55 protein-coding genes and 1 tRNA gene (1 of these 56 cut by a window edge) are annotated in these 57,274 nt (G+C 60.3%); 41 read left to right on the forward strand and 15 right to left on the reverse strand.

The window, feature by feature from the left end; translation table 11 throughout:
- The 7 genes from WM42_RS12400 to WM42_RS12430 form a co-directional block, all read left to right on the forward strand.
- Positions 1-61 carry the 3' end of a Dyp-type peroxidase gene (locus WM42_RS12400; protein WP_062038777.1) on the forward strand. It extends 1,226 nt beyond the left edge of the window, so the window shows 61 of its 1,287 coding nt (coding positions 1,227-1,287); its start codon lies off the left edge, out of view; it ends in the stop codon at positions 59-61.
- A gap of 93 nt (positions 62-154) precedes the next feature.
- Positions 155-2,218, forward strand: coding sequence for a threonine--tRNA ligase (gene thrS, locus WM42_RS12405; RefSeq protein WP_062038780.1), 2,064 nt, complete (start codon positions 155-157; stop codon positions 2,216-2,218).
- A complete protein-coding gene (locus WM42_RS12410; RefSeq protein WP_061922834.1) occupies positions 2,205-2,753 on the forward strand; it encodes an HIT family protein in 549 nt (182 codons plus the stop codon). Before thrS ends, WM42_RS12410 begins: the two co-directional genes overlap by 14 nt.
- Positions 2,746-3,372 carry a phosphatidylinositol phosphate synthase gene (gene pgsA, locus WM42_RS12415; RefSeq protein ID WP_061922830.1) on the forward strand — a complete coding sequence of 209 codons (627 nt, stop codon included), beginning with the start codon at positions 2,746-2,748 and terminating at the stop codon, positions 3,370-3,372. The genes WM42_RS12410 and pgsA overlap by 8 nt, the downstream gene beginning before the upstream one ends.
- Before the next feature lie 12 nt (positions 3,373-3,384).
- Positions 3,385-4,353 (forward strand): phosphatidylinositol mannoside acyltransferase, encoded by a 969-nt coding sequence (locus tag WM42_RS12420; RefSeq protein ID WP_145915069.1) that lies wholly within the window; start codon positions 3,385-3,387, stop codon positions 4,351-4,353.
- A 14-nt stretch (positions 4,354-4,367) separates the two neighbouring features.
- Entirely contained in the window at positions 4,368-5,495 is a 1,128-nt protein-coding gene (locus tag WM42_RS12425) for a glycosyltransferase family 4 protein (RefSeq protein WP_062038786.1), read from the forward strand.
- Positions 5,496-5,548: 53 nt separating this feature from the next.
- A complete protein-coding gene (locus WM42_RS12430; RefSeq protein ID WP_062038788.1) occupies positions 5,549-6,013 on the forward strand; it encodes a hypothetical protein in 465 nt (154 codons plus the stop codon).
- Between the two features lie 6 nt (positions 6,014-6,019).
- Here the strand turns inward: WM42_RS12430 and WM42_RS12435 are convergent, their stop codons facing one another.
- Both WM42_RS12435 and WM42_RS12440 read right to left on the reverse strand, forming a co-directional pair.
- Entirely contained in the window at positions 6,020-7,288 is a 1,269-nt protein-coding gene (locus tag WM42_RS12435) for a hypothetical protein (protein WP_062038791.1), read from the reverse strand.
- Between the two features lie 13 nt (positions 7,289-7,301).
- On the reverse strand, positions 7,302-7,784 hold the full coding sequence (locus tag WM42_RS12440; RefSeq protein ID WP_062038794.1) for a DUF3817 domain-containing protein: 483 nt from the start codon (positions 7,782-7,784) through the stop codon (positions 7,302-7,304).
- 111 nt (positions 7,785-7,895) lie between these two features.
- Between WM42_RS12440 and WM42_RS12445 the strand changes: the two genes are divergently transcribed.
- The 14 genes from WM42_RS12445 (at position 7,896) to WM42_RS12510 (ending at position 23,869) form a co-directional block, all read left to right on the forward strand.
- Positions 7,896-8,789 (forward strand): acyl-CoA thioesterase, encoded by an 894-nt coding sequence (locus tag WM42_RS12445; protein WP_062038797.1) that lies wholly within the window; start codon positions 7,896-7,898, stop codon positions 8,787-8,789.
- A 108-nt stretch (positions 8,790-8,897) separates the two neighbouring features.
- Positions 8,898-9,653 (forward strand): YebC/PmpR family DNA-binding transcriptional regulator, encoded by a 756-nt coding sequence (locus tag WM42_RS12450; RefSeq protein ID WP_062038800.1) that lies wholly within the window; start codon positions 8,898-8,900, stop codon positions 9,651-9,653.
- Positions 9,654-9,843: 190 nt separating this feature from the next.
- Positions 9,844-10,425: a crossover junction endodeoxyribonuclease RuvC gene (ruvC, locus tag WM42_RS12455; RefSeq protein WP_061922809.1), complete on the forward strand. Its 582-nt coding sequence runs from the start codon at positions 9,844-9,846 to the stop codon at positions 10,423-10,425.
- A gap of 101 nt (positions 10,426-10,526) precedes the next feature.
- Positions 10,527-11,141 (forward strand): Holliday junction branch migration protein RuvA, encoded by a 615-nt coding sequence (gene ruvA, locus WM42_RS12460; protein ID WP_062038802.1) that lies wholly within the window; start codon positions 10,527-10,529, stop codon positions 11,139-11,141.
- Between the two features lie 66 nt (positions 11,142-11,207).
- Positions 11,208-12,293 (forward strand): Holliday junction branch migration DNA helicase RuvB, encoded by a 1,086-nt coding sequence (ruvB, locus tag WM42_RS12465; protein ID WP_062038805.1) that lies wholly within the window; start codon positions 11,208-11,210, stop codon positions 12,291-12,293.
- Positions 12,294-12,353: 60 nt separating this feature from the next.
- Positions 12,354-12,701 carry a preprotein translocase subunit YajC gene (yajC, locus tag WM42_RS12470; protein ID WP_082787706.1) on the forward strand — a complete coding sequence of 116 codons (348 nt, stop codon included), beginning with the start codon at positions 12,354-12,356 and terminating at the stop codon, positions 12,699-12,701.
- A 233-nt stretch (positions 12,702-12,934) separates the two neighbouring features.
- Positions 12,935-14,719 (forward strand): protein translocase subunit SecD, encoded by a 1,785-nt coding sequence (secD, locus tag WM42_RS12475; protein ID WP_201057473.1) that lies wholly within the window; start codon positions 12,935-12,937, stop codon positions 14,717-14,719.
- 2 nt (positions 14,720-14,721) lie between these two features.
- Entirely contained in the window at positions 14,722-15,912 is a 1,191-nt protein-coding gene (secF, locus tag WM42_RS12480; RefSeq protein WP_062038812.1) for a protein translocase subunit SecF, read from the forward strand.
- Between the two features lie 32 nt (positions 15,913-15,944).
- Positions 15,945-17,594 (forward strand): ABC transporter substrate-binding protein, encoded by a 1,650-nt coding sequence (locus tag WM42_RS12485; RefSeq protein ID WP_235591272.1) that lies wholly within the window; start codon positions 15,945-15,947, stop codon positions 17,592-17,594.
- Between the two features lie 50 nt (positions 17,595-17,644).
- The gene (locus WM42_RS12490; protein WP_062038815.1) at positions 17,645-18,199 is read left to right on the forward strand and encodes an adenine phosphoribosyltransferase; all 555 of its coding nucleotides are present in this window, start codon (positions 17,645-17,647) and stop codon (positions 18,197-18,199) included.
- A 65-nt stretch (positions 18,200-18,264) separates the two neighbouring features.
- The gene (locus tag WM42_RS12495; protein WP_371326210.1) at positions 18,265-20,580 is read left to right on the forward strand and encodes a RelA/SpoT family protein; all 2,316 of its coding nucleotides are present in this window, start codon (positions 18,265-18,267) and stop codon (positions 20,578-20,580) included.
- Between the two features lie 217 nt (positions 20,581-20,797).
- Entirely contained in the window at positions 20,798-22,879 is a 2,082-nt protein-coding gene (locus WM42_RS12500) for a bifunctional metallophosphatase/5'-nucleotidase (protein ID WP_062038817.1), read from the forward strand.
- Positions 22,880-22,978: 99 nt separating this feature from the next.
- Positions 22,979-23,563: a DUF421 domain-containing protein gene (locus WM42_RS12505; protein ID WP_062038820.1), complete on the forward strand. Its 585-nt coding sequence runs from the start codon at positions 22,979-22,981 to the stop codon at positions 23,561-23,563.
- Between the two features lie 126 nt (positions 23,564-23,689).
- Positions 23,690-23,869, forward strand: coding sequence for a hypothetical protein (locus WM42_RS12510; RefSeq protein ID WP_062038823.1), 180 nt, complete (start codon positions 23,690-23,692; stop codon positions 23,867-23,869).
- Positions 23,870-24,027: 158 nt separating this feature from the next.
- On the opposite strand, the gene WM42_RS12515 is transcribed toward WM42_RS12510, so the two are convergent.
- Complete coding sequence (locus tag WM42_RS12515) at positions 24,028-24,339, reverse strand: hypothetical protein (RefSeq protein WP_062038826.1); 312 nt, start codon at positions 24,337-24,339, stop codon at positions 24,028-24,030.
- A 297-nt stretch (positions 24,340-24,636) separates the two neighbouring features.
- Positions 24,637-25,500: a peptidylprolyl isomerase gene (locus WM42_RS12520; protein WP_062038829.1), complete on the reverse strand. Its 864-nt coding sequence runs from the start codon at positions 25,498-25,500 to the stop codon at positions 24,637-24,639.
- 153 nt (positions 25,501-25,653) lie between these two features.
- On the opposite strand from WM42_RS12520, the gene tpx reads away from it, so the two are divergent.
- The 3 genes from tpx to hisS all read left to right on the forward strand — a co-directional run bounded on the left by tpx (position 25,654) and on the right by hisS (position 28,172).
- Entirely contained in the window at positions 25,654-26,154 is a 501-nt protein-coding gene (tpx, locus tag WM42_RS12525) for a thiol peroxidase (RefSeq protein ID WP_062038832.1), read from the forward strand.
- Between the two features lie 78 nt (positions 26,155-26,232).
- A complete protein-coding gene (locus WM42_RS12530) occupies positions 26,233-26,886 on the forward strand; it encodes an MBL fold metallo-hydrolase (protein ID WP_062038835.1) in 654 nt (217 codons plus the stop codon).
- A 5-nt stretch (positions 26,887-26,891) separates the two neighbouring features.
- The gene (gene hisS / locus WM42_RS12535) at positions 26,892-28,172 is read left to right on the forward strand and encodes a histidine--tRNA ligase (RefSeq protein WP_062038838.1); all 1,281 of its coding nucleotides are present in this window, start codon (positions 26,892-26,894) and stop codon (positions 28,170-28,172) included.
- Here the strand turns inward: hisS and WM42_RS12540 are convergent.
- Together WM42_RS12540 and WM42_RS12545 are read right to left on the reverse strand one after the other, a co-directional pair.
- Entirely contained in the window at positions 28,169-28,732 is a 564-nt protein-coding gene (locus WM42_RS12540; RefSeq protein WP_235591273.1) for a TetR/AcrR family transcriptional regulator, read from the reverse strand. The genes hisS and WM42_RS12540 overlap by 4 nt on opposite strands.
- 189 nt (positions 28,733-28,921) lie before the next feature.
- Positions 28,922-30,331: an L-serine ammonia-lyase gene (locus WM42_RS12545; RefSeq protein WP_061922766.1), complete on the reverse strand. Its 1,410-nt coding sequence runs from the start codon at positions 30,329-30,331 to the stop codon at positions 28,922-28,924.
- Between the two features lie 432 nt (positions 30,332-30,763).
- Here WM42_RS12545 and WM42_RS12550 point away from each other — a divergent pair, with 432 nt between their 5' ends.
- Complete coding sequence (locus tag WM42_RS12550; RefSeq protein WP_062038841.1) at positions 30,764-33,031, forward strand: carbon starvation CstA family protein; 2,268 nt, start codon at positions 30,764-30,766, stop codon at positions 33,029-33,031.
- A complete protein-coding gene (locus WM42_RS12555) occupies positions 33,031-33,213 on the forward strand; it encodes a YbdD/YjiX family protein (RefSeq protein WP_371326209.1) in 183 nt (60 codons plus the stop codon). Before WM42_RS12550 ends, WM42_RS12555 begins: the two co-directional genes overlap by 1 nt.
- Positions 33,214-33,225: 12 nt before the next feature.
- Here the strand turns inward: WM42_RS12555 and WM42_RS12560 are convergent, their stop codons facing one another.
- The 3 genes from WM42_RS12560 to ypfJ all read right to left on the reverse strand — a co-directional run bounded on the left by WM42_RS12560 (position 33,226) and on the right by ypfJ (position 36,054).
- Complete coding sequence (locus tag WM42_RS12560; RefSeq protein WP_062038844.1) at positions 33,226-33,894, reverse strand: FMN reductase; 669 nt, start codon at positions 33,892-33,894, stop codon at positions 33,226-33,228.
- A complete protein-coding gene (locus WM42_RS12565; RefSeq protein WP_062038847.1) occupies positions 33,895-35,007 on the reverse strand; it encodes an LLM class flavin-dependent oxidoreductase in 1,113 nt (370 codons plus the stop codon). It lies immediately after the preceding gene.
- A gap of 126 nt (positions 35,008-35,133) precedes the next feature.
- Positions 35,134-36,054: a KPN_02809 family neutral zinc metallopeptidase gene (gene ypfJ, locus WM42_RS12570; protein WP_062039518.1), complete on the reverse strand. Its 921-nt coding sequence runs from the start codon at positions 36,052-36,054 to the stop codon at positions 35,134-35,136.
- A gap of 195 nt (positions 36,055-36,249) precedes the next feature.
- Between ypfJ and aspS the strand changes: the two genes are divergently transcribed.
- The 15 genes from aspS (at position 36,250) to nusB (ending at position 52,374) form a co-directional block, all read left to right on the forward strand.
- Positions 36,250-38,055 carry an aspartate--tRNA ligase gene (gene aspS / locus WM42_RS12575; RefSeq protein ID WP_062038851.1) on the forward strand — a complete coding sequence of 602 codons (1,806 nt, stop codon included), beginning with the start codon at positions 36,250-36,252 and terminating at the stop codon, positions 38,053-38,055.
- Between the two features lie 197 nt (positions 38,056-38,252).
- Positions 38,253-39,422 (forward strand): phosphotransferase family protein, encoded by a 1,170-nt coding sequence (locus tag WM42_RS12580; protein WP_062039521.1) that lies wholly within the window; start codon positions 38,253-38,255, stop codon positions 39,420-39,422.
- Positions 39,423-39,425: 3 nt separating this feature from the next.
- Positions 39,426-40,790 (forward strand): replication-associated recombination protein A, encoded by a 1,365-nt coding sequence (locus tag WM42_RS12585; RefSeq protein ID WP_062038854.1) that lies wholly within the window; start codon positions 39,426-39,428, stop codon positions 40,788-40,790.
- A 91-nt stretch (positions 40,791-40,881) separates the two neighbouring features.
- The gene (gene alaS / locus WM42_RS12590) at positions 40,882-43,569 is read left to right on the forward strand and encodes an alanine--tRNA ligase (RefSeq protein ID WP_062038857.1); all 2,688 of its coding nucleotides are present in this window, start codon (positions 40,882-40,884) and stop codon (positions 43,567-43,569) included.
- A 216-nt stretch (positions 43,570-43,785) separates the two neighbouring features.
- Positions 43,786-44,328: a Holliday junction resolvase RuvX gene (gene ruvX / locus WM42_RS12595; protein WP_062038860.1), complete on the forward strand. Its 543-nt coding sequence runs from the start codon at positions 43,786-43,788 to the stop codon at positions 44,326-44,328.
- 37 nt (positions 44,329-44,365) lie between these two features.
- Positions 44,366-45,553 (forward strand): endolytic transglycosylase MltG, encoded by a 1,188-nt coding sequence (gene mltG / locus WM42_RS12600; protein WP_062038863.1) that lies wholly within the window; start codon positions 44,366-44,368, stop codon positions 45,551-45,553.
- Entirely contained in the window at positions 45,553-46,359 is an 807-nt protein-coding gene (locus WM42_RS12605) for a shikimate dehydrogenase (protein WP_062038866.1), read from the forward strand. Before mltG ends, WM42_RS12605 begins: the two co-directional genes overlap by 1 nt.
- Positions 46,360-46,370: 11 nt before the next feature.
- A complete protein-coding gene (locus WM42_RS12610) occupies positions 46,371-46,760 on the forward strand; it encodes a prepilin peptidase (RefSeq protein ID WP_062038869.1) in 390 nt (129 codons plus the stop codon).
- Between the two features lie 51 nt (positions 46,761-46,811).
- Positions 46,812-48,023, forward strand: coding sequence for a chorismate synthase (gene aroC / locus WM42_RS12615; RefSeq protein ID WP_062038872.1), 1,212 nt, complete (start codon positions 46,812-46,814; stop codon positions 48,021-48,023).
- Positions 48,024-48,026: 3 nt separating this feature from the next.
- Positions 48,027-48,563, forward strand: a complete 537-nt coding sequence (locus WM42_RS12620; protein WP_062038875.1) for a shikimate kinase — start codon at positions 48,027-48,029, stop codon at positions 48,561-48,563.
- A gap of 13 nt (positions 48,564-48,576) precedes the next feature.
- The gene (gene aroB / locus WM42_RS12625; RefSeq protein WP_062038877.1) at positions 48,577-49,647 is read left to right on the forward strand and encodes a 3-dehydroquinate synthase; all 1,071 of its coding nucleotides are present in this window, start codon (positions 48,577-48,579) and stop codon (positions 49,645-49,647) included.
- Between the two features lie 12 nt (positions 49,648-49,659).
- On the forward strand, positions 49,660-50,085 hold the full coding sequence (gene aroQ / locus WM42_RS12630; protein ID WP_062038880.1) for a type II 3-dehydroquinate dehydratase: 426 nt from the start codon (positions 49,660-49,662) through the stop codon (positions 50,083-50,085).
- A 63-nt stretch (positions 50,086-50,148) separates the two neighbouring features.
- A complete protein-coding gene (locus WM42_RS12635; protein ID WP_062038883.1) occupies positions 50,149-51,240 on the forward strand; it encodes a M24 family metallopeptidase in 1,092 nt (363 codons plus the stop codon).
- 82 nt (positions 51,241-51,322) lie between these two features.
- Complete coding sequence (gene efp / locus WM42_RS12640) at positions 51,323-51,886, forward strand: elongation factor P (RefSeq protein WP_062038886.1); 564 nt, start codon at positions 51,323-51,325, stop codon at positions 51,884-51,886.
- 8 nt (positions 51,887-51,894) lie between these two features.
- Entirely contained in the window at positions 51,895-52,374 is a 480-nt protein-coding gene (gene nusB, locus WM42_RS12645) for a transcription antitermination factor NusB (protein WP_062038889.1), read from the forward strand.
- Positions 52,375-52,424: 50 nt separating this feature from the next.
- Here the strand turns inward: nusB and WM42_RS12650 are convergent, their stop codons facing one another.
- The 6 genes from WM42_RS12650 to WM42_RS12675 form a co-directional block, all read right to left on the reverse strand.
- The gene (locus WM42_RS12650; RefSeq protein WP_062038892.1) at positions 52,425-53,414 is read right to left on the reverse strand and encodes an HNH endonuclease signature motif containing protein; all 990 of its coding nucleotides are present in this window, start codon (positions 53,412-53,414) and stop codon (positions 52,425-52,427) included.
- 88 nt (positions 53,415-53,502) lie between these two features.
- Positions 53,503-54,267 (reverse strand): amino acid ABC transporter ATP-binding protein, encoded by a 765-nt coding sequence (locus WM42_RS12655; RefSeq protein ID WP_062038895.1) that lies wholly within the window; start codon positions 54,265-54,267, stop codon positions 53,503-53,505.
- Positions 54,267-55,196 carry an amino acid ABC transporter permease gene (locus WM42_RS12660; protein ID WP_062038898.1) on the reverse strand — a complete coding sequence of 310 codons (930 nt, stop codon included), beginning with the start codon at positions 55,194-55,196 and terminating at the stop codon, positions 54,267-54,269. The genes WM42_RS12655 and WM42_RS12660 overlap by 1 nt, the downstream gene beginning before the upstream one ends.
- Positions 55,189-56,067 carry an ABC transporter substrate-binding protein gene (locus WM42_RS12665; protein WP_062038901.1) on the reverse strand — a complete coding sequence of 293 codons (879 nt, stop codon included), beginning with the start codon at positions 56,065-56,067 and terminating at the stop codon, positions 55,189-55,191. Before WM42_RS12665 ends, WM42_RS12660 begins: the two co-directional genes overlap by 8 nt.
- A gap of 9 nt (positions 56,068-56,076) precedes the next feature.
- The gene (locus WM42_RS12670) at positions 56,077-56,913 is read right to left on the reverse strand and encodes a DUF368 domain-containing protein (RefSeq protein ID WP_062038903.1); all 837 of its coding nucleotides are present in this window, start codon (positions 56,911-56,913) and stop codon (positions 56,077-56,079) included.
- Positions 56,914-57,138: 225 nt separating this feature from the next.
- A tRNA-Leu gene (locus WM42_RS12675) sits at positions 57,139-57,212 on the reverse strand.
- Positions 57,213-57,274 lie beyond the last annotated feature (62 nt).

The raw sequence follows: 57,274 nt of genomic DNA on the forward strand, positions 1-57,274 counted from the left end.
CTTTGTACCGGCCGGTACCACCTCTAACTCCTATTGGGGCGAATCGCTTCTTGAGGGTTAAGCGGGGTAGAATCTTTCGCTGTAACTCTACGATTAGCTTTGGTCGGCCAGGTATGTCGATCGAAGCGTGAGCGCATAAGGAGCGCAAGTCTAAATGGCGGAAATGATTCCAGCTGTACCAGTGAACTACGAGCCTTTTAAGGTGCCAGCAGGCACTGCCGTAGGCGCAGCAATGCGGGAGCTCGAGCTTCCAAACAAGGGCCCAGAGGCAGTCGTCGTCGTACGCGGCGCCGATGGAGCTCTCTACGATCTCTCGCATACGCCGACTGCCGACGCCGAATTCACCCCAGTTGCAGCAAGCGAGGAGGACGGCCGCGCTGTAATCCGTCACTCCACTGCACACGTGATGGCACAGGCAGTTCAGGCTGAGTTCCCGGGTACCAAGCTGGGTATCGGTCCGGCCATTGAAAACGGCTTCTACTTCGACTTCCAGACCGCCGAGCCTTTCACGCCGGAGGATTTGAAGAAGATCGAAAAGCGCATGAAGAAGATCATCAAGACTGGTCAGCGCTTTGAACGCCGCGTGTACTCCTCCAACGAGGAAGCAGAGGCAGCACTTACTGAAGAGCCATTCAAGCTGGAGCTCATTCAGGACAAGGGCAACGTTGACCCAGACTCCGATGAGGCAGCAGAGGTTGGCGCAGGCGATCTGACGCACTACGACAACATCAACCCGCGCACCGGCGAGGTGGAGTGGTTCGATCTCTGCCGTGGTCCGCATCTGCCAACCACCAAGTACATTCCGGCGTTTACCTTGACCCGTTCCTCGGCTGCTTATTGGCGCGGTGACCAGTCCAAGGCTGGTCTGCAGCGCATCTACGGCACCGCTTTCGAGTCCAAGGAGGCGCTTGAGGCCTACCAGCACATGATTGCGGAGGCAGAAAAGCGTGACCACCGCCGTCTGGGCCAGGAGCTTGACCTTTTCTCCTTCCCGGATGAGATTGGCTCCGGCTTCCCGGTCTTCCACCCGAACGGCGCCATCGTGCGTATGGAGATGGAAGAGCACTCCCGCCGCCGTCACATCGAGGATGGATACTCCTTCGTCTCCACCCCGCACCTGACCAAGGGAGACTTGTTCAAGAAGTCTGGCCACCTGGACTTCTACGCGGACGGCATGTTCCCGGCCATGGCTTTGGACGGCGAGTATGACGAGGACGGTAACTGCACCAAGCAGCCGCAGGATTACTACGCGAAGCCGATGAACTGCCCGATGCACAACCTCATCTTCGCTTCCCGTGGCCGTTCTTACCGCGAGCTGCCGCTGCGTCTGTTCGAGTTCGGTACTGTCTACCGCTACGAGAAGTCCGGCGTTATCCACGGCCTGACCCGCGCTCGTGGCTTTACCCAGGATGACTCCCACATCTACTGCACCCCGGAGCAGCTGGAAGAAGAGCTGACCAAGGTTTTGGACTTCATCATTTCCTTGTTGAAGGACTACGGCCTGGATGACTTCTACCTGGAGCTTTCCACCAAGGATCCGAACAAGTATGTCGGTACCGACGAGATCTGGGAGCGTTCTACTTCCATCCTGCAGTCGGTGGCTGAAAAGTCCGGCCTGGACCTGGTTCCGGATCCTGCAGGTGCTGCCTTCTACGGCCCGAAGATCTCCGTGCAGGCGCGCGATGCCATCGGCCGTACCTGGCAGATGTCTACCGTGCAGCTGGACTTCAACCTGCCGGAGCGCTTCGAGCTCGAGTACACCGCATCCGACGGCACCAAGCAGCGCCCGATCATGATTCACCGCGCGCTGTTCGGCTCCATCGAGCGCTTCTTCGGCGTGCTGCTGGAGCACTACGCCGGCGCATTCCCAGCATGGCTGGCTCCGCACCAGGTAGTTGGCATCCCGGTTGCAGACGAGTTCTCCCCGCACTTGGAGGAGATCGCTGCGAAGCTGCGCAAGCGCGGCATCCGTGCCGACGTGGATACCTCTGACGACCGCATGCAGAAGAAGATCCGCAATCACACCACCGGCAAGGTGCCTTTCATGCTGCTCGCCGGCGAGCGCGACGTCGACGCAAATGCCGTCTCTTTCCGCTTCCTCGACGGTTCGCAGGTCAACGGCGTGCCGGTGGATGAGGCTATCGAGCTCATTGCTGCATGGATTGCTGAGCGCATCAACGAGCAGCCGAACGAAGAGTTGATCAGTGCACGACGCTAACGAGCAATACGTCGATTCCGGGGCAGGGGAACCAGACCGCCTTGAGCGGCTGTGGGCTCCCTACCGGATGGCGTATATCTCGAAGCGTTCGAAGGACCCCTTCGTTGAGGCTCCCAAAGGCAGCGATGAGGACGGGCTAATCATTGCCCGCGGCGAGTATGTCTACGCTTTGCTGAACCTTTTTCCCTATAACTCGGGACATTTAATGGTGGTGCCTTATCGCAAGGAATCCCAGCTGGAGAACTTGACTCTAGAGGAATCCCACGAGCTGATGGCCTTCGCACAGAAGGCGGTACGTGTTTTAAAGCGCGTGTCCAAACCGGAAGCAATCAACGTGGGCTTCAACCTGGGCAAGGCGTCTGGCGGTTCCGTGGGAGATCACTTACATTTGCATGTGGTTCCCCGGTGGGCCGGTGACAGCAACTTTATGACTGTCTTGGAGGGCACTAAAGTGTTGCCTCAGTTATTACAAGAGACTCGCGCCCTTTTGGCCCAAGGCTGGCGGGAGATCGATGAGGAGGATTCCAATGCTTAGCGTTCACGGGCGAAAGCCAGCGGCAGTCGTCGTGGAACCCGTGGCAAAGCTGTTTCTGAAGATGGGGCTGACCCCCAACGTGGTCACCATCGTCGGCACTCTTGTCACCATTGCTATCGCAGTCGTCTGCATTCCTCTGGATCACCTGTTCGCGGCAGCAGTGCTCTCTGGTCTCTTTGCGGCCTTTGACATGCTCGACGGCACGATGGCCCGCATGACCACGGGCGGGTCCAAGTTTGGCGCGACTCTCGACGCCTCCTGTGATCGCATCACCGACGGCGCCCTGTTTTCTGCCATCTTGTACTGGCTGGTTTACGTCGATAACGCTCGCCCCATCCACGTGGTGGCCTGCCTCATCGTGCTGGTTTCTTCGCAGGTCATTTCCTATATCAAGGCCCGCGGCGAGGCTTCTGGCTTCAAGATGGTCGGCGGTCTGATCGAGCGCCCAGAGCGCCTCATCATCGGCCTGGCCGGTATTGGCTTGGAGGGCTTGGGTGTTCCCGACGCCATCGAGATCGCCCTGTGGATCCTTGTATTCGGTTCCATCTTTACCGTCATTCAGCGCATGGTCCAGGCTGCCCGCCAGGACACGAAGGCCCGTTTCACCCCAGACCTTTAAGGATTAATGCCTATGGCTCTTCTTCCTGGATTAGACCGTGAGCAGCTGTCTGCCGCCGGCTACTTAGCCGGTTGGCGGCTGGTGCGTTTGTTGCCGGAGAAGTGGGCCAAGCGCCTTTTTGACTGGGGCGCAGACCGCGCCAGCGATGATGGCCGCGGCATGGAGCAACTGCGCCAAAACTTAGCGCGCGTGGTGGGCCCAGAAAACGTCACGCGCGAGTTGGTGCGCAATTCGATGCGTTCCTATATGCGCTACTGGCGGGAGGCATTCTGCCTGCCGTCGATCCATCAGGATCCGGATCTGCACGCCAAGCTGCTTTCCGGTTTGCAGGGCTTAGAGAACTTCGACGAGTCCATGGCCCGCGGCAAAGGCGTCATCTTGGCGCTTCCGCACACTGGCAACTGGGACATGGCCGGGGTGTTTCTGGTAGGCCACTATGGCCAATTCACAACGGTTGCAGAAAGGCTCAAGCCGGAGGTGCTTTTCGACGCCTTCGTGGACTTCCGTGAGTCCCTAGGCTTTGAGGTCATCGCCCTGACCGGAGAGAAGACCTCACCTTTTGGCCGGCTCCAGGAAGTCTTGGAAGCCGGTGGCGTTGTCTGCCTGGTGGCCGAGCGCGACCTCACTCGTACTGGTGTCACGGTCGACTTCATGGGCGAGGAAGCCAACATGGCTGCCGGCCCAGCCCGCCTGGCCATGGAAACCGGGGCGGCATTGCACGTGGTCCACTCCTGGTTCGAGGATGAAGGCTGGGGCCTTTCCGTCAGCCCGCAGGTGGAAGTCACCAATGTGCAGGAGACTACCCAACGCCTAGCCGATGGCTTCGCCGCGAACATCAAGGCCCACCCGGCGGACTGGCATATGCTGCAGCCGCAGTGGAATGTAGACGTTAAACGCCGCGCGGCCGAACGCGCCGCACGCCCCGCAGCCAAGGACAAACGTACGTCCCAAGAAAAGCTCGAAGATGACGGTAAAAAGTAAGGAAGTAGGCAGTAGTGCGTATCGGAATCGTATGCCCGTATTCCTTTGATGAGCCAGGCGGCGTGCAGGCCCACATCTTGGATTTGGCCACCGTCTTTATCGAGCAAGGCCATCACGTGGAGGTCCTTGGCCCAGCAGCGCCGGAGACACAGCTGCCGAGCTTTGTTATGAAAGGCGGGCGCGCCATTCCGATTACCTACAACGGCTCCGTGGCCCGCTTGTCCGTAGGCCCGCAGGTAAAGCGCAACGCCAAGAAGTTTATCGAACGCGGCAACTTCGACGTGCTGCACATCCATGAGCCGAACTCGCCGAGCTACTCCATGGTTGCGTTGGCACAAGCCAAAGGTCCCATCGTGGCGACCTATCACGCCTCGGCTTCTAGCTCGCTCGTGTTGAAGCTGGCCAAGCCTTTCCTCACACCAATTCTGGAGAAGGTGCGCGGCGGCATTGCCGTCTCAGAGATGGCCCGCCGCTGGCAGGTGGAACAACTCGGCGGCGACCCAGTACTTATTCCGAATGGCGTGGATACCTCCGTGTATGCGGCTGCCCGCAAGCGCGTCGCTGCGCAACCAGACCAAGAAGGGCAGCCAGGGCAATCCGGGCAGAAGGTGCCCGAGATTGTGTTCTTGGGGCGTCTCGACGAGCCACGCAAGGGCCTGGATATTTTGCTGGAGGCTCTCACGATGGTGGACACGGACGTCAAGGTCACCGTCATGGGCGGCGGCCGCCCGCGTGAGGTTGAGGGCGTGGATTTCGTTGGCCGCGTGAGCGATGTGGAAAAGGCGGAGATCCTCGGCCGCGCTGATATCTATGTCGCGCCTAACACCGGCGGCGAAAGCTTCGGCATCGTCCTGGTAGAGGCGATGGCTGCAGGTTGCGCGGTGGTAGCTTCCGATCTTGAAGCCTTTGCCGCCGTATGCGACGCCGATTCTGAAACCCCAGCCGGTGCGTTGTTCCGCAACGAGGATGCCCGCGATCTCGCGCGGGTGCTCAACCTTGTCCTGCAGGACAAAGATAAGCGCAATGCTTTAATTGAAGCCGGTACCGAGCGCGCTCGCAACTACGATTGGGACCATGTGGCCGCTGCCGTGATGCAGGTTTATGAGACTGTGCAGGACGGAACTAAGGTCCGCACCAAGTAGAAGCGGGCGTTGCCGCCCTTTACCCACATCAGATTTAAGAGCAGGAAAAGACTATGGCAGTAGAACTGGTTATCGCGATCGTCGCGCTCGTGCTCATCTTGATGTGGGCCTATTTCACCGCGCAGCGTTTGAACTCCCTGCACATCCGCACGGATGCGGCTTTGGCGCAGCTGGAGGCCACCCTTGACCGCCGCGCCGCAGTCGTCGCAGCGCTAGCGCCTGAGCTGGAGGAGGTTGCCTCCCGCGCGGAGTCGAGCGAGCTTACCCAGGGCCATTTTGAGACGCGTTCGGCCCACGAGCGGGAGCTGTCTATCGCGGTCAACGAGCGCTTTGCCGAGCGCCCCGCATTGCTTGCCGACGCCGAGGGGCGCATCCACCTTGCTCATCGCTTCTACAACGAAGCGGTCAGCGATACCCGCTCGCTACGCCTACGCCCCCTTGTGCGCATGTTCCGCCTGGGCGGCACGGCACCGCTGCCGGAGTTCTTCGAGCTCAGTCAGCTGCGGATCACTGAGTAGTTCCTGCTACTGAGCTGTTTGCTTGGTAGAGCTAGTGTTTTCGCGCTTGAGCTCCAAGCGCAGCCAAGACAAAGCAAGGCCTGTCATCACGAGGATGAGCACGTTGCGCGCCAGCAGCAAGAAAGCAGGGAAGAGGCCGTCGCGGCCCGCGTAGAGTACCGCGTCATAGTTGAACGGGTAGACCAGTGTGCCCAGTGCCGCCGCAGCAAGCGTGCACAGTGCGAGGTTGCGCAGCACTTTGCCTACTTTTTCGTCGATATGTTGATGTGCAACCGATGAGGCACGCGGCCAGGCATGCTTGAGCGCTATCGCCAAGATCGGGCCGAGCCAGATGATGTACTGGGTGGAAAAGACCTTGTTGCTGATAAAAAGCAGGCAGATCATCGTGATGAAAAAGGCCAGCGTGCTGCGCGCACCCCAGTTGCCGTTGCGGAAGCGCATGAGTGCGAAGCCGATAGCGAAAAACAGCATCGCCAAGGTCAAAACGTTGCTAAGAACTAACAGCGCGCTAACCCAAGGGCCGGTGATTTCAAAACTCTTGGAGGCAGCGTAGCCGATGGACCAAGTGTCCGGGAAAAGATGCGAGGCAAATACCGGAAGTGTTGCAGGTATCGATTCCACCTGTAGTCCCCGTACTCCCTGGTAGCGCAGCGGGGAAATGAGGCGCTCGACGTCATTGAAGGTGATGACGAGCAGGCAGATGCCCACGATGGAAGCGAAGAACGCGCTAAGGCGCTGCCAAGTCGCACGGGCATTGAAGCGGCCAACCAGGCCTGCGGCGAGCACGCCCGGCCACAGCTTCATCGTGGTGGCAAGGCCAAGCAACGCCGCTGCAAGCCGCGAGTTGCGGCCAAGAAGCATTCCTGCGGCAGCAACTGCCAGAGCCGGAAAAATATCGAGGCGCCAGACAAAGACCTGACCCACTGCGGTTCCAAAGATAACCCAAAACCATGCGGCGACGAAGGCCTGCGGCTTGCGGCGCCAGCCGTGAAGCAAGACCATGAGGAAAGCGGCGTCGACAAGCAGGCACAGCCCTGTAAAAATACCGGTAAAGCTGGTCTGATTCGGGCCGCTCAACCAGCCGACGAGAATTGAAGGCCACGTGCCAGGGTGCGGGTACTCGGTCATATCCGAGGAGTTTGTCCCAAAACGCTCGGAGAAGTAATAGGAAATATCTCCTAGCGGGACGTTGTTCCATTGCAGCAGTCCGATGAGGATAAGCCGGAAACAAATCCAGCCAGTCCAAACTGCTGGAACGGAACGAAAAATTTTCACCTAAGTAATGCTATTAGATGTTCGACTCGATAGTGGATTCGACATCGACGGGTGGCCCGAGCATCAGCAGAACGCCAAAGACCAGCGCAATGATTACGACGAACACGCTCAGAGTGCGCACTGGGAAGCGCACTACCTGGGCCAAAAGCTGCTCGGCAAGGCCGTGCGGCTGCTCAGAATCGCTAAAGCGCCAATGCGGCAGGAACTTATCGTGCTTGTCCGCCCATAGCGCAAACGGGAGTGCGGCAAAAGGTATGACCGAAACGATAAGCCCCAACATGCCCAGGCCAAAGGACCACTTGTTATTGATCCACACCATGACGCCCACGACGATGAAGCAGAGGAAACCAAAACCGTGGATACCGCCAGCGATAGGAGTTAGAGCCTCCGTCACGCCGGAGTACTTCAGAACCATAGAAAAAATAAGAAATGCCCACGTGAACATCTCCAGGTAGGCAACGACGCGGTGCAGGCGAGCAGGGCGTAAAAAAGACATGCGGCATATCCTACGCGCTAGCCCGGCGCACAGGTAAAGTTGACAGGGTTGCATGTGAAGAGCGCACGTTAAGGTTGCGCGTTGAGCAAAGAGGGGAGTCCCGCGTAGGTAATGGCTAAGGTGTGCGAGGTTATTGATCTAGCGCCGCTGAACGAAAAGGCTCAGGGTGATGTCTTTTCCGTGCCCATGGTTCCGTCCCAGATTGCGCGCACCTTTGGCGGGCAGGTGGTGGCCCAGGCGCTCGCTGCAGCCCAGCACACCGTTGAAGGAAAGCTCGTGCATTCCTTGCATGGCTACTTCGTGGGCCCAGGTGATGCCGCCGCGCCTGCGCGTGCCGAGGTAGAGCGCGTGCGGGACGGCCGTTCCTTTGCTACCCGTCAGGTGCGCATCTTTCAAGACGATCGCCTGATTTTCATGCTCAACGCGGGTTTCCACATCGCCGATGACTTTGGTCCTGAGCACCAGGACGCCATGCCGGAGGTTATGGGCCCGGAGGAGGCGGCCGCCGCCGGCGGTGGTGCTCCTTATTCCACCCGCATCATCCTGCGCGAGTGGGAAGACTGGGATATCCGTTTGGTCCCGCAGGAAAGCCGTGACCCTGAACTTGCCGAAGCCACAGGCGCTGGGTTCCGCTACGTGTGGTTCCGCAATACCTCGCAAGAATTTGCGGCGTCAGAAAGCAGCCAGGATGCCCACCGTGCGGCACTTGCCTATATGTCTGACATGACCTTAATCCGTGCTTCTCTGCTGCCACACCAAGGCGAGCAAGTACAGCTTGCCAGCCTGGATCACTCGATCTGGTTCCTGCGTCCAGTGCGTGTTAATGAGTGGTTGCTGTATGCGCAGGAATCACCATCCGCGCAGAATGCGACCGGTCTGGCCACCGGAAAGATCTTTAACCAAGGCGGGGATTTGGTTGCCGTGGTGGTCCAGGAAGGGCTTACCCGAACCGTGCGCGAGGGCATGCAGGTAGGCTCGCACAACGGCAATTGGCAAAACGTCTAGAAAAATATTCACTCAAACGCCGGAAAACGGTGGGGGCTGTTTTCAGCTACTCTACGCCCGTCCGTATAATTGCAGGCAGTTTCATAGAGCCACAATGAAAGGGATGAAATGTCCGGACACTCCAAATGGGCTACTACCAAGCACAAGAAGGCTGCTAACGATGCCAAGCGTGGCAAGGAATTTGCCAAGCTGATTAAGAACATCGAGGTCGCGGCCCGCACCGGTGGTGGCGATCCGGCTGCTAACCCGACTCTCGATGACATGATTAAGAAGGCCAAGAAGGCCTCCGTGCCGAACGACAACATCGAGCGCGCCCGCAAGCGCGGCTCCGGCGAAGAGGCCGGCGGTGCCGACTGGGAGACCATCATGTACGAGGGCTACGGCCCGAACGGTGTGGCAATGCTCATCGAGTGCCTTACCGATAACCGCAACCGTGCAGCCACCGATGTTCGCACCGCAATGTCCAAGAACGGCGGCAACCTCGGCGAGTCCGGTTCCGTTGCCTACATGTTCTCCCGCACCGGCATTGTTTTGGTCAACAAGGGCGAGCTGACCGAGGATGACGTCCTGATGGCAGTTCTGGAAGCAGGCGCTGAAGAGGTTAACGACCTGGGCGAGAAGTTCGAAGTTGTCTGCCAGCCGGGCGATATCCCGGCAGTTAAGGAAGCCCTGGTTGAGGCTGGCATCGAGGTCGACGACAATGAGACCGACTTCCGCGCATCCGTTGAGGTTCCGCTGGGTGCCGCTGATGCTCGTAAGATCTTCCGCCTCATCGACGCGCTGGAAGAATCCGATGACGTGCAGAACGTCTACACCAACATGGATCTTTCTGAAGAGGTTCTGGCCGAGCTCGAGCAGGACTAGCATTTAGCCAGGCTCTGCCACTTCGCACCGCGCCTTATTCTCCGCCTCGCGTAGGCGATAAGGAGAAAAGGCGCGGTTGCTCGTTTTAACCCCGCTCCATTTTTAGAACATGTGTGTGTATGATGTGGGAGGATCTTTTTCCTGAACTTCGCTCGGATTCCAAATCCAACTACCCACAGAAAGGCTTGCCGTGAACCTTGAAGGCTTGCGCGTCATGGGCATTGACCCAGGGCTTACCCGCTGTGGCCTTTCGGTAGTCCAGGCTGGGCGCGGTCGCGCGGTGATTCCCGTGGCAGTCGGCGTGGCGCGTACGCCGAGCGATAAAGAGCTAACCGAGCGTCTGCTGCGTCTTTCGGTGGCAGTTAAAGAGTGGATGGATGATTACCGTCCCGATGTGGTCGCTATCGAGCGCGTCTTCGAACGCGGCGAGGTCTCCACCGTCATGCAGACCGCCCATGTGGTTGGGGTAGTGGTGCTTGCTGCTGCTGAGCGCAACATCCCAGTGCACATGTACACCCCGTCTGAGGTAAAGAAAGCCATCTCCGGCAATGGCCGCGCCGATAAGAAGCAGATGACGGTAATGATTACCCGTATCCTTGGCTTGAGTGAAGCACCCAAGCCTGCCGACGCCGCCGATGCCCTAGCGCTTGCCGTATGCCACTGTTGGCGCGCACCCGCTTTGGCCCGCGTGGGGGAGAGCACCGGCTCTTGGCCTAAGACCAGCGGCGTGAAGGGCCGGGCCAATAAGCCGCGGACATCGTCTGGTACGTAGCCGGGGTGCCGGCCAGCATGACGCTATCCAGACTCGCACTGCTTTACTTACTGTTTCATCGCTTTAGATTTCATCCCGTCAAATAAAGGAGCCCCACCCACATGATTGCCTCGCTACGCGGAACCGTGTTGACCATCGGCCTTGACCACGCTGTCATCGAATGTGCGGGCGTGGGGTATAAGTTTCTCGCCACCCCAGTAACTCTCGGAACCCTGCGTCGCGGGGAGGAAGCTACCGTGCTTACCTCCATGGTGGTCAAGGAAGACTCCATGACTTTGTATGGTTTCGGCAACGATGAAGACCGCGAGATGTTTCACGTGCTGCAGTCCGTCTCCGGCTTGGGGCCAAAGCTGGCAGTAGCGGCGCTGTCCGTGATGGGAGCGGGGCAGTTGGCAGCGGCAATCTCTAGCGGTGACGCAAAGACACTGCAGTCTATTCCTGGAGTGGGCAAGCGCATGGCAGAACGCCTAGCGCTAGAGCTGAAGGACAAGGTCAGCGTCTTTGCCCCCCAAGCAGGAGCCGGCGAAGTTACAACGGGTACTTCCGCTGTGGCCCATGCACCGGTAGTCGAGCAGGTCGTGGAAGCGCTCGTTGGACTGGGCTTTAGCGATAAGGCGGCGCGGCCCGTCGTGGAATCTATTGTGGAGGCAGATCCGGCAGCCGAGACTTCCACCGTCTTGCGCGGTGCACTGGCACAATTGGGACGCAAGAAGTAACTTTCGCAGTTCATATTCGCTTTGAGTCTTAACCCCCGCCCGACTATCTAAATTAAGTGAGAATGCATGTCCGATGTAGAACGCACTGAGTTTCAGCTCCCTGAGGGGCTAGCTGACCCGAGCGCGCCGCAGCGCAACCTCGACGTTGATGCGAGCGAGCAGGTGGGCGAGCACGACATTGAGCGTTCCTTGCGTCCGAAGTCCATTGAGGAATTCATCGGCCAGCCCAAAGTGCGCGAACAGCTCTCACTGGTGTTGAAGGGTGCTAAGAACCGTGGGGTAACTCCAGACCACGTGTTGCTCTCGGGCCCGCCTGGCCTGGGTAAGACCACCATGGCGATGATCATTGCGCAGGAACTCGGCACGTCATTGCGCATGACCTCCGGCCCAGCGCTGGAGCGTGCCGGTGACCTGGCTGCCATGCTGTCTAACCTGATGGAGGGTGACGTCCTATTCATCGATGAGATCCACCGCATCGCACGTCCGGCAGAAGAAATGCTGTACATGGCAATGGAGGATTTCCGCATCGATGTCATCGTGGGCAAGGGCCCTGGTGCTACTTCCATCCCGTTGGAGATTCCGCCTTTTACCTTGGTGGGCGCTACCACCCGCGCCGGCATGCTGACCGGCCCGCTGCGTGACCGCTTTGGTTTCACTGCGCAGATGGAGTACTACGACACTGCTGACCTGACACGAGTAATCACCCGTGCAGCAAAGATTTTGGACGTTTCCATCGATGAAGATGCTGCCGTAGAGATCGGTTCTCGCTCGCGCGGTACGCCGCGTATTGCGAACCGCCTGCTGCGCCGCGTGCGTGACTTTGCAGAGGTCAACGGTGACGGCCACATTGACCTCGCCGCAGCACAGGGCGCGCTGGCCGTCTTCGACGTCGATGAAAAGGGCCTGGACCGCCTCGACCGCGCGGTGCTGGAAGCACTCATCAAGGGCCACGGCGGCGGCCCGGTTGGTGTCAACACCCTCGCAGTAGCGGTGGGTGAGGAGCCTTCCACAGTGGAGGAGGTCTGCGAGCCGTACCTCGTGCGCGCCGGCATGGTTGCCCGCACTGGCCGGGGCCGCGTGGCTACCGCAGCCGCCTGGCGCCATATTGGATTGGAACCGCCCGAGGGTACGTTGGGCGAGGCGCTGTTTTAGAAGCCGCGTCGCGGCGTTTTGGCAGCCGCTAGATGTGGATTTCTGGCACACTGTCCTGTTATGGAATACGCTTTTCTACTCGTTATTGCCCTCCTTATTATCCTGCCTAGCTTCATGACTATGCGGAAGCAGAAGGAGCACCAGAACAAGCTGCGCAATCTCCAGGAGAACCTCGCCCCTGGGCAGGAAGTTATTACTGCGGGCGGCATGCACGGCACTGTGGTTGCCACCACCGAACGCGATGTGCAGCTACAGATTGCCCAAGGCGTTGTCGCAACCTTCGACAAGATGGCCATCGTGCGCACCGTTGAAACCGAGCAGCCTGGCGAGGCCCCCGACGTCGACAATGCACGCGTTGCGGATGGGACCACTGAGCCTGTTGAGTCTGCTGAGGATTCGCAGCGTTAGCTGCTGTTGTAGCGCTGGTCACACTCAGTGCTACAGCTGAGATCCCGTTGAGTTAATGGCCCGTCCATGACGTATCATGAGGGATCGTGCTCGTGCGCCAGTAAAACATTGGCCGCACGAATTATTCACTTTTAATTTGTTAAACCCTGTTTCTAGTTGCACAGGAGAACTTCTTGTCCGCAAAAAATCGTGGCGCATTGCGCAACAAAAACAGGCAGTGGCCCAAGCGCGCCATGGCCTTGTTTGCGCTAATCGTCGTTGCTATTTACGCCCTTATTTTCCTAACCGGCCCGCGCGAGGCTTCGACGAAGCTCGGCATCGACTTGCAGGGCGGTACCCGCGTGACCCTCGTGCCGCAGGGAGAGGAACCGACGCCGGATCAGCTCAAGCAGGCACGCGACATCCTTGAACAGCGCGTCAACGGTATGGGCGTTTCTGGCTCCGAGGTGGTTATTAACGGATCCACCCTCGTTATCACCGTCCCTGGCGAGGACGCCTCCCAGGCACAGGCAGTGGGCCAGACCTCCCAGCTTCTGTTCCGCCCTGTTGCGCAGCAGCCGATGCCGGATATGTCCAAGCTGGAAGACACCTTGCAGGATATGGCTAACCGCTGGGTGGAATACCGCGTTATCACCCCTGAGCAGGCCAATGAATCCCTGAAGAAGGTCAACGATGCAATCCAGCAGGGCGCAGAGCAGGCTGGCAACAAGGATGCTAAGAAATCCGAGGCACCGAAGGTCACCGCTAAGCCAAAGGAAGAGCCTTCCAACTCGCTTGAAAAGGCAGACTTCCGCGATGAGATGACTAAGATGCTGCTCAAGGACCGCCAGTCTGAAGACGCCACGACTATCTCCGCGGCTTCCGCACTGATGCGTTGCGACGCCGATACCGATCCGCTCGCCGGCACCGACGATTCAGCCAAGCAGTTCGTGGCTTGTGACTTTGCTGATAAGACGCCGTACATTCTGGCGCCGTCCCCGCTTCTCGAGGGCATTAAGGATCCAAACGGCACTCGCCTGACCGGTAACGAGATCGACACCAACAAGCCGATCAATGGTGGGCTGAACCCACAGACTGGCCAGATGGAAATCAGCTTCGCGTTCAAGGACGGCGATGGCCCGAACGGCTCCGAGACGTGGTCCAAGCTGACCCAGGAGAACCTGCAGAAGCAGGTTGCCATCACCCTTGACTCCGCGGTTATCTCCGCACCTGTCATCCAGGGCGCAACCCCGGTTGGTTCTGCTACCTCCATCACCGGCGACTTCTCCCAGGAAGAAGCAAGTAGCCTGGCTAATAACCTGAAGTACGGCGCACTGCCGCTTTCCTTTACCGGTTCCAACGGCGAGCCTGGCGGCACCGTCGAGACTGTTCCGCCATCACTGGGCAAGGCAGCTTTGAAGGCGGGCCTTATCGCCGGCATCGTCGGCTTCCTCCTCGTGGCTGCATACTCCCTGTACTACTTCCGCGCACTTGCTGGCGTTTCCCTTATCACCCTGGTTGCCTCCGGCATCCTGACCTACGGCGCCCTGGTTCTGCTGGGCCGCTGGATTGGTTACTCCCTGGATCTTTCCGGCGTCGCTGGTCTGGTCATCGGTGTGGGTGCCACGGCTGACTCCTTCGTGGTCTACTACGAGCGCATCAAGGATGAGCTGCTCGAGGGCCGCTCCTTCCGTTCCGCCGCCACCAAGGCCTGGGAGCGATCGCGTGCCACCATCGTCACAGGTAACGCCGTGACGCTCATCGGCGCCGTCATCGTCTACTTCCTTTCCATCGGTGAGGTTAAGGGCTTCGCCTTCACCATGGGCCTTACCACTGCCTTCGACTTGGTTGTTTCCTTCCTCGTTATGGCGCCGCTTATGCAGCTCATCGGCGGCAAGCCTGCGGCTGCGAAGCCCGCAATGAATGGTCTCGGCGGCATCTACGCGCTCGTCGAGGAGCGCCGCGCCCGCGGCTACTACGCAAAGACCCCGGCGGCAGGAAAATCCGATGCGTCCCGCCTGTCCGAGGAGGAGAAGTAAGCATGACCTCTAGCGTTAAGTCCCACAAAATTTCCAAGCTGGACCGCCTCTACGAGGACGAGGGCGGATTCGATTTCATTGGCCGTTCCAAGACCTGGTACGCCATCACCGCAGCCCTCGTGGTTGCCGCCGTCTTGGCCATCGCCATTCGCGGCTTCAGCCTTTCCCTCGACTTCGAGGGCGGCACCAAGCTCAACATGCCTGCAGGCGACCTCGTGGCCGAGCAGGTAGGAGACACCTTCGAGGAAGCAACCGGCATCGAGCCGGAGGTGGTGCAGATCGTCGGTGCTGGCGATTCCCGCACCCTCGAAATCACCACCGAGCGCCTTTCCCAGGAGCAGGTCGACACTGCCCGCCAGGCGATCTTTGAAAAGTACGAGCCGAAGGACGAATCCGGCGAGGCCACTCCGGATGCGATCGGCTCCTCCACGGTTTCTGAGTCCTGGGGATCTTCAATCACCGAGCGCATGTTGCTGGCCATGCTCGTATTCTTGGTCGCCGCCACCATCTACGTGGCAGTGCGCTTGCAGCGCGACATGGCTTTCGCCGCCATTTTGGCGCTGATTCTCGACGGCGTGATCATCGCCGGCATCTACGCCTTGTTCGGCTTGGAGGTTTCCCCGGCCGTCATCATCGGTCTGCTGACCGTTCTGACCTTCTCCATCTATGACTCTGTCATCGTCTTCGACAAGGTCAACGAAAACACCGAAGGCTTTGAGGGGCAGCGCAAGCGCACCTACGGCGAGCTGGCCAACCTGGCTACGAACCAGACCGTCATGCGTTCGATTTCCACCTCGATCATTTCCGTGCTGCCAATCATCGCGCTGTTTGTTATCGCGGTCTGGCTCATGGGCATCGGCACCCTGCGCGATCTCGCGCTTATCCAGCTGATCGGCGTTATCGAGGGCATTTTCTCCTCGCTCTTCCTTGCTACTCCATTGCTGGTTACCTTGGCTAACCGCCGCAAGGCAGTAAAGAAGCACAATGCGGCCGTTAAGGCCTTCCGCGCCGAGCACGGCGAGGATGCCACCGAAGAAGACACAACTGAGGCGGCTAAGGGTTCACGAACCGTGGCTTCGCCGCAGCGTGCGGCAACGGCGGATAAGGCGGCGTCGCCAAGCACTGGCGATGACACCCCGCGTAACCTGGATACGCCGGGCAGCGCTGGCGCAAGCTGGCGCCCGGGCCGTTAAGCACAACGGGGCGAAAGGGAGCGAGTACTACCGTGGTAAACACACCACAGAACGAGCGTCATTGGAGCAAGCGAGCTGCGATGGCGCTCCTCGCCGTTGTCGGGCTAAGCGCAACAGCGTGTTCGAATGGACCGGGCGAGGATTCCGCTGGGCAAGCCAAGGATTCTGGCTCTCACTCCACGGACTTTTTCGGTTACATGGTCAATACCCGCCTGGCCACCACCAATGCGGGAACGTCCTTTGGTAACGCTGCGAATGCGGCCCAGCTGTCGAGCCGCCTATACCCAGGCATCTACATGCCGGGCCCATCGGGGCAGATGATTCCAAACTCGGACTTGGTGCAGACCGAGGAGATACCGGCCAGCCCGGAGAACCCATATAAGCAGGTCAATTTCACCTTGTCGGAGCAGGCAACCTTCTCCGACGGCGTTCCGGTGACCTGCGATGACTACCTGTTGGCATATACCGCTGGCGTCATGCCAGCCGAGTTTGGTTCGCACATGCCGCTTACTAGCGAGATCGCGCATTTTGATTGCGCACCCAACGCGAAGAAGTTCACCATCACCTTCAACAAGGACCAAGGCGATAGGTGGCGTTACCTCTTTGGCCCGGGCACCGTCATGCCGGCGCATGCCGTGGCTAAGAAGGCCGGGATGAACCTAGAAGAGCTCAACGCGGCGCTGTCCACGCAGGATCCTGCGTCCTTACAACAGGTCGCCGAGACCTGGCGCTACGGTTTCTCCACGACAGCCGAGGACTTTGATCCCGCGCTGCAGGTTTCCTTTGGCCCCTTCGTCGTGGATAAGGTCGGGGAGTCCGGCGAGGTCATCCTGCGCGCCAATGAGGAATACTTTGGTGATCAGCCCTCTACTGACAGGGTTGTGGTGTGGCCAAATACCGCAGATGCCAAGGCGCTGCGGGAGTCTGGTAACCTGCGCGTCGTCGACGCAGGCTCCGCTAAGCCGAAGTGGCTGCCGGCCGCCGACGAGGAAAGCCCCTATGAGGTTGAGCCCACCGTCGGCGGGTTGACCGATGCGTTGACGCTGTCGCAGGCTGGCGTTTTTCAGGAGCCGTGGGCGCGTCAAGCCTTCGCGGCCTGCATCGACCAGTCCCGCCTGGCCAAGGTCAGTTCGGACATCTCCGGCGTGGACGTGCCGCCGGTCTACACACGCACCCTGCGTCACTCCGACCCGGTAGGCACACACCTTAGCGATATCGCGGATGCGCACAAGAAGGCGGACATGACCAAGGCCTCGGAACTTTCGGGCAATACCATCAAGATTGGCTACTTAGGCCCCGATGAGCGCTATGCCGCGATGGTGGAGGAAATTAAGTCCATGTGCGAGCCGGCCGGCATCACCATCGAGGACCAGTCCGCCGAGTACATGTCCCAGCATTACCTCGAGATGGATCCGGTTACATGGACGCCTACCATCGACGTCTTCTTGGGTCCTGTCGATCCAATGAGCGAGTACACCACGCCCGATGCCGATATCTCGAATCTGAAGGAGATTCGAGGCGCGGAGGAAAAGCTCTGGGAGGATGTGCCTTCCATTCCGGTGGCAGCACAGCCGCGCGTGTTCATCGTGGATCGCAACGTCAAGGGAGTAGTGCCTTACACTGGCAGCGCGGGCATTGGCTGGAACATGGACCGCTGGGCCGTGAGCGCTTCCGCGAGCTAGTGCGCAGACCTTTCCACTTAACACTGATTTTTAATAAGGATTTTTAGACCGTGAGTGAAGTTTATTCAGACGCTGCACGTGCACTGGCGGAAAAAGTCCGCCTAGTGAAGGACTTCCCGGAGGAGGGCATCCTCTTTGAGGATCTCACGCCCGTGCTAGCCGACGCCGATGCTTTCCAAGCCGTCGTCGATGGCCTTGCGCAGGCTTGTAAGGACCTGGGCGCCGACATGATCGGCGGCCTGGATGCCCGCGGATTCCTGCTGGGGTCAGCCGTGGCCTATAAGCTGGGCCTGGGAATTCTGGCCATCCGCAAGAAAGGCAAGCTGCCGCCACCAGTACTGACCCAGGAATACACCCTAGAGTACGGCTCCGCGGCGCTGGAGATTCCGGCCGATGGCGTGGACATCAAGGGCAAACGTGTCGTGCTTGTCGACGACGTGCTGGCAACCGGTGGCACCCTCTACGGCGCGAAGTTGCTTTTGGAGTCCGCGGGTGCGGAAGTTGCCGGAAACGTCGTGGTGCTAGAGGTCAATGGCTTAGCCGGCCGCGAGCGATTGGCAGATGTTCCGCTGGTAGTGCTCAATCAGGCGGGCGCGACCGGCTAGAATGATGTGGCTAAGGCCATACTAGGGCCATACTAGGGCCATACTAGGCCAAACACATCACCCCCATGACCTATGAGGAGGGCGACGCCGTGACCACTGAGAAGTCGACAAAGCGCCCTAATGGCGGCATGCGCAGCATGTCCGCCCGTTTAGCGCGGTCTTTGACCGGCGGAAGGGTAAGGATCAACCCGGTTTTGGACCCACTTATGTCCATTCACCGGCAGTTTCACCCCAAGGCCGATGCAGAAGTGCTCAACAACGCTTATGACACTGCTGAGCGCCTCCACGAGGGGGTGTTCCGTAAGTCGGGGGAGCCGTACATTACGCATCCGCTGGCGGTGGCCACGATTGCCGCGGAGATCGGCATGGACACCACCACCATCGTTGCGGCGCTGCTGCATGACACGGTGGAAGATACCGACTACTCGTTGGATGACCTCACGCGCGACTTCGGCCCGGAGGTTGCCCGGCTTGTCGACGGCGTGACGAAGCTGGACAAGGTCGCCTTGGGCGCCGCCGCGGAGGCGGAGACGATCCGCAAGATGATCGTGGCCATGGCTACTGACCCGCGCGTGCTGGTTATCAAGGTCGCCGACCGCCTGCACAATATGCGCACCATGCGCTTTTTGCCGCCAGAGAAGCAGGCAAAGAAGGCGCGCCAGACCCTAGACGTCATCGCGCCGCTGGCGCACCGCCTCGGCATGGCGAACGTGAAGTGGGAGCTGGAAGACCTTTCCTTTGCCATCTTGTACCCGAAGAAGTACGACGAGATTGTACGCATGGTGGCAGATCGCGCGCCTTCGCGCGATCGCGCCCTTAAGGAGATCCAGAAGCAGGTTGGTGCGGCGCTGCGTGAAAACGGCATTCAGGCCGAGGTCATGGGCCGCCCGAAGCACTATTGGTCCATTTATCAGAAGATGATGGTCCGTGGCCGCGACTTTGCGGAGATCTTCGACCTCCTGGGCATCCGCATCTTGGTCGATGACGTCAACTCGTGCTACGCCGCCATCGGCGTGGTCCACGCGCTCTACCAAGCGCTGCCGGGCCGGTTTAAGGACTATATTTCCTCCCCGCGCTTCGGCGTCTACCAGTCGCTGCACACCACGGTGATTGCAGAAGGCGGCTCCACCCTGGAAGTTCAGGTGCGTACGCACGAGATGCATTACAACGCCGAGTTTGGTGTGGCCGCGCACTGGCGTTACAAGGAGAAAAAGGGCAAGAACGGCGCCGGCGATGCCGAAGTCGACCAGATGGCGTGGATGCGCCAGCTGCTGGATTGGCAGAAGGAAGCTGCAGACCCGAACGAGTTCTTAGACTCGCTGCGCTATGACCTGACCACCAAGCAGATCTTTGCTTTCACGCCCAAGGGCGATGTGGTGACTCTGCCAGCGGGGTCCACGCCGGTGGACTTTGCCTATGCCGTCCACACTGAGGTGGGGCACCGCTGCATCGGTGCGAAGGTCAACGGCAAGCTGGTGGCGTTGGAATCCCAGCTAAAGTCCGGCGACAAGGTAGAGATCTTTACCTCGAAGGATCAGAATGCCGGTCCTTCGCGTGATTGGCAGGAGTTCCTAGTATCGCCGCGCGCGAAGGCGAAGGTGCGCCAGTGGTTTGCCAAGGAGCGCCGCGAAGAGCACCTAGAGGCCGGCCGCGACGCTTTGGCCGCGGAAATCCAGCGCGGAGGCTTGCCGATGCACCGCCTGTTCACCGCATCCTCGATGCGCCAAGTGGCAGAGCAGTTGCACTTTGACGACGTCGATTCGCTCTACACGGCAATCGGCGCGGGCCACGTCTCGGCCCAGCACGTGGCTAACCAGTTGATGTCGCTCTTCGGCGACCAAGACGATGCCGCTGAGGCACTGGCGTCACGTACTTCGCTCACGGAGTTGGAGAACTCCCGTACTCAACGCACCACCGATTCCGAGAAGGGAACCGGCATCCTAGTGGAGGGTAGCCCCGACGTCATGGCTAAGCTGGCGCGCTGCTGCCAGCCCGTGCCTGGTGACGCCATCTTCGGATTCGTCACCCGTGGCGGCGGCGTTTCGGTTCACCGTGCAGATTGCACCAATGCCGAAAAGCTCAAGCAGGAACCAGAGCGCATGATGAAGGTGGAGTGGTCCTCCGGCAAGGGCGCCGCCGGCGAGTTTGCTGCGAGCGTCCAGCTCGAGGCCATCGACCGCCAGGGCCTGCTGGCTGAGCTGACCGGCGTGTTCAGTGAGCAGAAGCTCAACGTGTTGTCCATGAGCTCCAATCGCGGTGATGACCACATCGCCACGATGCGCTTTACCTTCTCCATCTCGGATACCAAGCAGCTGGGCCAGCTTATGACCACGCTGCGCAACACCGAGGGCGTCTTCGACGTCTACCGCGTAACGGCCTAGAAGGTAAAGCCCAGACCGTGACGGCGGGACGCCGTCACCCTCACCCAACCTAGGGTGAGGGTTTCTTAATGCCATATAGCTGGCGGTTTGCGGGCAGGTGAACTTTCCGGGCATGCCCGGTAAAACGCCAGGTAAAAGCATTTATGTGGGCTGCGAAGGTGCCTTAAAGCGACTATAAACAAGACGTTCGTACCTCTCTCATGAAACAGGAGAACTCGTGAAATTTCGTCGCTTTGGCCAGCTGCTCGCTGCCTCTACCGTTACTGCCGTCGCTCTCAGCGGAGCCCCTGCCTTCGCGCAGGACAACACCGTGACTATCTCCGTCAGCAACATCACTGACATCCACGGTCATTTGGAAAATGGCCTGCCCAAGGACAAGACCGTAAAGCCCGGCGATGAGATGGGCGCGGCTCTGCTGCAGTCGCTGATTAAGAAGGTCAACGAAGGCCAAGAATATGCGCTGACTTCCTCTGGCGATAACGTGGGCGGTTCTGCATATATCTCCGCCATCTCTGAGGATGAATACACCATGGACGTTCTCAACGCGATGGGCCTCGATGCTACCGCAGTGGGCAACCACGAGTTTGATAAGGGCGTCGATGACTTGCGGGACCGTATCCAGCCGCACTCCGAATTCCCGATCCTGGGCGCAAACGTCCTGCAGAATGGCAAGCCGATTCTCGATGCTTCCATCGTCCAGGAAATCGGCGGCGTCAAGGTGGGTTTTGTTGGCACCGTTACCCAGAACACCGAGTTCAAGGTTGCCCCGGCAATGATTCCAGGCGTGACCTTCACCGACCCAGTTGAGGCCACCAATAAAGAGGCAAAGCACCTGAAGGAATCCGGCGAGGCTGACGTCGTCATCGCGCTCTTCCACGAGGACGCCCAGCAGTTCGCCGACGGATTCAGCACCGACGTTGATGCGCTCTTCGGCGGCGATACCCACGTGAAGACCCAGGGCGAGGTCGCCCGCGAGGGCGCCCTGCCGCTGCAGTGGGCGCAGGGCCACGAGTACGGCAAGCTGCTCAACGACCTGGATATCACCTTCGACACCAAGGCGAAGAAGGTCACCGACATCAAAATGAAGCAGTACGACGCGACGGACGCGGCTTCGCTTAGCGAGGATGCCGAAATCGCCGCGATCGTCGATGAAGCTGCGGCCAAGGCGGAGGAGCTCGGTGCTGACGTCGTGGGCACCATGCCAGAGGCGCTCTTCCGTGGCTCCGATGAGGGCAAGGGTTCGGGCTCCAACCGCGGCGTGGAATCCACCCTGAACAACTTCATCGCGCAGGCACAGCGCAAATCTGTGGCGAAGGCCGTGGGCAAGGAGATCGACCTGGGCGTCATGAACGCCGGTGGTGTGCGCGCGGACCTGCCTGCAGGCGAGGTCACCTACAAGGATGTCTTCACGGTGCAGCCATTCGGCAACGCCGTGGCTTACGGCAAGGTTTCCGGCGCTGACCTCATCAAGGCTCTGGAGAACCAGTGGCAGGAAGGCGCATCTCGTCCGCGCCTGGCCATGGGCCTTTCCGATAACGTGCAAGTGGTTTATGACCAGACCGGTGAGCACGGTAGCCGCATTAAGTCCGTGACCATCGACGGTGAGCAGGTCGACCCGAGCAAGGACTACACCATCGCGCTGTCCACCTTCCTCATCGGCGGCGGCGACGGCTACTTCGCTGAGGGCGCCATCAAGGATGTTGTGGACTTGGGCTACATGGACACTCAGGCCATGATTGATTACATCAAGGCTGGCAAGCCAGCCGCTCGTGAGGGTCAGGGCCAGATTGGCGCTCACATCACCGGCGAGGTTAAGCCGGGCAATGAGATCACCGTGGAGCTGTCCTCCCTCAACTACACCTCTGAGGGCGAGCCGATGGCAAAGACCGCCACGGTCAAGCTGGGGGATGAGACCGCCACTGCGGATATCGACAACGCGAAGCAGGACGGTGACGACCAGTTCGGTGAGCGCGGCCGCGCGACGCTGAAGCTTAACGTGCCGGCGGACTTCACTTGCGATACCCCGCTCGAAATCACCACCGACGCTGGCACTGAGGCAACGCTGCCGCTTGACGACGCCACCTGCAGCGACGAGCCGGGCAAGGGCGATACTACCGACAGCTCCTCGCTGAGCTCCCTGTCCTCCCTGGACTCCGGTTCTTCCAAGGGCCTGGGCATTGCCGCGGGCGTCATCGCTGCCATCGTGGGCATCATCGGTGTGGTGGGCATGAACATGCACATGCTGCCGGCGCCGGTGCGTGCTTTCATTGAGAACCTGCGCAAGCAGTTCAACATATAAGCACTGCAGTCTAAAGCAAGGCACCGTGGAATCTTCTCCACGGTGCCTTTGTCTATCCAAGCTCCGTGAAGGAAAAGCGTGGTAGTAGAGTAGTTTGACGTGGATATTGTGGATTTGATCGGGCGTGAGTCGGTATATCAATTAGGCATTGAGCCACACCGAATCCCCGTGGTCTTACTTGCCACCATCGGTATCTACTTGGCCTTTATGATTCTGGTCAAGCTCTTTGGCACCCGCGTGCTGACGTCGATGACTGCCTCCGATGCGGTCATCATCATTATGTTCGGTGCCGTGGCCGGCCGTGTCATCGTGGGTAATCCACCTACCCTTGCCGCCGGCGTCATCGGCCTTCTAACGCTCATGGTTTTAGAGGCTGCCTTCGGCACCATCCGCCGCTACATCGGCTGGTCCCGCTACCTAGACCGCCGTCCCGTGCTGTTGGTCTATAACGGCGAGCTGCTCGAAGACAACATGCACTTTGCCCACATCACCGTCAGCGACGTAAATTCCGCAACCCGCAAAGCCGGACTCGGCCGCCGCGGCGACATTCAGATGATGATCCTCGAACCCACCGGCCAAATTTCCGTCATCAAAATCGGCCAATTCGTCGACCCGGACCTCTTCCGCGACATCCTCGGCGCTGAGCTCATCGAGGGCATGGACGAGGAAAAAGGGGAGAAGTAGCTGCGGTCTTGGCTGAATACGGTGTCCGTTGACTGAGTAATGTGGCTGACAGACGAGTTTTGACAGTAGCCTGAAGGCGTAGCGGCGGCCGAAGGTTATAGCCACTACTGAAAGGATGCACGTGTAATGACGGTTCCTGGCGAGCAAGCGCACAACGAACAGCCTATGTCCGATAAAGAGTTCGAAGCACTAAAGAAAGCACATTTCTTCATGGAGGAATACATGAAGTGCTTGGATGAAGCACGCAAACGTCCATGGTGGGAGAAAGCGCTTGGTGTGTTCGGCATTCGACGCATCGTGCGTTAGTAGTTGGTAGGCAACCAAAGTTCTTCTTTGGTGTTAACCAGCGAGTCTGTATGCTACGGTCGGCCAGTGTCGCCCGCTTATGCGGCGAAAAGATGGACCAGACGCAAGAAAACCGCCCACCAAATGGTGAGCGGTTGTTCTAGATCTTCGGATCGAAATTAGAAGATCTTGAAGTATTTGTTGATGAAGCCAAACAGTGCGCCGAGAGCGGAGATGACTGCGGTTGCAACGCCGATCCAAGCCTTTACCTCGTCTGCCTGGTCTTTGTCGAAGGAGGAGGAACCCTTGTTCTCCTTAGCGTCGTCCTTGTTGTCGTCGTTCTTGTTGTTGTCGGTGTTGGTGTTCGCGTAAACGGTAGCCTCAACCGGAGCCTCGTCAGCGGTCTGGGCCATAGCAGCGCCAGCGCCGCCGAAGGAGATGGTAGCGGCTGCAGCTGCTGCAACCAGTGCCTTACGGGAGAAGAACTTCATGTGTTCAATCCTTAGGAGTTTGGGAATTTCAAAGACCCCACGAATGTTAGTTCCGGCCCTGAAGATATGCAACCGATAAAGCGAAAAAGTTCATCCTGTGAAGTATCTGGAGGATTGTTGTGTGCAGGAGAAATAGGAAAAATGCACTAGATGATTGAGCCTACTTTGTGAAAAGGCCTGCGCAAGCATAAGAAAATCTCAGCTAACTCTGAAAATGGTGCATGTAAGACGAAGCCCCCTGGGCATACCCATCAGGGGTGCCCAGGGGGAGACGAAAGGACATCTATTTGTCGGCGCTTAGGCTTCGACAGACGCCTTCTTGATCTTGATTTCCTCAGCCGGCTTACCGTCGGAGGCACCGCCTTCGACGCCGATCTTGGCGATCTTGTCCATGGTCTCCTGGCCCTTGTCGGTCAGGTCGCCAAAGTAGGTGTACTCAGGCGTGAGCATGGAGTCGGCGTAGTTGACGAAGAACTGGGAGCCGTTGGTGTCCACGCCGGAGTTGGCCATGGCGATGGAGCCTTTCGGGTAGGTCACCGGGTTCTTGGTGTCAGCTTCATCAGTCTCGTCGGTTGGGTATTCGTTGGCGAAGCTAAAGCCAGGGCCGCCGGAGCCGGTGCCGGTTGGGTCACCGCACTGCAGGACGCTCAAGCCGCCGGAGGTCATGCGGTGGCAGATGGTGTCGTCGTAGTAGCCCTGATCCGCCAGGTCCGAAATTGCGTTGACGGCACACGGAGCTTTAGCACGGTCGAGCTCCATTTCGATGTCGCCCTTGTTGGTAGCAAAGTTAACCTTCACCGTTCCCTTGGTGGAGACATCCTTGCCGTCCGGAACCTTCGCCCCGTTGGCATCCCGGCCGTCCTTTTCGTAGGTGCACTGCACGCTCGCAGGCAGTGCCTCAGCACGCTTGCCGGACAGTGGCTTGGCATCCGGGGTGTCCTGAGCAGTGGTCTCTGCGGCGCTGGATTCTTCGGCCACGACCTTCTCATCGGAATTATCGCGGGTGGCGAAGAAGTAGATGCCGCCGACCAAGGCGAGGATAACTACGAGCGAGGCCGCGACAACGCCCAGAGGGCGGGTCTTTTCCTTGCGGTCACGGGCCTTAAGCTCACGGTCGAGCTGGTTTAGCGCTTCTTCGCCACGCTGTTTGTTGTTGGGCATTTAATGGTCCTTTGGCGATGGATTTCGAGTTAAACGCTAGCTTCTAAGCCAGTGGGCTCGAGCTATACCTGACAGAGTCTAGCCCGTCTGGCCCAACGGATCGTATTTGCCCATCGTGGCACGCCAGGCAATCCTTCAGTAGGGTGGGGCGCCATGGCTCACGTTAAATTCAATGGAAACGAAACCGAAATCGCCGGAAACCTACCTGAGGTAGGGCAGAAGCTGCCAGAGTTCACGCTCGTCGGCACCGATCTTTCCGAGGTAACCAACCAGGACTTCGAGGGCAAGCGCCTGGTTATCTCCTTGTTCCCGTCCGTAGACACCGGCGTGTGTGCAGCGCAGCTGCGTTCCTTCAACGAGAAGGCTGCCGGCCTAGACAACACCGTTGTGTTGTCCGTGTCCCGTGACCTGCCATTCGCGCAGGAGCGCTTCTGTGCAGCAGAGGGCATTGAGAACGTCGTTAGCGCTTCTGACTTCCGCTCTGACTTCGGCGAGAAGCTGGGCATTACCCTGCAGGGCTCCCCGCTGAAGGGCCTGCTGGCTCGCTCCGTTGTTGTCACCGATGAAGAGCACAAGGTCATCTACACCGAGCTCGTCGATGAAGTCACCACCGAGCCGAACTACGACGCTGTGATCGAGGCATTGAGCAAGTAAATCAGCGAGTAAAAGCTCACTAAATCTCATCTAGCGCCTGGCCCCACTGCATTGGGGGCGGGCGCTAGACTGCGTTTTATGACTTTGAGCGTTTTAGGTTTCGCAGCTGGGCCCTACAAGACCAATACCTATGTGGTGGCCAATGGCTCCCGCGCTTTCGTGGTTGACCCAGGCATGCACGCGATGCAACGTGTTCTCGACTTGGGTAAAGAGCATGGCCTTAACTTCGAAGCTATCGTCTTGACCCATGGCCACCTCGACCACACCCGCGAGGCAGGTGACCTTGCCAAGCAGCTCAACCTTCCGGTGTACATCCACCCCAAGGACGCGTTCATGCTTGTTGACGGTTCCGGGGTCTCACCGGAATCGCAGCTGCTTTTCGACGCCGCGAATATGCTCGCCATCGACGATCTTCGCGAGCTCCACGGCGGCAAGACCTTGGAACTCATCGGCTACGAGTTCCGCATCGAGCATGCCCCGGGTCATTCGCCGGGCTCCGTCCTTATTATTGCCGAGGAATTCGTGCTTGCCGGCGACGTCCTCTTTAAAGGCTCTATCGGGCGCACCGACCTCGAGCACTCTGACCCAAGCGCGATGCAGCTCTCGCTTGCCGGGCCTGTCTGGAGGCTCGATGACAAGCTCGCTGTCCTGCCCGGACACGGCGCAACCACCACGATGGGCGCCGAAAGGGCAACTAATCCATTCTTGGCCACGCTACGGGATGTACTCTGATACGCGTGAGTGATAAGAAGCAGTTTAAGGCCCTGTCCGCTCCCAAAGGAGTCCCGGACTACATTCCGCCGCAATCGGCGACCTTCTACAAGGTGCGTGAGAACCTGGTCCATCAGGCTCATCTCTCCGGCTTCCAGCACATCGAGCTTCCGATCTTCGAAGACACCACGCTTTTCGCGCGTGGTGTTGGTGAATCCACCGATGTGGTCTCCAAGGAGATGTACACCTTCGCAGACCGCGGCGACCGATCGGTAACCCTGCGCCCAGAAGGCACCGCAGGCGTTATGCGTTCTGTCATTGAGCACAACCTTGACCGCGGCCAGCTGCCGGTCAAGCTCAACTACTTCGGACCTTTCTTCCGTTACGAGCGCCCGCAGGCTGGCCGCTACCGCCAGCTTCAGCAGGTCGGTGTCGAGGCCATCGGCGTTGACGATCCCGCGCTCGACGCCGAGGTCATCGCCCTGGCAGATCGCTCCTTCCGTTCCCTCGGGCTGAGCCAATTCCGTCTCGAGCTGACCAGCTTGGGTGACCAGAACTGTCGCCCGGCTTACCGCGAGAAGCTGCAGGAGTTCTTGTTCAAGCTCGACTTAGATGAGGAAACCCGCAAGCGTGCGGAGATCAACCCGCTGCGTGTCCTCGATGACAAGCGTTCTGAGGTCCAGGAGCAGCTTGCCGACGCCCCGCTGATGCTCGATCACCTAAACGACGAGTGCCGTGAGCATTTCGAGACGGTCACCGGCCTGCTCGATGACATGGGCATCGAGTACACCATCAATCCGCGCATGGTCCGCGGCTTGGATTACTACACCAAGACCTGTTTCGAGTTCGTGCACCCGTTGCTCGGCGCGCAGTCCGGCATCGGTGGAGGCGGCCGCTACGACGGCCTGATGTCTCAGCTGGGAGGCCAGGAGCTTTCCGGCATCGGCTACGGCCTCGGCGTCGACCGCACCATCTTGGCTCTGGAGGCTGAGGGCATCCAGCTCGACGGCGTCGACCAGCGCGTTGAGGTCTTTGGCGTGGCACTGGGCGCCGATGCTAAGCGCCGTATGGCAGGCATCGTCAACGACCTGCGCAACGCCGGCATCTCCGCTGACATGTCCTTCGGCGACCGCGGCCTCAAGGGGGCGATGAAGGGCGCGGACCGTGCCGGCGCTCGCTTCGCGCTTGTCCTGGGCGAGCAGGAGCTCGAAAACGGCGTTGTCGCCGTCAAGGACCTTGCCGCGCATGAGCAAAGCGACGTCGCCATTGACGCGCTCGTTGAGCACCTGCGCAGCCAGCTGAATTAAGCCAACGACGTTAAAGGGCATCTCGCTGAGATGCCAAAGGCGCCTTCCTTCCCACATATCGGTTGGGGAGTGAAGGCGCCTTTTGTTTTGCTACTATGCGTTCGCCATGCCGCTTTTGATGCCTGCCAAGTAGATGCGCAGCATACGTTTTGGATATCGGGCACGTAGTTCTCCACGTGCACCTTCCTGGGGCGCACCAGCGTTAAGATTCCCACCACGAAGTCGAGGTGCCCCACGCCTGGGCCAATTACGTCGTGCTGCTTTCCGAGCTCGATGAACCTTTCGCCGTTTTCCTGCAACGCGTCGCGCTTCAATTGCAAATCCTCCGGCAGGGTATCTAAGTCCTCCGGCACGAAGGAAGGGATGAGGCTGGTCAAACCCATTTCCGTGAGCTTGAGAGCATAGTCCAGGACGAAGTTTTCCGCGTCCGAAGGATCGGATTCGAAGCCTTTAATCAAGCGATTTTGGAAGACCAGAAAATCGTCGCTCATGTGTTCCGCGCACGCGTGAATCAACCCTTCACGGTCCGGGAAGTTGCGGTAGAGCGTGGCGACGCCCACGCCTGCTTCCTAGGCAATCTTTTCAAGGGAGACCGAGTTGCCATGGCGTTTAAACATGGCGCATGCCGCCTCGATGATGGCTATTCGGCGGCGTAATGCATCGGCTCGCATGGAGGTAGATATCGCTTTCTAGGTTAGGGTCTGTGCGTTAGCGATAAGACTACCTTTTGCCACGCAAGCCTTTTTGCATTAGCACTCCACCTGCGTGACGGCGAAGCCTAGGGTCTTTGCGAGGCCACCAATGGAGGTCTCCTTGTACTTCGCCAGCATGTCGCGGCCGGTATCGGCCATCGTCTGCACGGCGGCGTCGAGAGAAACGTGGTGCGTGCCTTGGCCCATGCGCGCCAGGCGCGCGGCGTTGATGGACTTGACCGCGCCGATGGCGTTGCGCTCGATGCACGGAATCTGCACGAGGCCGCCGACTGGGTCGCAGGTAAGGCCGAGGTTGTGTTCCAGCGCAATCTCGGCTGCATTTTCGATCTGCGCCGGCGTTGCGCCTAGCAGTTCAGCCATGCCGGCCGCCGCCATTGACGACGCCGAGCCTACCTCGCCTTGACAGCCCACCTCGGCGCCCGAAATCGAGGCGTTGTGCTTGATGATCATGCCGATGGCACCCGCGGTAAGCAAGTAGCGGCGGGCGGAATCGCGGGTGAAGTTCGGCTTGAAGTCACGGGCATAGTGCAACACCGCTGGGATGATGCCGCAGGCGCCGTTCGTTGGGGCCGTGATGACGCGGCCACCGGCGGCATTTTGCTCGTTGACGGCGAGCGCAAACAGGTTGACCCACTCCATAGCGGAAAAACCGCAGGTCTTATCGTCGTGGCCCTCCATTAGCTGCTTGTACATGCCCGGCGCGCGGCGTGGGACCTGCAGGCCGCCCGGCAAGATGCCGGAGGTAGAGATGCCGTCGGTGACGCACTCGCGCATGATGTCCCACACCAAATCCAGGTGCGCGTAGACGTATTCGAGGCCGCCGTCTTCTTTATGGAGCGCTTCCTGGTTGGCGGCGACAATCTCCCAGATCTTCAAATCGTGCTTTTCGCACAGCGCCAGCAATTGCTCGCCCGTGGTGAATGGGTAAGGAACATCGTCGGTGGATTCGGCCGCTGCCATGCCGGCAGGTACCTCGGCGGAGGCTGCGACCTCGGCGTCGAGTTCCGCGCGGGAGAGAATGAATCCGCCGCCGACGGAGAAGTACTCGGCGTGCTCGGCCAGTAGGTTGCCCTCTGCATCCCAGGCATCGAAGATGAGGCAATTCGGGTGCTCGGGGACCGGCTCGTTGTTGAACTCGATGGAATATTCCATCGCGCCCAGCGGGCCGTCGGTCATGCCTTTGCTCGGAATGGGCTGATCGGAACGCGGTTCAGCATCAACCGGGACGGTCAGCGGATCCCAGCCGGCCAAGCCCAGAATCACCGCGCGGTCGGTGCCGTGGCCGCGGCCAGTCAGCGAAAGCGAGCCCCGCAGCTCGGTGTGCACCTTGGCTGGATGCTCCGGCAGCGTTTTCAGGAACGCAAGGGCCGCGCGCATTGGGCCGACGGTGTGCGAGGAAGATGGGCCAATGCCGATGGAGAAAATGTCGGTGACGCTGATTGCCATGCTGGGCGGTGCCTCCTTTGTGAGTTTGCTTTGTGAGTTTGGAAATTAAATTGGGGGTAGGTGGGGGGAGTATTTCTAGGGGGCAGGCTGTGGCTAAACCCGTGTTAATTGCGATCTTGCTGCGGCCGAAATTCTCTGTGACGAGGACTTTTTCCGGAAGGCCTCGCATACAGTTTCTCCATGTTACCGCTTTGGCAGTAGTTCACTACGTGGAGGCAGCGTTGTTAACCCCTCGGGGTGGGTGTGACCAAGGTCAAGCGATTTTTGGGGATAAGCCGATAGAAATTATTGAATTTTATTGTGTGACCTTTGCACACAATGAATACTGATTAGTATCTCGGTTCACAATAGTTAAGCAATTCAGCGTGCCTAACAACTGTGGCTGGATAAAAGTTCTTTCATCTGCTCTGTCTGATTCCTCGGGAGATTATCGTGAGTATCAAGACCGGACCCGAACCGCGGTCCGACATCGAATTTGTTGAAGTCGACGGCCAGGCACAGCCCATCGACGTAAAGCCGGAAAAGGTCATCGGCAACGTTGAGAAGATCGTCATTTTGATTGCCGCTATCGCTGCGGCTGCCGGTTGGGGAGTGCTCGCTCTCCACCGCGGTGAGACCATCAACTCCGTGTGGTTGGTCCTGGCCGCCGTTGGCTCCTACATTATCGGATATACCCTGTACGCTCGCCTTATTGAGTACAAGGTGGTAAAGCCGCGCAATAGTCGTGCGACTCCTGCCGAGTACGCCAATGACGGTAAGGACTTCCTGCCTACCGATCGCCGCGTGCTCTTTGGCCATCACTTCGCCGCTATTGCCGGCGCGGGCCCGCTGGTCGGCCCGGTCATGGCGGCGCAGATGGGCTATCTCCCGGGCACACTATGGATCGTCCTCGGCGTCGTCTTTGCGGGCGCGGTACAGGATTACCTGGTGTTGTGGGTTTCCACGCGGCGCAAGGGCCGCTCGCTGGGCCAAATGATCAACGATGAGATGGGTAAAATTGGAGGCATCGCGGGCATCATCGCCACCGTCGCCATCATGATCATCATCATCGCAGTGCTGGCGCTCATCGTGGTCAACGCTTTGGCGGATTCGCCGTGGGGCGTCTTCTCCATCACGATGACCATCCCCATCGCTTTGTTCATGGGCCTCTACCTGCGCTACATCCGCCCTGGCAAGGTCTCTGAGGTCTCCGTCATTGGCGTCATCCTGCTGCTTGCCGCCATCATCGGCGGCGGTTGGGTCTCCGATACTGAGCTCGGTGCCAGCATGTTTACCTGGTCCAAGGAGACCTTAGCCTTTGCCATCATTGGCTATGGCATCGTGGCAGCTATCCTGCCGGTCTGGCTGCTGCTTGCCCCGCGTGACTACCTGTCTACCTTCATGAAGATTGGCGTCATCGCGCTGCTTGCCATCGCCATCGTGATTGAGCGCCCGTCCGTGCACATGCCGGCAGTGACCAGCTTCGCCACGGACGGAAATGGCCCAGTCTTCTCCGGCAACCTCTTTCCGTTCCTGTTTATCACCATTGCGTGCGGCGCACTTTCTGGCTTCCACGCGCTGATCTCCTCGGGTACCACGCCAAAGCTCATTGAGAAGGAATCCCACATGCGTGCCATCGGTTACGGCGGCATGATCATGGAGTCCTTCGTCGCGGTCATGGCGCTTATCTCCGCGGTCATCATTGACCGCCACATGTACTTCGCCATGAACTCTCCAGCGCCGAAGACACAGGGCACTGCGGAAGGTGCGGCCGACTTCGTAGGCACCCTCAACCTGCCCGGCGCTGGCATCACCGCCGAGCAGCTAACCGCCGCAGCCCAGGCAGTGGGCGAGGAGTCCATCGTTTCCCGCACCGGCGGCGCGCCAACGCTGGCTTATGGCATGTCCGAAATCATGACGCAGATGCTGGGCAATCCAGCCATGCAGGCTTTCTGGTACCACTTTGCCATCATGTTCGAGGCGCTGTTTATCCTCACCACGGTGGACGCTGGCACCCGCGTGGCACGCTTTATGATGTCCGACTCCTTGGGAGGCATCCCGGGCCTGGGCAAGTTCCGCGACCAAAGCTGGAAGCTCGGGACCTACCTTTCCACTTTCATCGTCTGTGCGCTGTGGGGCGCCATTCTCATCATGGGCGTTACCGATCCGCTAGGCGGCATCAACGTGCTCTTCCCGCTCTTCGGCATCGCGAACCAGCTGTTAGCTGCGATGGCGCTCGCACTCGTCGTGGTCGTGGTGGTCAAGAAGGGTCTTTATAAGTGGGTCTGGATTCCGCTTATCCCGCTGGCCTGGGACCTCATCGTGACCATGACCGCGTCCTGGCAGAAGATCTTCAGCTCCGATCCGACCATCGGCTATTGGGCTAACCACGCGCGTTTCAAAGACGCCGCGGCTCAGGGGCTTAGCGAGTTCGGGTCTGCAAAGTCCGTCGAAGAAATTGACGCAGTGGTGCGTAATACCTTCATCCAAGGCTGTCTATCTATCCTCTTCGCCGTGCTTGTCCTAGCCGTTATTGGTGCGGCAGTGATGTCGTGTATCAAGGCGGTCAAGCAGCGCGTAGCCGGTATCGAGCCAGTGGATTCGGAGACCGAGGACATCCCGTCCACGCTGTTCCTGCCTCGTGGAATGATGCCGACCAAGCGGGAGAAGGAAGTAGCCGCGCAGTACAACATGAGCTTCGAAGAAACTGGAGGGCATTAGTGATTAGCGCGCTCAAGAAAATCACCTGGTACGTCGGCGAGCTCATGGGCGATCACGCCTACGCGAAGTACTGCGCTCACCTTAAAGCGCATCATCCCGACGCCGTGATTCCAACCGAGCGCGAATATTGGCGTGCCCGCTACGCCGAGCAGGATGCCAACCCCGGTGCGCGGTGCTGCTAGATGACGCTGTGGCTAGGCGGTGCCGTCGTGGCCTTTCAGCAGCGCGCTAAACGGCGTGAACTCTTCTTCCACGTCCAATCCGGTGGGACGTGGGGAAGGCTCTGCCAAGTTCGGGGCGGCTAGTCCTGCGACGCGGTCGGTGGGAGCCACGATGAGATCGGCAAGCTCCTTGGCCGCGCGCTCGATGCGCTGGGCGTTGCGTGTACCTTCTGCGGTGCCGAAGTCTTCGGTGGCTTGGAAGACGCCGGTGGGGATCACTGTGGCATGCAGGTAGTTAAACAGCGGACGCAATGCATAGTCGAGCACCAACGCATGCCGCGAAGACCCGCCCGTGGCTGCAATCGCTGTGGGCAGGTGCTCCAAGGCGTGCGGATCGAGTGTGTCGAAGAAGAGCTTGAAAAGGCCCGAGTAGCTGCCCTGGAAAATCGGGGTCACCGCAATCAGTGCGCTCGCCGTCGATAGTGCGCGCTTTGCCTCATCTAGGCGGGGAGTGGTGGAGCCCCAGTTCGTCATGGCCTCGGCGAGCTCGGTGGCAAGCTCACGGAGTTCAATCATGGTGGTCTCCACGCCTTCGCCTCGGGCGCCGACCTGGGAGCACACGGCCTGGGAGAGGGCGTCGGCAAGCGCGCGCGTTGATGACGGCGTGGATAGCCCTGCGGTAACAACGACCAGTGAACGCATCTAGTTCTCCTCTCCGGGGTTGACCTTGAAATGGGGTGCGGCGGGGTTGGCCTTCAGACTTGCGTGGGTAGGCGGATTTGAAGGCACATGCTCCGGGCGGCGGGCCTCCATGCGGCGGCGCAGCTCCGGAACCACCTGGGTGCCCAAGATTTCAATCTGTTTCAGCACCACCTCCTGCGGCAGGCCCGCGTGATCGATGAGGAAAAGCTGGCGCTGGTAATCGCCCACCCAATCGGCAAACTGCATGGTGCGCTCGATGACCTGCTCCACCGTGCCTACAGTCAGCGGCGTCTGCGCGGTGAACTCCTCCAGGGAAGGGCCGTGGCCGTACACCGGTGCGTTATCGAAGTAGGGGCGGAAGAACTTCTTCGCCTCGGCTTCGGTCTCGCCGATGAAGACCTGGCCGCCCAAGCCCACGATGGCCTGATCCGCGCGGCTGTGACCGTAGGACTCGAAGCGGCGGCGGTAAATGCCCACCATCTTCGCGGTGTGCTCCTTGTTCCAGAAGATGTTGTTGTGGAAGAAGCCATCGCCGTAGAAGGCGGCCTGCTCGGCAATCTGCACCGAGCGGATGGAGCCGTGCCAGACAAAAGGCGGCACGCCGTCAAGGGGCGCCGGGGTAGACGTATACCCCTGAAGAGGCGTTCGGTACTTGCCTGTCCAATTAACCACCGGCTCGCGCCACAGCCGGCGCAGCAAGTGATAGTTCTCCACCGCCAGTGGGATGCCTTCGCGGATATCCTTGCCAAACCACGGATAAACCGGGCCCGTGTTGCCGCGGCCCATCATGAGATCTACGCGGCCGCCGGAAAGGTGCTGCAGGAAGGCATAGTCCTCGGCGATCTTTACCGGGTCATTGGTGGTGATAAGCGTTGTGGAGGTGGATAGCTGCAGGTTCTTTGTCTGTGCGGCGATATATGCCAGGTGTGTCGTCGGTGAGGAGGGTACGAAGGGCGGGTTGTGGTGCTCGCCGGTGGCAAAGACGTCGAGGCCAACCTCCTCGGCCTTCAGCGCAATCTCGGTCATATTGCGGATGCGCTCGGCCTCGCTGGGGCTGATGCCGTTGGTTGGGTCCGCGGTGACATCGCCGATGCTAAAGATTCCGAATTGCATGCTGCTCCCTTGAGTGTGGCTTAGAACTTTAGTGTATATGACATGTCAACAACAGGGGTGCGTGGGAAATTCCCACGCACCCCTGTCATTTTTAGGCGGGACCTAGACTTTAGGCGCTATAAGTGTTTAGCCGTTATAAGCATTGCGCTCGAGGTAGTCGCACCGCGCCATCTCGCCTGATTGGTAGCCGGCCAAGAAGGCTTTGGAGCGCATTTCGGAAGAACCGTGTGTCCACTGATCGGGGCGGACCTGGCCGCCGGAGCGCTGCTGGATGTTGTCATCGCCAACAGCGGCAGCGGCGGTCACTGCGTTCTCGAGCTGCTGCTTCGAAATCTCTTGCAGGCCCATGTTCGTATTGTCATCGGCATAGTTTGCCCAGATGCCTGCGTAGCAGTCTGCCTGCAGCTCAATCTTGACGGCGTTGGAATCCTCGCCCGGTTGGTTGTAATTGGAAAGACCCAGCGTTCCCTCGAGGTTTTGAATGTGGTGACCAAACTCGTGGGCCACGATATACATTTGCGTCAGGGGGGCGTTCTCGGCGCCGAATTGGGTGAGTTGATCGAAAAAGGCGGTATCGAAATAGGCCGTCTGATCACTCGGGCAGTAGAACGGGCCGGTGGCGGCCGATGCTTGGCCGCAGCCGGACGTGGTGGCGCCGTGAAAGATGACCATTCCGGGTTCGGTGTATTCCAGCCCGGCCTGCTTTGGAAGTTGGTCCGCCCAAACGCGGTCGATGGACTGGGCGGCGTACATGACGCGGCAGTCGTCGTACTTGTTGCCGTCCTCAGCGGTCTGGCAGTGGGCAAGCTCTCCGGTGGGGTTGCCGTTTGCGTCTGTGCCGTTTTCTTCCTGCGCTATTTGGCCCTGGTCATTCTCGGTGCCGAAGTACTGATCAAGATCGGATGGGTTTCCGCCCATGATCAGGAACAAACCGATGAGGACGAGAGTGCCCAGGCCGCCCCCTGCCGCAATGGTGCCGCCGCGGCGCCCGCCGCCACCAGAGCGGGCGCGGGTGTTGTTGAATTCTGCATCCGAACGAAATGTCATGCCATTGATAATGCCATATGTCCAGCGCATTGTGCCGCCAGAAAATATAGATACTTTCTGTAGCTGCCTCATCGAAACGAAATACTAGGCGGGGTTGTAGACTTGGGCGCGTTCAAGTTTTGCCATTCTCCGGCGCGTGCTGTCTACGCGTGGCGGGAGAGGGTAAAAAATCGAAATAGAAGGGACTGAACACTAGTGCTGCGCACTCATTTGGCCGGCGAGCTCCGCAAGGACATCGCAGGCGAGACTGTTACTCTCACCGGTTGGGTTTCCCGCCGTCGCGACCACGGTGGAGTTATCTTCATTGACCTGCGTGACCGATCCGGCATCGCCCAGGTTGTCTTCCGCGAATCCGAAGTAGCAGAGCACGCACACGACCTGCGCTCTGAGTACTGCGTGAAGGTAACCGGCGTCGTCGAGCCGCGTCCAGAAGGATCCGAGAACCCGAACCTGCCTTCCGGCGAGATCGAGGTCAACGTCACCGAGCTCGAGGTCCTCAACAAGTCCGCAGCACTGCCTTTCCAGATCGATGACCCATCCACCTCTGGAGAGGTCGGCGAGGAAGCGCGCCTGAAGTACCGCTACCTGGATCTGCGCCGTAAGACCCAGGGTGACGCGCTGCGTCTGCGCTCTGCGGCAAATCGTGCAGCCCGCAAGGTGCTCGACGCTCACGATTTCACCGAGATCGAGACCCCAACCCTGACCCGCTCCACCCCAGAAGGCGCCCGTGACTTCCTGGTCCCAGCACGCCTGAAGCCAGGCTCCTGGTACGCCCTGCCACAGTCGCCGCAGCTGTTCAAGCAGCTGCTCATGGTTGCCGGCATGGAGCGCTACTACCAGATCGCGCGCTGCTACCGCGACGAGGATTTCCGCGCTGACCGCCAGCCGGAGTTCACCCAGCTCGACGTCGAGATGTCCTTCGTGGACCAGGACGACGTCATCGCACTAGCCGAGGAGATCGTCTCCGAGCTGTGGAAGCTCATCGGCTACGAAATCACCACGCCGATCCCGCGTATGACCTACGCTGATGCGATGAAGTACTACGGCTCTGATAAGCCGGACCTGCGCTTTGACATCAAGATCGTCGAGTGCACCGAGTTCTTCAAGGACACCACCTTCCGCGTATTCCAGAACGAGTACGTCGGTGCCGTCGTCATGGAAGGTGGCGCATCCCAGCCGCGCCGCCAGTTCGATGCTTGGCAGGAATGGGCAAAGCAGCGCGGCGCTAAGGGCCTTGCCTACATCACCATTGCTGAGGATGGCACCCTGGGCGGCCCGGTGGCCAAGAACATCACCGACGCCGAGCGCGAGGGCATCGCCGCTCACGTGGGCGCAAAGCCTGGCGACGCCATCTTTTTTGCCGCAGGCGACACTAAGTCCTCCCGCGCTCTGCTCGGCGCAGCCCGTGGCGAGATCGCCCGCAAGCTCGACCTCATCAAGGAAGGCGACTGGGCCTTTACCTGGGTCGTCGACGCACCACTGTTCGAGCCGGCTGCCGACGCCACCGCATCCGGTGACGTTGCCCTGGGCCACTCCAAGTGGACGGCCGTGCACCACGCCTTTACCTCCCCGAAGCCGGAGTACCTCGACACCTTCGACCAGAACCCGGGCGAGGCTACCGCTTACGCTTATGACATCGTCTGCAACGGCAACGAGATCGGCGGCGGTTCCATCCGTATCCACCAGCAGGATGTGCAAAAGCGAGTCTTCGACGTCATGGGAATCGGCGAGGAAGAAGCACAGGAGAAGTTCGGCTTCCTGCTCGACGCATTCCAGTACGGCGCACCGCCACACGGCGGCATCGCATTCGGCTGGGACCGCATCGTGTCCCTGCTCGGCGGCTTTGACTCCATCCGCGACGTCATTGCTTTCCCGAAGTCCGGCGGCGGCGTCGATCCGCTGACCGACGCCCCGGCACCGATCCCTGCCGCACAGCGCAAGGAGACCGGCGTCGACTTCAAGCCGGAAAAGAAGTCAGAAGAAAAGGCTGCAGCGAAGTAAGCGCTAAAGCTTGCTTTTAAAGCGGGGCAGGGCCGAAGCTGCGGGAAAGTGTTTCACCACACCGCATGAGGCGGTGCCCCGCTTTTGCTGCGAGCGCGGCTGACATTAAGCTCAGCGATCAAGTAAAGGAAGATGTAGTGACCACGGAGAATACGGGCGTTACTGACACGGCCTATACCCAAGACGAGGTCGTCGAGATGGCCGCCGAGTTGCTTTCGCGCCGTTACGGCGGGGTTGCCGAGTTTACCCAGGTAACTGACCTAGGCGGTTCGGGCAACGCCACCGTCTTGCGCGCGCGGATGACTCCGACGGCATTTTTGCCGCACCGCTCCGTGGTCATCAAATACAACCCTTCTACCGGGCATGCGATTGATGACGCCGCGCTTCTCCGCGAGGTCGTGGCGTACCAGTTCACCACCGCTTTGGGCGAGGACGTGCGCCCGGGCCCGGTGCTTTTTGCCCATGATTTGGATCGTCGCATTTTGGTGCTTTCCGACGTTGGTGAGGGCGACACCTTGGCCGATGTTCTCACCCAAGCACAGGGCGAGGACCGCAAGGAGATCCTGCGTTCTCTGGGACGTTCTTTGGGCCAGATGCATGCGGGTACCGCAGACCGCGAGCGGGACTACGAGACGCTGCTCAACCGCATGCTGCGCCAGCACCCGGAATACGCCGAGCATCAGTCGCTGCGCGATGAATCCCTGCAGCGCTCGATCTTGATTGGCGCAGACATCCTGGCCGATGCTGGCCTGCCGGCGCCCGCAGACTTTGTGGAGCTGGCGCAACAGGCGGCAAGCTCGCTGTCCATCGGTCGCGAGCGCGCATTTACGCCTTTTGATTTGTCGCCCGATAACGTCATCGTTTCCCAAAACCTAGCCTTTTTGGATTATGAGTGGGCGGGCTATCGCAGTGTCGGCTTCGACGTCGCCTGTGTCATCGCCGGCTTCCCGCAGTTTCTTTTCGCGCGCCCGATTTCGGATGAAGAGGCCGAGATTTTCATCTCCGCCTGGCAGCGCCGCGTGGTGCAGGTATGGCCGCGTCTTGGGGACGATATCGAGCTCCACGAGCTCATCGTCGCCTCGCTCATCGGCTGGGCTTTGTCCAGTGTGACCACGATGTACGCCGGCGGTATCGAGGGCGTTGTGGCTCTTTCGGAAGGCTCCGCAGGCATCGAGCACGACGCACGCCATTCCTTGCTGCGTCCTGCAGACCAGGGTCCATTTAGCGAAGAGGAAACTCTCATCCGCCGCGACTTGTACGAGACCTTTGAGGCGTTGGCGAGGTATTCCGCCAAGTGCGGTTCCGCGGCATGCGAACCGGTAGCGCAGTTTGGCCAGACCGTAGCCAGCCGTCTGCGTGAGGGCTAGGCCATGAGCCAGGATTTTCTATTTGGTCCAGCACCCGGCGGGGCAGAGGCCTCAGCACCGCTGCCTGGCCAAGAAATCTTTGCCACCCATTCCGGCTCGCCATTGGCGGCCCGGATGCGCCCGCAGAGCCTCGATGAGGTTGTGGGTCAAGGCCACCTACTTGAAGAAGGGAAGCCCCTGCGCCGGCTCATCGAAGGCTCCGGCGAGGCTTCTGTCATCTTGTATGGCCCTCCCGGTACTGGCAAGACCACCATCGCCTCGCTGATCGCAAAATCGATTGGCCAAAACTTCGTGGGCCTATCCGCCTTGGATTCGGGAGTCAAACAGGTGCGCGAGGTCATCACCCGGGCTCGCCAAGAACTCATCCATGGCCGCCGCACTGTGCTGTTTATCGACGAGGTACATCGGTTTTCCAAGACCCAGCAGGACGCGTTGCTCGCGGCAGTGGAAAATCGCACCGTGTTGCTCGTCGCCGCGACCACGGAAAACCCTTCCTTTTCCGTGGTGGCGCCGTTGCTCTCGCGCTCGTTGTTGCTGCAGCTGCAGCCGCTAGACGACGCCTCCCTGAAAGCACTCGCCGAACGCGCCCTCACCAGCGAACGTGGCCTGGGTGGGCGCATTAGCGCAAACAACGAAGCGCTCGACCAGCTCGTGCTGCTCGCCGGCGGCGACGCCCGTCGCACGCTGACCTACCTGGAAGCCGCGGCCGAGGCCGTGGCCGACGGTGGAGAATTGACCGCCCAAGTCATCCGTGACAACGTCAACCGCGCCGTCGTGCGCTATGACCGCGACGGCGACCAGCACTACGACGTCGTCTCTGCGTTCATTAAGTCGATCCGCGGCTCGGATGTTGATGCCGCGCTGCACTACCTGGCGCGCATGATTGAGGCTGGCGAGGACCCGCGCTTTATCGCACGCCGTCTTATCGTGCATGCCTCCGAAGACATCGGCATGGCCGACCCTTCCGCGCTGCAAACCGCCGTGGCAGCAGCCGAAGCCGCGCAATTGATCGGCATGCCGGAAGCACGAATTCCGCTGGCCCAAGCCACCATCCACCTGGCCACCGCACCGAAGTCGAACGCGGTGATCCAAGCAATCAGCGCCGCGCAAGCCGACGTGCAAGCTGGGCGCATCGGTCACGTTCCGGCCCACCTGCGCGACGGCCACTACGAAGGAGCGAAAAAGCTCGGCAATGCCGTGGGGTATGTTTACCCGCATGATGACCCGCGCGGCGTCGTTAAGCAGCAGTACCTACCAGATGAATTGGAAGGCGCGCTGTACTACGAACCCACCGAACATGGTGCCGAAAAGCGCATCCATGACTACCTGGGGCGGCTGCGCAACATCATCCGCGGCAAGCGGCGCTAAAGTTTTCTCCCCCGATACCCGTGCTAGGAAGCGATACGGGTAAAGTTGAGCGCTGTTACGTACCGCTTAAACAGTGAAGGACTTTTAGCTCGTGAAGACTCATGAGATCCGGGAACGCTTTACCCAGCACTTCGTGAAAACCGGACACGAGGCGGTTCCCAGCGCGTCGCTCATTTTGGACGACCCGAACCTGCTCTTCGTCAACGCCGGCATGGTTCCGTTCAAGCCGTACTTCCTCGGCCAGCAGAACCCGCCGTTTCCCAACGGCCTGGCAACCTCGATCCAGAAATGCGTGCGCACCCTGGACATCGAAGAGGTAGGCATTACCACCCGCCACAACACCTTCTTCCAGATGGCCGGCAACTTCTCCTTCGGCCAGTACTTCAAGGAAGGCGCAATCAAAAACGCTTGGGGCCTTCTCACCGGCTCCGTCGAAGACGGCGGCTTCGGCCTCGACCCGGAGAGTCTGTGGGTTACCGTTTACTTGGACGACGATGAGGCTGCCGATATCTGGCACAACGAGATTGGCGTGCCGAAGGAGCGCATCCAGCGCCTGGGCATGGAGGATAACTACTGGTCCATGGGCATTCCTGGCCCGTGCGGTCCATGCTCCGAGATTTACTACGATCGCGGCCCGGAATACGGCGCCGAGGGCGGCCCAGTGGCCGACGACAACCGTTACATGGAGATCTGGAACCTGGTCTTCATGCAGAACGAGCGCGGTGAGGGCATCGGCAAGGGCAACTTCGAAATCCTGGGACCGCTGCCGAAGAAGAACATCGATACCGGCATGGGCATCGAGCGCGTGGCCTGCATCCTGCAGGGCGTAGACAACGTCTACGAAACCGACCTTTTGCGCCCGGTTATCGACGCCGCGGAGGAGCTTTCTGGTTCCAAATACGGCGAGGGCGCAAGCGATCAGGACAACATCCGTTTCCGCGTCATCGCGGACCACTCCCGTACCGGCATGATGCTCATCTTGGACGGCGTTACCCCGGGCAACGAAGGCCGCGGCTACATCCTGCGCCGCCTGCTGCGTCGCATCATCCGTTCCGCACGCCTGCTGGGGGCTACCGCGCCGAGCATGGAGCGCTTCATGAACACCATCATGGACACCATGACTCCGTCCTACCCGGAAATTGCGGAACACCGCGAGCGCATCCTGCGCGTTGCCATCGCGGAGGAAAAGGCCTTCCTCAAGACCTTGGAGTCGGGCACTAAGCTTTTCGACGAAGCCGTTGCAGAGCTCAAGTCCACCTCGCGTGCTGCAACCACCAAGGTGCTCTCCGGCGAGAAGGCATTCGAGCTGCACGATACCTATGGCTTCCCAATTGACCTCACCCTAGAGATGGCCCAGGAGGCCGGCCTCGAGGTCGACATGGATGGCTTCAACGACGCGATGGGAGAGCAGCGCCGCCGCGCCAAGGCCGATAACCAGGCCAAGAAGCACGGCCACGCTGACCTTTCTCTCTACCGTGAATGGGTCGATAACAACCCGACCGTCTTCACCGGTTACGAGACGCTTACTTCCGACGCCAAGATCATTGGTCTGGTTCGCGATGGCGAGAAGGTCAACGAGGTCCACGAGGGCGAGCAGGTGGAGGTCATCCTCGACCAGTCGCCGCTGTACGCCGAGGCCGGTGGACAGACCGCAGACCGCGGCCGCCTGTACGCGGGCGAGAGCCTGCTTGAGGTGGGCGACGTCCAGAAGATCGGCAAGAAGCTGTGGGTCCACAAGGCCGCCGTTACTGCCGGCGGCATCGACCTGGGTGCTTCCGTGACCGCTGAGGTTGACCAGAAGTGGCGTCACGGCGCAGTCCAGGCGCACTCGGCCACCCACCTCATCCACGCGGCGCTGCGTAAAGTGCTGGGCCCAACCGCAGTTCAGGCAGGTTCCTTGAACCGCCCGGGCTACCTGCGTTTCGACTTCAACTACACCGAACAGCTGACCCCGGCCCAGCTGGAAGAGATCGCTCTCATCACCAACCAGGCTGTCGACGCCCACTTTGCCGTCAACACCATCGAGACCTCCCTGGAGAAGGCGAAGCAGATGGGCGCCATGGCGCTGTTCGGTGAGAACTACGGCTCTGAGGTTCGCGTCGTCGAGATGGGCGGCCCCTTCTCGATCGAGCTGTGCGGCGGCACCCACGTCACCAACACGGCGGAGATCGGCCCGGTTTCCGTGCTGGGCGAGTCCTCCGTGGGCTCTGGTGCGCGCCGCATCGAGGCCTACTCTGGCCTGGACGCGTTCCGCTACTACTCAAAGGAAACCGCACTCGTGGAGGGCGTTTCCCGCGAGCTGAAGATCCAGTCCGAGGACCTTCCAGAGCGCATCGCGCAGCTGACCGAGCGCCTCAAGGCTGCTGAGAAGCAGATCGAGGACCTGCACAAGGCCCAGCTGATGTCCCAGACCGCTGAGATGGTCAACTCCGCCGTCGAGGTCAACGGCTTTAGCGTCGTGGCAACCCGCCTGCCGAACAACGTCAGCGGCGGCGACCTGCGCACCGTGGCCATCGACCTGAAGAACCGCCTCGGCGACAAGCCGGGCGTGGTTGTCCTCGCCTCCGAGAATGAGGGCGGCAAGCTGCCGTTTATCGCCGGCGTCACCAAGGCTGCCATCGAGCGCGGCATCAAGGCTGGCGACTTGGTCAAGCTGCTCGCTGGCTACATCGACGGCAAGGGCGGCGGCAAGCCAGACATGGCGCAAGGCTCCGGCTCTAACGCCGAAGGCCTTTCGGCCGCGTTCAACGCCCTGCGCGACGAACTCGAAAAGGCCTAATTCTTTCGCCGCGAATTCTCCCCGTATCTTTAAGCCAAAAGGTGCGGGGATTTTTGCGCGATAGGGGTAAACATTAGGCCTTTAAACAGCCAATAAGCTAAAACTTATGCCCCTGCGAACCATAGCCGCAAATAGTATGACTAGAATCTAAATGTCATCGTTACCGTTTTGCGACTTTTTGCGTCGCATCCAACCGCGAAGGGACATTCATAGAGCATGGCCGTACAACCCGATACTCCCGGGGTGGACGACCCGGGAAATGGGCGTCGACTAGCGCTAGATGTAGGCACCGTACGCATCGGTGTCGCGGTCTCTGACAACAACGCCAAGTTGGCGCTTCCTGTCGAGACCGTCGCTCGCGAAACCGGTTTCAAAGACCGCGATAAAGGCGATATCGACCGCATTTTGGAGCTCATTCACGAGTATCAAGCGGTAGAGGTAGTAGTAGGCCTGCCCCGCGATCTGCAGGGCAACGGCTCGAAAAGTGTCAAACACGCCAAGGAAATCGCGTTTCGCATCCGCCGCAGGCTGGGAAAAGATGTAACGATAGGGCGACCACCTGTCCGCATGGCTGACGAGCGGCTGACCACAGTCGCCGCCACGACAGCGCTGCGGGCGTCGGGGGTATCCGAGAAAAAGGGCCGCAAAGTCATCGACCAAGCAGCCGCAGTAGAAATCTTGCAATCCTGGTTGGACGCACGTAACAACGCGCTTCAAGCAGATGCAACCACCCACGAGCCTTCAACAGCAGGAGACTAGTTACGTGAGCCGAAACCAAGAACGAATCGGGCGCTCCATGGAGCCGAAGCACGTCAAGCGCCGCCAGCGCGGCCTTGCCGTGGTGGTGGCCTCCGTGGTGCTTATCATCGGCGCCCTGGGATACATCGGCTTCCGCTTGCTTGGAGGAGGCAGCAGCATGGACTATGAGGGAACCGGCAACGGCACCGTGCAGCTGGTCGAGGTCCCAGAAGGCTCGTCGATGAGCCAGCTCGGCCCGGAGCTCGTGGAAAAGAACGTGGTCAAGACCGCGGATGCTTTCTCCTCGGCGGCCAACTCCAACCCTCGCGCTGGCAGCATTCAGCCGGGCTTCTACCGCCTGCAGGAGGAGATGAATGCAAAGGCGGCGGTTTCTGCGCTGCTCGATGACAAAAACAAGGTCGATCCTTTGGACGTGCAGGGCGGAGCCACGCTTTCCGACGTTAAGGTTGTCGGCGGCGATGTTCGCTACGGCGTCTACTCGCTGATCGCGCAAGTCTCTGAGCAAGAGGGCGGCTCCGTGACCAAGGAAGAACTGGAGAAGGTCGCGGCGACCGTCGATCCGGCCGAGCTTGGCGCGCCCGAATGGGCGCTGGAGAAGATTCGCTCCCGTGGCGAGGACCCGAAGCGCCTTGAGGGTCTTATTGCTCCGGGCCAGTATGTGGTCGATCCGAACATGGACGCGCAGGCCATCTTGAAGGACTTGATTACTCGTTCTACCGAGCGCTACAACGAGACCGGCATCGTCGACCGCGCGCAGGCTATGGGCAAGACCCCATACGAGCTGCTGGTTGCAGCATCCTTGGTCGAGCGCGAGTCCCCGGCCGGCGAGTTCGGCAAGGTGGCCCGCGTCATCCTGAACCGCCTGGACGAGCCGATGCGTTTGGAGCTGGACTCCACCGTTAACTACGGCCTGCCGGACGTGGAGCTGGCGACTTCCGACGAAGCTCGCGCCGAGGTAACCCCGTGGAATACTTACGCTAAGGAGGGCCTGCCGGATACCCCGATTGCTTCTCCTTCCGTTGAAGCAATCGACGCCATGGAGCACCCGGAGGAGGGCAACTGGCTGTTCTTCGCCACAATCGACGCTGATGGCACCACCGTGTTCACCGATAACTACGACGAGCACTTGGCCAACGTCGATAAGGCCATCAACTCCGGCATTCTCGAGTCCCAGCGCGGCGGCGTGCAGGGTGGCGAGGATTCTGAAGCAAAGCCAGCCGAGTAATGCCACGCGCGGCGGTTCTAGGTCAACCCATCGACCATTCCTTGTCCCCGGTGCTGCATAACGCCGGTTATGCAGCCCTGGGGCTAGAGGACTGGGACTACACCCGCTTTGAGGTCACGGCGGCGTCGCTGCCGCGCTTTCTCGAGGAAGCGCCTGCTGATTTCCGCGGTTTCTCCGTGACCATGCCGGGCAAGTTCGCCGCCCTTTCTTGCGCCACGGAGCGCACTGAACGTGCCGAACTCATTGGCTCTGCGAATACCCTTGTACGCACCGAGCAGGGCTGGCGCGCCGACAACACCGACACCGAGGGCGTCGCCGGTGCGTTGGCGGTCCTAATGGGGGAAAAGACCGCCCGTCGCGCGCTTCTCATCGGCTCCGGCGGCACCGCCCGCCCCGCGCTTTGGGCCCTGGCGCAGCGCGGTATTACCGACGTCACCGTGCTGAACCGCTCTGACCGGCTCGCCGAGCTCGCCCCGCTTGCCGACGCCCTCGGCCTCAAGCTTTATCGCGCCACCTTCGACGATGACCTCGCCGCCCTCGCGCGCGCGGCAGAGCTCGTCGTCTCCACGGTTCCCTCCGCGGCCCTCGACGGTCACCTCTTTGACCTAGCCCACGCGCCAGTCCTCGACGTCATCTACGATCCCTGGCCCACGCCGCTCGTCTCGCATGCGGCCGCCAACGGCTACGCCACGGTGGGCGGCCACGTCATGCTCGCGCATCAAGCTTTCAGCCAATTCGAGCAATTTACCGGCCATCCCGCGCCACAAGCCGCCATGCGCGCTGCCCTCGATGCAGCCTTGAGCTAGGCTGTGGCCCCATGGGGGGAAATCTTTATATCCACGCCTGCATCGCCGCGTGGATAGTCATGCTGTGTATATTCGACATCCGCTATAAACGCCTACCCAATTGGCTTACCCTGCCCGCCTGCCTTATCTCGCTTTGTATCTTTTCCCCGGCCGGGCTCATCTGGCCGGGGCTCTACCTCGCACTCGCACTATGGCGCGGCGGGGTCGGCGGCGGCGACATTAAACTCGCCTTTCCGCTGGGCATGTGGACCGTCCACGAAGCAGGGGTGATGGGGCAGTTGCTGGCGATGATGGGGGCGTCGCTTAGCACTGCGTTATGGGGCCTTGCCCGCCGCGACGCCGCACCCCCGCACGGGCCCGGAATGCTGCTGGCTGCGGCGGCGTGTGTGATTGCGCTCTAAGTTCGACCCTAGTGCTAGCCCGCGTGTGCGCGGCGTGCGATAATAACCCGCATGCTTCGTTGGACTACCGCAGGTGAATCCCACGGCCAGGCGCTCATCGCCATGCTTGAGCACATGCCGTCCGGGGTACCAGTATTGCAGGATGACATCGCTGCCCAGCTCTCACGCCGCCGCTTAGGCTACGGCCGGGGCGCCCGCATGAAGTTCGAAGCCGACGAATTAACTCTCCTTTCTGGCATCCGCCACGGTAAGACTCTGGGCAGCCCGATTGCGATCATGATCGGCAACACCGAGTGGCCAAAGTGGACCACCATCATGTCACCACACGCGCTGGACATGTCCGACGAGGAGACCGCCAAGGCCATGGCTTCCGGCCGTGGCGCCCCGCTGACCCGCCCGCGGCCGGGCCACGCGGATTTTGCAGGCATGGTCAAATACGGCCACGACGAGGCGCGTCCGATCTTGGAGCGATCCTCAGCTCGTGAGACCGCCGCGCGCGTGGCCGCCGCCACCATCGCGCGCAACTTTCTGCGCGAGACCCTAGGCGTGGAGGTTATCTCCCACGTCATCTCCATCGGCGCCTCGGAGCCTTATGCGGGCCCCACACCGACGCACGCGGATCTCGACGCCATCGATGCTTCACCCGTGCGCGCCTTCGGCGAGGATGCGCAAGCGTCGATGATTTCGGAAATTGAGGCCGCCAAAAAGCAGGGAGATACCTTAGGCGGCATTGTCGAGGTCGTTGTCGAAGGCCTGCCCATTGGCCTGGGCTCGCACATCTCCGGCGAGGACCGCCTCGATGCCCAGCTCGCCGCTGCGCTCATGGGCATTCAGGCCATCAAGGGCGTAGAAGTAGGCGACGGCTTCGAGGAGGCCCGCCGCCGCGGCTCCGAGGCCCACGACGAAATGGTGCGGGAAGGCGCGGGCGTTACTCGCCTGAGCAACCGCGCCGGCGGCCTCGAAGGCGGCATGACCAACGGCGAGACCCTGCGTCTACGAGCTGCCATGAAGCCGATCTCCACCGTCCCGCGCGCCCTATGCACCGTGGATATGGCAACCGGCAAGGCGGCCACCGGCATCCACCAGCGTTCCGACGTGTGCGCGGTGCCCGCCGCGGGCGTGGTCGCCGAAGCCATGGTCGCCCTCGTTCTCGCGCGCGCGGTGCTAGAAAAATTTGGCGGCGATAGCGTCATGGAGACCAAGCGCAATATCGCCGCCTACAATGAGTATGTTTCCCAGCGTCTTGCTTTTGAACAGGAGTAAGTAATGACCACACCGGTTTCCGTGACTGGTAGCCCGCGTCCCCGCATTGTTCTCATCGGGCCACCTGGGGCGGGTAAGTCTTCCATCGGGCGCCGTTTAGCTCATTCCCTCAACTGCGAACACGTCGACTCCGACCAGATGATTGAACAACGCGAGGGCGCGGCCTGTGGAGAGGTCTTTTCCTCGCTGGGTGAGCCGGCCTTCCGCGAGCTGGAGGCGGAAGTGGTAAAGCAAGCGCTGTGTTCGCGCGGCGTCGTCAGCCTGGGCGGCGGGGCCGTGCTCGATGAAGGCACCCGCGACCTCCTGGACCGCCACACCGTCATTTTCCTTGACGTTTCCCCGGAGGAGGGCGTTGCGCGCACGCTTGGCGACGCCAACCGCCCCGTCCTCGCCGCCGCCGACCCCCTGGCGCACTACGCCGTGCTGCTGGAGTTGCGCAGGCCGTACTACGAGCAGGTCGCCAACTTGAAGGTCCGCACCGATAAGCGCAGCCCACAGCAGGTAGTCGGCGCCATCTTGGGCTTTATCGACACGCTTTAAGAAAAGAGTATTCATGACCACGATTCCAGTTTCAGGCCCTAGCCCTTATGAGGTCACCGTCGGCGCGGGTTTGACCGCAGCCATCGCAAACCGGCTTAGCACAACCGGCGCGGGCCAAGTGGGGATCGTGTTCCAGCCTGCCGTCGCGGCCGTCGCTCGTCAGCTTGCCGCGGAGGCTGCCGCGCGCAACGTCGTGGTTACCCTGCTGCCCATTCCCGATGCCGAGGCCGCCAAGCGCCTCGACGTCGTGGGTGGTCTGTGGGACAGCCTTGGCGAGGCAAACTTCAGTCGCCGCGACGCCATCGTGGGACTCGGAGGGGGAGCGGCCACCGATCTCGCGGGGTTCCTTGCCGCGACGTGGATGCGCGGCATTAAGGTCATCCAGGTGCCCACCACGTTGCTGGCGATGGTAGACGCCGCCGTCGGCGGCAAAACAGGCATTAACACCGCTGCCGGCAAGAACTTGGTCGGGGCATTCCACGAGCCCGATTCCGTCTTCGTGGACTTGGACCGCCTGCACACCCTGCCAGAGGATGAAATTGTCGCCGGGTCGGCGGAGATCGTCAAGACCGGTTTCATCCACGATCCAGTCATCATCTCGCGTTACCTCGCAGATCCCGCCGCCTGCCTCGACCCGCTTAGCGGTCTGCCCGAGCTTATCGAGCGCTCCATCGCGGTCAAGGCCCGCGTGGTGGGCGAGGACCTCAAAGAGGCCGGCCTGCGCGAGACCCTCAACTATGGACACACGTTCGGCCACGCCATCGAGCTGCGCGAGGACTACACCTGGCGTCACGGCCGCGCTGTGGCCGTGGGCATGATGTTCGTCGCCAACCTAGCCCACGCCCGCGGGCTTATCGACGCCGCCGTTTTGGACACCCACACCCAGATCCTGCGCTCGCTCGGCCTGCCCACCACCTACGAAGCAGGTCACTTCGACGAGCTTTACCAGGCCATGACGAGGGATAAGAAAAACCGCGGGGGTGCTATTCGTTTCGTAGCCCTCACCGGCATCGGCGAGACCACCCGCATCGAAGATGCCACCGAGGCCGAATTGCGCGCGGCCTATGCATCCATTTCCCACTAGTTCGGAGCAGACATGAAGATTTTGGTTCTCAACGGCCCCAACCTAAACCGCCTGGGCAAGCGGCAGCCGGAAGTGTATGGAACGACGAGTCTCGCGGACGTCGAAAAGCGCATGCGTGCGGCCGCAGGTGAGGCAGAGCTGGAGTTCTACCAGTCCAATCACGAAGGCGAGCTCATCGATAAGGTCCACGAGGCTGCCGACGCCGACTGGCCCGTCATCATCAACCCTGGCGGCTTTACGCATACTTCAGTCGCGCTGCGCGACGCCCTTGCTGAGGTGGCCGACGGCGCCGGCTTCGTCGAGGTGCATATCTCCAACGTGCACGCGCGCGAGCCGTTCCGCCAGCATTCTTATTTAAGCCCGATCGCGCGCGGGGTTATCGCCGGATTGGGTATCTACGGCTACGAGGCCGCACTCGGTTATTTTCTCAACGATTAGCCCCAAACCCGCGGGTGGTGGGCGTTATCATGGGTTGACCGTCAAGAAGAAAAGGATTAACGCATGACACTCGCTGATACCCGCTTTAGTGACCGCCGCCGCAAGCTCGCTGCAGAGGTAGCCGGCATGCGCATCGACGCCGTCTTGGTAACCCACCTGGTGCATGTGCGCTACCTTTCCGGCTTCTCCGGCTCCAACGGTGGCCTGCTGCTGCGCAAGGACCTCTCGGCGCTGATGGCAACCGATGGCCGCTATACCACCCAGATTGCAGAAGAAGTCCCAGACCTCGAAGCAGTCTTGGGCCGCCCGGTGGGTCCGGCGTTGCTCAGGCGCCTCGAGGGACCACTGCGCGTGGCCTTTGAGGCCGATTATGTCTCCGTATCTGAGTTCAAGGCCTTGGAAGAGGCAGCTCCTGAGGGAGTGGAGCTGGTTCCGATGAGCGGAGTCATCGAAGACATTCGCCTGGTGAAGGACCCACAGGAGCTGGAGCGCCTCGAACACATCGCGGCGCTGGCCAACGAAGCGCTGGAGGGCTTGGTTGCTGCCGGCGAGGTAGCAGTGGGGCGCACTGAGCGCCAGATCGCGGCAGACCTGGAATACCGCATGCGCAAGCTGGGTTCTGAGCGCGTGAGCTTTGATACCATCGTCGCCTCCGGCCCGAATTCCGCAAAGCCGCACCACGGCGCCGACGATCGTGTACTGGTCTCCGGCGACCTCGTCACCATCGACTTCGGCGCGCACCTGCGTGGCTTTAACTCCGATTGCACCCGTACCTTCGCGGTCGGGGAGCCGAACGAGTTCTCCCGCGAGATTTACGATATCGTCCTGCGCGCCCAAGAGGCTGGTGTCAAGGCGGCGGTGCCAGGGGCCAAGCTTGTCGACGTCGACGCTGCCTGCCGCGACATCATCACCGAGGCCGGCTACGGCGAGTACTTCGTGCACTCCACCGGCCACGGCATCGGCCTTGACGTACACGAGGGCCCGGCTGCTGCGCAAACGGGTAAGGGCGAGCTTGCCGAGGGCATGACCCTTACCATCGAGCCGGGCATCTACGTGCCGGGCAAGGGCGGAGTGCGCATCGAGGATACGCTTATCATCACCTCCGGCGCGCCGAAGATCATCACTGCATTTCCGAAGGACTTGCAGGTTCTATAATTTGGCCCTGTTATGCTGGCAAACCTGCATAAGGTATGCTGGAACACTGTTTTCACCACTATTTTTACTGGGAGTTTGATCCATGGCTGATACCACCGATTTCAAGAACGGACTCGTTCTCAAGATTGACAACAAGCTGCAGCAGATCGTCGAGTTCCAGCACGTTAAGCCGGGCAAGGGCCCTGCATTCGTGCGTACCAAACTCAAGGACGTCGTCTCCGGAAAGGTCACCGATAAGACCTTCAACGCTGGCGTCAAGGTGGAGACCGCAACGGTAGATCGTCGCGACATGACTTACCTGTACAACGATGGCCAGAATTTCGTTGTCATGGACGATAAGACCTTCGAGCAGTTCGAGCTGCCTTTCGACAAGTTCGGTGAGGCCGGCAAGTTCCTGCTGGAGAACATGCGTGTGCAGGTCTCCTTCCACGACGGCGAGGCTCTTTTCGGCGAGCTGCCTATCTCCGTTGACCTGAAGGTTGAGCACACCGAGCCAGGCCTGCAGGGCGATCGCTCCAACGGCGGCACCAAGCCAGCTACCCTCGAGACCGGCGCCGAGATCCAGGTACCGCTGTTTATTGAGATCGGCAACGTCCTCAAGATCGATACCCGCACCGGCGAGTACCTCTCCCGCGTCAACAACTAGGGCGCAACGTGTCTGAGCAAAAAGACATCAACTACAAGCGCCACACGGCGCGCTACCGCGCGCGCCGCCGCGCCGCGGACATTCTGTACGAGGCAGAAAACCGCGACGTCGATCCCGTAAGCATCATCGAGGACCGCGTCCAACTGGCCCGCGAGGACGCCAACGGCGTCGCCCCGGTTGCCGAGTACACTCAGGTCATCGTCAAGGGCGCGGCCGAAGAGCTCGACGCCATCGACGAGACCATCGAGCGTTACCTTTCTTCTGAGTGGGAGCTGCACCGTATCCCGGCCGTCGACCGCGCAATTATGCGCGTGGCCGTGTGGGAGATTCTTTTCAACGAGGATGTCCCGAACGCAACCGCACTCGTGGAGGGCGTGGAGCTAGCCTCCGAGTACTCCAATCATCAGGCACCGCCGTATATTCACGCCGTGCTTGACGACGTCATCCAAGCCCAGTCCGCAGACAACCCCATGTCAGAGGAACATTAGGCACGCCAACAAGCGCTGTTCCCCTTAAGGAGCAGCGCTTTTGCGCGTTTTTAGCAGCGCCCGCGGTGCCAAGTGACCACACCATCGATGCGGTCTAGCCTCCCGCGGCCTGGCGGGGCGTTCGGGTCGTCTTGGTTAACCCCGTTGTGGTAGCCACAGCAGGTGGTCAGATTCGCCATGTTGGTCTCGCCGCCTAAGCGCCAGGGGTGCATGTGGTGGACCTGGGCTTCATCGGCGCCGATGTTGCATTCCGGCCACGGGCACGTCGGATTTTCCGCAGCCGCCATAAGTCGCTGCTTCGAGCTGGCGTGCCTTTGTGCGCGGTATAGGTTCACCGGGCCTTCCACCGGGTGGATGAGCGTAAACAGCTCGCCGAGGCCGGCGTCGGCAAGCACGCGCTCCAGGTAATCTTTTCCAGTCATGGTGGCGCCGTTGGTCAGCCGCAGGGTGATCTCGTCGCCCGTGCCGTGCAGGACGTCGATAAACTCCGGCAGGCGCACGATGACGTTGGTGCGCGGCGTCGGGCGCTGTGCAGCCTTCACGCCGCCGTAGAGAAGGCCGGCCAGTTGCTCCACAGGCTTGGACTTATCCAAGCGCGCCCACAAGTCCGCAATCATGTCGCTGGGGCCGGTAATGGCGAGCGTCCACGCTTTGCGACGTCGATACAACCGCGCCCCAGCACGCGGCCCCCGTGCCGGCCTGCGGGTCAGCCGGCGCGCCTGCTTTTCGATGTCGCTGGCGGGCGCCTGCAGCGCGCAGAGTTTCTCGCGCAGCCGCCACGCTTCGGCCTGGTTGGCCGCCTTGGCGGCGTAGCGTTCGATGATTTTTAGCACCGGCAGACTGTGCGTGGACTCGCGGGCCGTGCGCTGTTTGGCGCTAAATTTGGTCGGACCGAAGTAGGTGTGCGCCAAGCGGGCGAGCATGCGGGCCTCGGTATCCGGGGCGCCGAGGGCTTCTAATCGCGCGGCAGACATGCCTTGGGCCCCGGCGATGATATCCATGCCGGGGCGCAGTGCGTCAAGGTATGCCTGAAGAGTCATGCCTTAAACGCTAGGAGCGCTAGTCACCCGAGTGCTAGCCCTAACTTCTTTTTCGGGCTAAATCTGTGGATAACTCATCGTAAGCTCGCTATAGCAGCGAGGAGAGGAATTCCTTGGTTCGCGGGTGCTGCGGATCATCGATGACCTGCTGCGGAGTGCCAGATTCGATGACTTGGCCGCCGTCCATGAAGAAAATCTTGTCGGCGACTTCTCGGGCAAATCCCATCTCGTGGGTGACCACCAGCATGGTCATTCCACCCGCAGCGAGTTCCTTCATCACGCGTAATACCTCGCCGACGAGTTCGGGATCGAGTGCGGAGGTCGGCTCGTCGAAAAGCATCAGCTTCGGCTCCATCGCCACCGCCCGCGCGATGGCTACGCGCTGTTGCTGGCCGCCCGAAAGCTGCACCGGATAGGCATCCGCCTTGTGCGCAAGGCCTACCTGTTCGAGCAGCTCCATCGCGCGTTTCTTTGCCTTTTCCACCGGCTGCTTTTTCACGTTCACCGGCGCCTCAATGATGTTTTCGAGCACCGTCCGGTGGGCGAAAAGGTTAAATTGCTGGAACACCATGCCGATATCGGTGCGCTGGGCGGCGGCCTGCTTTTCCGTAATCTCGTAGAGGACTCCGTCGCGCTCGCGGTAACCAATCAGGTCCCCGTCGACGTATAGTCGGCCCGCCGTGACCTTTTCTAGGTGATTGCAGCAGCGCAAAAACGTCGACTTGCCCGAGCCTGAAGGCCCCAACAGGCAGGCGACCTCGCCCGGCATGACGTCGAGAGTAATACCTTTCAACACTTCCAAACTGCCGAAGGACTTGTGCACATTTTGTGCGGAAATCATTGGCGTAGCCATTAGTTATTTACCTCCGGGATGACGGAAACGTTACGGGGGATTGTGCCCTCGGCGTCGGCAAGCGCTGCTAGCTGACGCCCGGTGAGCTCACGCGTGGCACCGCGTTCGAAGCGGCGCTCCAAGAAGTACTGGGCCACCATCAGCAAGGAGGTGATCACCAGGTACCACGTGGCCGCGACCATAAGCAGCGGGATGGGTTCGAAGAGAGCGGCGGAGATATCGGTGGCGCGGCCGAAAATCTCGTAGGTATAGGGCACCGCAACCACGAGCGAGGAGGTCTTGAGCAAGGAGATGAACTCGTTGCCCGTCGGCGGGATGATAATGCGCATCGCCTGCGGAAGCACAGTGCGGCGCATGGTCATCCACCAGCCCATGCCCAGAGCCTTGGAGGCTTCTTTCTGGCCTTCCGGCACTGCAGAAATGCCGGAGCGGACGATTTCTGCCATGTAGGCCGCCTCGTTCAAGCCGAGACCCAGCACGGACAGCAGGAAGGCGTTGGTCAACACTCCCGAGAGCGAAATCTCGGTGAATCTGAGGTTGATGGATTGATAGAGCGCGGATAAAAGGCCCCAGAACACCAGCTGCACGTAGACCGGGGTGCCGCGGAAGATCCATAAAAATAGCCAGGCGACGCCGCGCAAAACCGGGTTGGGGGACATGCGCATCACCGCGAGCACCGCGCCACCGACGACGCCGATGAGCATCGCGAGGATGGTAATGGCCAGGGTATGCAGGGATGCGGCCCCGATGCGCTTGTCAAAGAGGTACTGGAAGTAGGTATCCCAGCCAAATGCCTCGTTGCGCGCGGAGGCGATGACAAACCAGAGCCCTAGAAGGACGAGGATAGTGGCAAAGACCCAGCGCCATGGGTGACGCAGGGGACGAGCCTGAATTTCTTGCGGCTGCGCGGCCGGAGTTGTCTTAGTCATTGACTGGCCTTTCGTTAATCATTGCCTGGTCCACGAGGCCCTCAGAGATGCCCCAGCGGCTCAAAATCTTTTCGTATTCGCCTGTTTCGATGAGGTAGTCCAGTGCCGCAGCGGCAGCAGGACCGAGCTCGGAGTCTTTCGGCACCGCCAACCCATAAGGTGCGGCGTCAAACATGTCACCGACCATGCGCATCTTGCCCTCTGAGCGGTTGACTGCCCAGGATGAGACAGGCGAGTCGGCGGACATTGCGTCCGCGCGGCCCATCAACACGGCAAGCGCCGCGTTGTCGCTGGTGTCATAGGACAGAATGCGCAGGTCGCCGCCGCAGGCATCGCGTTTCGGATTAAGGTCGTCGGTTTCCGAGACCGTGGTGCGCTGGACCGCGACGGTAAGCCCACACGGGTTTTCCGGGTCTACGTCTTTGATGCCCTCGGTGCGCTCGGCCCATTGGATGCCGGCATAGAGGTGGTCGACGAAGTCGAAGTTTTTGCGGCGTTCCTCGTTATCGGTAAATCCGGAGGCGCCGATGTCGATTTGCCCGGATTGCACCGCGGGCAGGATGAGCGAGAAATCCTGTTCGACGGGCTGGAACTCGAGCCCCAGGACGTCGGCAATAGCGTTGGTGATGTCCATCTCAACGCCGACGAGCGCACCATCGGAGTCCTTGAACTCGAAGGGAGCAAACGGCGGGTTGGTGCCCGCCGTGAGCACGCCATCGTTGTCGTGGTACATCGCCGCGATTTCCGGAACCATCTCGATGTCAGGTGCTTGCCAGCCCTCAGGCATGGAGGATTCCTCGTTGGTGACGCATCCCGTCGCTAGGACGGTGCAACTTAGTACCACGGCTGTGGTGGCGATTTTTCTTTTCATTGGGGTGTTCTAACTTTGCTTTTCCGGCTCGTTGTAGGCCTTGGCCTTGCGCGCGTCGATGAAGATGAATACGGATACGATGATGCCGCCGAGCACCATCATCGCGATGATTGCCCCGCTGGATGCGTCCTGGTCCGCACCCCACGGCCACAAAGCGCGCAGGGAGCCGAACATGAAGCCGGCCATGGCTGCCAGGGTCAGCGAGCGGTGATTATCCAATAGGTAGTTGAGCAGCTTTACAAACGCTGCGAGGCCGCACAGGGCACCCAAGGCGAATACGGCAATGGTGCCCAGCTCGCGGTCGGAAACGGCGCCGATGACTGGCTGGTAAAGGCCCATCGTCAGCAGAATCAGCGAGCCCGAGACACCGGGGAGCACGAGCGCGCAGACCGCTACCATGGCGGCCAAGAAGACCACGATGAGTGAGGGATTGTCCACCGGCTCCGAGGTGAATCCCGTGACGAAGAAAATAAGTACGGACGCCACCACGAAGGTGACGATGGAGGAGACCTTGAAGCGCTCAGCCCGAGTCATCATGGAGATCGGCACGAAGATGGATACCGCCACCATTCCCAAAAAGAGGGCGCTTGATATCGATACTTGGCTCTCGACGAAGTTGTGCAACAGCGTCGACAGTCCAAATACGGCCGCGAACATGCCTACAGCGATGGAGGCGAGAAAGCCCCATTCCACCTTTTTGAACCGGGCAGAGATGAGAAAGTTTGCATTGTGCAGCGCGCGTTCGTAAATGCCCACGATAAGCGCGACAGTGCCACCGGAGATTCCGGGAACGAGCTCTGCCGAGCCTATGAGTGCGCCGCGAATGGCGTTGAGAATATATTGCATACTTTCGAAACTAACCTTGAATGATCGGGCTCTGGGGCGTGACGTGCCGCAACACGGCCGAGATTTTAAGCGGATCGGAGAAGTTGCCGCGCCGCCCGAGGAATAAACCTATCACAATAAATACCACTCGCGGTATATTATTCACTAGCTGTGTCACAATTCTGCGGCCCCGAACGTAAAAAACCCCTTGCCAGGCAAAGTTGCCAAGCGAGGGGATGAAGGTAGTGCCCCTGGTGAGACTCGAACTCACACTGAATGGGTTTTGAATCCATTGCCTCTGCCAATTGGGCTACAGGGGCGCGTCTTGTTGACTGGAAAGGAGTTTAGCGCAGCCGGGCGAGCAATTACTAATCAGGTGGGG

This window comes from Corynebacterium simulans, assembly GCF_001586215.1.
Taxonomy (GTDB): Bacteria; Actinomycetota; Actinomycetes; order Mycobacteriales; family Mycobacteriaceae; genus Corynebacterium; species Corynebacterium simulans.

What these genes read in the sequence shown, in the direction of transcription:
- mltG (WP_062038863.1), top strand. Translation starts at nt 44,366, where the DNA reads ATGGAGCCGAAGCACGTCAAGCGCCGCCAGCGCGGCCTTGCCGTGGTG.
- WM42_RS12580 (WP_062039521.1), top strand. Translation starts at nt 38,253, where the DNA reads ATGGCCGCCGAGTTGCTTTCGCGCCGTTACGGCGGGGTTGCCGAGTTT.
- WM42_RS12560 (WP_062038844.1), bottom strand. Translation starts at nt 33,894, where the DNA reads ATGCGTTCACTGGTCGTTGTTACCGCAGGGCTATCCACGCCGTCATCA.
- WM42_RS12605 (WP_062038866.1), top strand. Translation starts at nt 45,553, where the DNA reads ATGCCACGCGCGGCGGTTCTAGGTCAACCCATCGACCATTCCTTGTCC.
- WM42_RS12610 (WP_062038869.1), top strand. Translation starts at nt 46,371, where the DNA reads ATGGGGGGAAATCTTTATATCCACGCCTGCATCGCCGCGTGGATAGTC.
- WM42_RS12515 (WP_062038826.1), bottom strand. Translation starts at nt 24,339, where the DNA reads ATGAAGTTCTTCTCCCGTAAGGCACTGGTTGCAGCAGCTGCAGCCGCT.
- pgsA (WP_061922830.1), top strand. Translation starts at nt 2,746, where the DNA reads ATGCTTAGCGTTCACGGGCGAAAGCCAGCGGCAGTCGTCGTGGAACCC.
- ruvA (WP_062038802.1), top strand. Translation starts at nt 10,527, where the DNA reads ATGATTGCCTCGCTACGCGGAACCGTGTTGACCATCGGCCTTGACCAC.
- WM42_RS12420 (WP_145915069.1), top strand. Translation starts at nt 3,385, where the DNA reads ATGGCTCTTCTTCCTGGATTAGACCGTGAGCAGCTGTCTGCCGCCGGC.
- WM42_RS12670 (WP_062038903.1), bottom strand. Translation starts at nt 56,913, where the DNA reads ATGCAATATATTCTCAACGCCATTCGCGGCGCACTCATAGGCTCGGCA.
- WM42_RS12665 (WP_062038901.1), bottom strand. Translation starts at nt 56,067, where the DNA reads ATGAAAAGAAAAATCGCCACCACAGCCGTGGTACTAAGTTGCACCGTC.
- WM42_RS12650 (WP_062038892.1), bottom strand. Translation starts at nt 53,414, where the DNA reads ATGACTCTTCAGGCATACCTTGACGCACTGCGCCCCGGCATGGATATC.
- WM42_RS12495 (WP_371326210.1), top strand. Translation starts at nt 18,265, where the DNA reads ATGACCTATGAGGAGGGCGACGCCGTGACCACTGAGAAGTCGACAAAG.
- WM42_RS12565 (WP_062038847.1), bottom strand. Translation starts at nt 35,007, where the DNA reads ATGCAATTCGGAATCTTTAGCATCGGCGATGTCACCGCGGACCCAACC.
- tpx (WP_062038832.1), top strand. Translation starts at nt 25,654, where the DNA reads ATGGCTCACGTTAAATTCAATGGAAACGAAACCGAAATCGCCGGAAAC.
- WM42_RS12450 (WP_062038800.1), top strand. Translation starts at nt 8,898, where the DNA reads ATGTCCGGACACTCCAAATGGGCTACTACCAAGCACAAGAAGGCTGCT.
- WM42_RS12430 (WP_062038788.1), top strand. Translation starts at nt 5,549, where the DNA reads ATGGCAGTAGAACTGGTTATCGCGATCGTCGCGCTCGTGCTCATCTTG.
- WM42_RS12520 (WP_062038829.1), bottom strand. Translation starts at nt 25,500, where the DNA reads ATGCCCAACAACAAACAGCGTGGCGAAGAAGCGCTAAACCAGCTCGAC.
- WM42_RS12445 (WP_062038797.1), top strand. Translation starts at nt 7,896, where the DNA reads ATGGCTAAGGTGTGCGAGGTTATTGATCTAGCGCCGCTGAACGAAAAG.
- aroQ (WP_062038880.1), top strand. Translation starts at nt 49,660, where the DNA reads ATGAAGATTTTGGTTCTCAACGGCCCCAACCTAAACCGCCTGGGCAAG.
- WM42_RS12655 (WP_062038895.1), bottom strand. Translation starts at nt 54,267, where the DNA reads ATGGCTACGCCAATGATTTCCGCACAAAATGTGCACAAGTCCTTCGGC.
- ypfJ (WP_062039518.1), bottom strand. Translation starts at nt 36,054, where the DNA reads ATGACATTTCGTTCGGATGCAGAATTCAACAACACCCGCGCCCGCTCT.
- WM42_RS12510 (WP_062038823.1), top strand. Translation starts at nt 23,690, where the DNA reads ATGACGGTTCCTGGCGAGCAAGCGCACAACGAACAGCCTATGTCCGAT.
- secF (WP_062038812.1), top strand. Translation starts at nt 14,722, where the DNA reads ATGACCTCTAGCGTTAAGTCCCACAAAATTTCCAAGCTGGACCGCCTC.
- WM42_RS12545 (WP_061922766.1), bottom strand. Translation starts at nt 30,331, where the DNA reads ATGGCAATCAGCGTCACCGACATTTTCTCCATCGGCATTGGCCCATCT.
- WM42_RS12660 (WP_062038898.1), bottom strand. Translation starts at nt 55,196, where the DNA reads ATGACTAAGACAACTCCGGCCGCGCAGCCGCAAGAAATTCAGGCTCGT.
- WM42_RS12585 (WP_062038854.1), top strand. Translation starts at nt 39,426, where the DNA reads ATGAGCCAGGATTTTCTATTTGGTCCAGCACCCGGCGGGGCAGAGGCC.
- ruvB (WP_062038805.1), top strand. Translation starts at nt 11,208, where the DNA reads ATGTCCGATGTAGAACGCACTGAGTTTCAGCTCCCTGAGGGGCTAGCT.
- WM42_RS12530 (WP_062038835.1), top strand. Translation starts at nt 26,233, where the DNA reads ATGACTTTGAGCGTTTTAGGTTTCGCAGCTGGGCCCTACAAGACCAAT.
- WM42_RS12635 (WP_062038883.1), top strand. Translation starts at nt 50,149, where the DNA reads ATGACACTCGCTGATACCCGCTTTAGTGACCGCCGCCGCAAGCTCGCT.
- efp (WP_062038886.1), top strand. Translation starts at nt 51,323, where the DNA reads ATGGCTGATACCACCGATTTCAAGAACGGACTCGTTCTCAAGATTGAC.
- WM42_RS12620 (WP_062038875.1), top strand. Translation starts at nt 48,027, where the DNA reads ATGACCACACCGGTTTCCGTGACTGGTAGCCCGCGTCCCCGCATTGTT.
- WM42_RS12440 (WP_062038794.1), bottom strand. Translation starts at nt 7,784, where the DNA reads ATGTCTTTTTTACGCCCTGCTCGCCTGCACCGCGTCGTTGCCTACCTG.
- yajC (WP_082787706.1), top strand. Translation starts at nt 12,354, where the DNA reads ATGGAATACGCTTTTCTACTCGTTATTGCCCTCCTTATTATCCTGCCT.
- aroC (WP_062038872.1), top strand. Translation starts at nt 46,812, where the DNA reads ATGCTTCGTTGGACTACCGCAGGTGAATCCCACGGCCAGGCGCTCATC.
- secD (WP_201057473.1), top strand. Translation starts at nt 12,935, where the DNA reads ATGGCCTTGTTTGCGCTAATCGTCGTTGCTATTTACGCCCTTATTTTC.
- ruvX (WP_062038860.1), top strand. Translation starts at nt 43,786, where the DNA reads ATGGCCGTACAACCCGATACTCCCGGGGTGGACGACCCGGGAAATGGG.
- thrS (WP_062038780.1), top strand. Translation starts at nt 155, where the DNA reads ATGGCGGAAATGATTCCAGCTGTACCAGTGAACTACGAGCCTTTTAAG.
- aroB (WP_062038877.1), top strand. Translation starts at nt 48,577, where the DNA reads ATGACCACGATTCCAGTTTCAGGCCCTAGCCCTTATGAGGTCACCGTC.